Below are 57,671 nucleotides of genomic sequence, written 5' to 3'. Positions count from 1 at the left end.
GTGCGCGAAGACCAGCGCCGCGACGATCAGCACGAGGTGCATCGACGCGTAGGTGCCGAGCGCGCGGGCCAGGTCCAGGGCCGCGCCCGCGAGGAGCAGGAACCAGCCGAGCGCCAGCCGCCCCGTGCGGACCGTACGCGGGTGGACTGCGGCGAACGGCCGCCGCTCGAGGGGCATCGTGACCATGAGACTCCCTTGGCGAGCATGCGGATGTGGCCGGTCCTGGACTCAGGATCGGCCACATCCGCAGGGTCGGCCAGCCGAGCGGGTGCCCGTCGTCAGGCCGAGGTGGTCACCGGGAGGGCGGACTGCTCCGCCTCCTGCTCGGCGTCCGCGCGGGACGCGCGCAGTCGCGACCAGATCACGGCTCCGAAGGCAACGGCGGCCGCTGCGGCGGCGATGCCGATCCGGAGCACGTGGTTGGCGTCGGCCGGCACGCTCAGCATGACCACTGCCGGCGCGATGAGCAGCGCCACCAGGTTCATCACCTTGATGAGCGGGTTGATCGCGGGGCCGGCCGTGTCCTTGAAGGGGTCGCCCACCGTGTCGCCGATGACGGTCGCCGCGTGCGCGTCGGACCCCTTGCCGCCGTACTTGCCGTCCTCGACGATCTTCTTCGCGTTGTCCCAGGCACCGCCGGAGTTGGCGAGGAAGACCGCCATCAGCACGCCGGTCCCGATGGCGCCCGCGAGGAACCCGGCGAGCGGGCCCACCCCGAGGCCGAAGCCGACGGCGATCGGCGCGAAGGCCGCGAGGAGGCCGGGCGTGGCCAGCTCGCGCAGCGAGTCGCGAGTGCAGATGTCGACGACCTTGCCGTACTCGGGGCGCTCGTCGAACGTCATGATGCCCGGGTGCTCGCGGAACTGGCGGCGCACCTCGAAGACGATGGCGCCGGCGGCCCGGGTGACGGCGTCGACGGCGAGGCCGGAGAAGAGGAACACGGTGGCCGCGCCCAGGATGAGGCCCACCAGCGTCACCGGCGAGACGATCTCGTAGGTGAGCATCGAGGTCACCAGGCCGGAGCCGCGCTCGCTCACCTCCGCGAGGGCGTGCGTGACAGCGTCCTGGTACGACCCGAAGAGCGCCGTGGCGGCGAGGACCGCCGTCGCGATCGCGATGCCCTTGGTGATGGCCTTGGTGGTGTTGCCGACCGCGTCGAGGTCCGTGAGGATCTTCGCCCCCTCCTCGTCCACGTCGCCCGACATCTCGGCGATGCCCTGCGCGTTGTCGCTCACCGGACCGAACGTGTCCATCGCGACGATGACGCCCACGGTGGTCAGCAGGCCGCAGCCGGCGAGGGCCACGAGGAACAGGGCGAGCGGGATGGAGCCGCCGGCGAGCAGGAACACGCCGCAGATCGCCGCCGCGATGATGCCCGCGGTATAGACGGCGGACTCGAACCCCACACCGATGCCGGAGAGCACGACGGTGGCCGCACCCGTCCGGGACGTGGCGGCCACGTGCAGGGTGGGCTTGGAGGTGGTGCCCGTGAAGTAACCGGTGACCCAGAGGATGATGCCGGCCAGGACCACGCCGATCAGCACGGCGAGCGACGCGACGACACGCGGGTCGGCCGTGACGTCGGACAGGTCGGCGGTCCCGTCCATGACCGCGAACGATGACGGCAGGTAGACGAACGCGGCGACGCCGGCCACGGCCGCGCCCACGAGCGCCGAGATGTAGAAACCACGGTTGATGGCGGTGAGGCCGCTCTCCGACCCACGGACCCGGGTGATGAAGACGCCCAGGAGAGCCACGAACGCGCCGATCGCGGTGACGATCAGAGGGAACACGAGGCCCTGCTCACCCATCGCGGCGCGGCCCAGGATGAGGGCGGCCACGAGGGTGACGGCGTACGACTCGAAGAGGTCGGCGGCCATGCCGGCGCAGTCGCCCACGTTGTCGCCCACGTTGTCCGCGATGGTGGCCGCGTTGCGGGGGTCGTCCTCGGGGATGCCCTGCTCGACCTTGCCGACCAGGTCGGCCCCGACGTCGGCCGCCTTGGTGAAGATTCCGCCGCCCACGCGCATGAACATGGCGAGCAGGGCGGCGCCGAAGCCGAAGCCCTCGAGCACGGCGGGCGCCTCGGTGCGGTAGATGAGCACCACGAGCGCCGCGCCCAGGAGACCGAGGCCGACCACCGACATGCCGACCGCACCGCCCGTGCGGAACGCGATGCGGGCGCCCTCGGCGCGGCCGTTCGGCCGGGTGGCGGCCGAGGCGACGCGCACGTTGGCGCGCACCGCGAGCCACATGCCCAGGTAGCCGATGGCCGCCGAGAAGCCCGCGCCCACGAGGAAGGCGATGGAGCGTCCGACCCGGACGCCTCCGTCGGCCGCCGGCAGGAGGAACAGGAGGGCGAACACCACCACGGCGAACAGGGCCAGGGTGCGGAACTGCCGGTTCAGGTAGGCGGCGGCTCCTTCCTGGACCGCACGGGCGATCTCCTGCATCTTCGGGGTGCCCTCGGGCGCCGCCAGGACCTGCCTGCGCAGGACGAAGGCGAAACCGAGAGCAGCCAGGGCGATGAGTGCGATCACCGTGACCACGGTGATGCTTGTCGATCCGAGCGTCTGCATCCGTCCTCCTCGACGAACAGCTGGGGTTGTCTCACGGAAAGGATTGACCCGATCTGGGGAATGTGAGAGGTCCCGCCGGCATCGTCGACGGCGGGATCCGCCGAGTCTACTCACATGTGACGCGGGTCACGAGCGCTCGTGGTCAAGACCTGGTCACGATGTCGCCGAGCCTGTGAGCAGGCGGATTGCCCCGAGCAGCCGAGCCGGGTCGGTCAGGTCGGGCAGCACGACGTCGGCCCCCGCCTCCTCGAGCTCCTCCGCCGACGTGGTACCCGCAGCGATCCCCACCACCCTCGCCCCGCCCTCGAGGCCGGTGCGGACGTCCTCGAGCGAGTCGCCGACCACCACCGTCGAGGACCGGTCGAACGCCACGCCGTACCGGGCGGCGGCCCGGCCCTGGGCAACCACGACGAGCGCCGGCCGGTGCTCGTCGTCCGAGGAGTAGCCGCCCACGTCGGGGTCCAGGTACGCGTCGAGCCCGAAGACCCGGAGCTTGACGAGCGCGTTGGGGCGCAGGTTGCCGGTGACGACCGACGCCACGACGTCCGGCTCCGCGGCCACCGCGGCGAGCGACTCGACAGCGCCGGGCATCAGCACGCCGTCCCGCCGCACGTCCGCCTCGTGCGCGGCGAAACGCTGCGGCACGACCTCCAGCATGCGCGGCAGCAGGCGCGGGACGTCCGCCTCGGGGACGCCGTTGTCGAGCAGCATCCCGGCCACGGCCCGCGGCATGGTGACCCCGGTGCCCCGCGCGGGGAGCCGCTCCGCCGGACGGCCCACCACCTCCGCGAAGGCCTCGCGGTACGCCTGCCGGTCAACCTCGCCGACATAGAGCAGCGTGCGGTCGATGTCCCACAGGACAAGCACGCGCAGCGTCTGGACAGATGGGACCACTCGGGGCAATTCGCCATCGGACGGCGCCACAGCCGCCCCCTGGACCTCTGCTGTCCGGGTCGCGTCTGCGGCGCCGTCGGGGCTCACGGGGCGGTGACTGCCGCGATCCGCTCGGTCAGTGCACGCACCTCGCTGTGCGTCCGGGTGCGCGCCGCCCGCGCCGACGGCTCGAGCGCCCGCGCGAGGTCCTTGAGGTGGTCCCGCAGCCGGACCGACTGCACGCTCTCGCCGAGCGCGACAGCCTGGGCTCCGCTCTCGCAGGCAGCCTCCAGGTCACCCGCCCGCACGTGCGCGCGGGCGGCGCGGCTCAGGAGCAGGCCCCTGGTGCGGTGCTCACCCTCGTTGATGGCGCCCACCGCCCGGTCGAAGCTCCGCAGCGCCTGCGCGGTGTCGCCCAGGTCGAGGCTGGCCGACGCGGTCTGGCCGTGGATCTCGCCGTCGTTCATCCAGTACAGCCAGTGCGGCTCGTCGGCACCGCGGCCCGACGCGCACAGCTCCCCGGCCTCGCCGAGAGCCCGCAGCGTGGCCTCCCGCTCCCCCAGCTTGGCGTGGCCCCGGGCCTGCCGGGTCAGGAGCATCGCCTCGAGGGCCGGGGCCTGCAGGCCCTTCACCTTCTGGCGGGCCGCCTGCGCCGCCACGACGGCGTCGCGCGGGTGCCCGTTCGAGTATCCGTGGATCGCGAGGTAGCTGAGCGCCTCGGCGCCGAGCCGGTCGTCGCCGGACGCGCGCGCGGCGCGGAGCCCCGCGAGGAGGTATCGCTGCGCCGACTCGTGCCGCCCCGCGTCGAACGCGAACCAGCCCGTCTGAGCGGCCGTGTCGGCGGCGACGGCCGCGAGCCGCCGGCCGGTCTCCGCGTCGTAGGTGCTGTTCTCCAGCACCCGCGTCACGAACGTGAGGTGGGCGCGAGCCAGGTCTGCCACGGCGCCGCTGCCGTTGCCGGCGTCCATCACCCGCAGCTCGTCGGTGGTGCCCTGGAGGTGGTCGCACAGCTCGGCGGAGACCCGGGCGCCCCCGGCCGCACGGGCCAGCGGCTCCGCCTCCTCCGCACCCCAGTGGTGCACGAACGCCGTCAGGGCCACCCCGCTCACCGTGGGGCCGCTCGCGGCGGGCCGGGAACCGGCCCGCTCGTCCTGTGCGCCCCGGCGCAGAGCGCCCGCGAGGGCTGCCAGCATGCGGTCAGCCGTCCAGGGCTGCTCCCCGTCCAGGATCGAGTCCTGGTCGGCGCCGGCCTCCGGCGCACCGGGCGCCGCCGTCGGAGCAGACACGGAACCCACCGTGACCGCGCCGGCCAAGGCGGCCGACGGCGCCGCGCCCGCGCGTCCTGCAGGCGCCTGCGGCACCGGGAGGGGCAGCCGGACCAGCTCCGCCGGCGTCCCCAGGCCGGTGAGGAACTGGACCACGCGTGCGATGTCGGTGAGGCGGCGCTCGCCGCACTCCAGCATGGACAGGTACGACTGGCTCAGCCCGGTGAGCGCGGCGACGTCCTCCTGCCGCAGCGGCACCAGCTGGCGGATCAGGCGGCTGACCCGCCCGAAGTCCCAGTCGGTCAGTGCGGCTCGCACCCCCGGGTCGTCCCACACGCGCACCGGGACGGTGGGCATCTCCACCACCGGCACACGTTCGGTGCGCCGGCACGCGGCGCACTGATCATCCGAGTTGTATCGACTCAGCACGCACCCACAGCGCGCGCACGTCCGTACGGTCCCACGTGCCACTGCATCCCCCAGTGTCCGGCTTTTCGCCCCTATGCCACTTGGCACGATCGAATCACCTCTGTGATATCACCGGCAGCAGGTGCATGCACTTCGAACGAGCCAAAACCTTGGTGCACGCCGCGGCCAGGGGGCTGCGACGTCCAGGTGTCGGACACCGGATAAATCACACCGGACCTGACACATCGACGAACGCCGTTATACCAGGAGGGGGACCGGGATGAACCAGGATCTTTCGGTCGAGTTGTCGATGGACGCGCTACGCACCACGGCAACCGCCGTGCTGGACCGTCACGCGCACGACGGGCTCGAGTGCACCGTGTGCGGAACGCTGTGGCCGTGCGAGCAGGCTCTGCTCGCCGAACGAAATCTCGCCGTCCTGTGAGGGGCGAGAGTAGGACGTCCCTGACGTCCGACGCAGCGCTCAAACCGCTGATGTACGGGTACCTGCGGATCACCGACGCCTCAGGCCCCGACGCGGTGACGGAGATGGAGGAGCGGCTCCGTCGCCTGGCGGAGGCCGAGGGCTTCTGCTTCGCCACCACGTTCCTCGAGAGCACGCCCGGTCAGCGCGGCGCCCTGAACGAGCTCACCGCCGAGCTCCGGCGCGCCGAGGCCCGGCACGTCGTGGTGCCCTCGCTGGACCACCTGTCGCGGTACCCCCGGGTACGCGACGAGCTGCTGGAGCAGCTCCGCGAGAAGGCAGACGCCCACGTGTGGACCGCGGAGGACGTCCTCTGCCGGTCGTGACAGCCCGCTGACCAGCACACCGTGACGCCCGGGGCCGCCGTACGAGGCCCCGGGCCACGGGTGTCAGCCGGCCAGGACGGCGCCCATCGCACGCGACAGGTACCAGGGGTCCACCACCGCGGTGAGCTCGCGCGCGGAGTGCATCGACAGGATCGCCGCACCCACGTCGACCGTGCGGATCCCGAGGCGGGTCGCCGTGATGGGACCGATCGTCGAGCCGCACGGGATCCCGTTGTTCGACACGAACTCCTGGCTCGGCACGCCCGCCGCGGCGCAGGCCGACGCCCAGCGCGCCGCGCCGTGCGCGTCGGTCGCGTAGCGCTGGTTCGCGTTGATCTTGAGGATCGGGCCGCCGCCGGCCACCGGCCGGTTCGCCGGGTCGTGGCGCTCGGGGTAGTTCGGGTGCACGGCGTGGCCCACGTCGGACGACACGTGGAACGACGCCGCGAACGCCTGCCGGCTCTCGTCCGGCCCGGCGCCCAGCGCGCCGGACACCCGCGCGAGCACGTCCTCCAGGAACGGCCCCGCCGCGCCCGAGCGGCTCTCGCTGCCGATCTCCTCGTGGTCGAAGGCGGCCAGGACGGCGATGCTGCCCGACGGCGCCCCCGCGCCCCCGGCACTCGGCTCGCCCCCTGCGTGGGCCAGCAGGGCGGTCAGGCCCGCGTGCACCGACAGCAGGTTGTCGAGCCGGCCCGACGCGAGGAAGACCTGGCCTGCGCCGAAGGTGCGGGGCTCCTGGGTGTCGGCCACGACGACGTCGTACCCCCCGATCTCGGCCGGGTCGACGCCGGCCTGTGCGGCGAGGGCGCCCAGGACGTCCGCGTCCTGGGTGTCGCCCAGGCCCCAGACGGGCTGGGTGTGCCGCTGCTTGTCGAGGGCGAGGCCCTCGTTGGCGGCGCGGTCGAGGTGGACGGCGAGCTGCGGGATGCGCAGGAGGGGACCCGTACGGACGAGGTGCTCGGCGCCGTCCCGCGTGACGACGCGGCCGGCGAGCTCGAGCTCGCGGTCGAGCCACGAGTTGAGCAGGGGGCCGCCGTACACCTCGACGCCCGCCTGCCAGAACCCGGCCGAGCCGGTGGTGGGGCGCGGCTTGAGCTTGAACCCGGGGGAGTCGGTGTGGGCGCCCAGGATGGTGAACGGCGTGGTGGGCCCGGCGCCGCCGGGGACGGCGACCGCGACGACGGAGCCGTCGCGCACCACGACGTACCGGCCACCAGGGACCACGTCCCAGGCCTCGGCCTCGGCGAGGGACGTGAAGCCGGCCGCCTCGGCGCGGCGGGCCACCTCGGCCGCCGCGTGGAACGACGACGGTGAGGCGGTCACGAAGGAGGCGAGGTCCGCTGCGTGGGACCTCGCCCCCTCCGGGACGGGCGTGGTGCTGGTGGACGGGGCGGGAGCGTTCGCGTCGGTCACCGACCCATTATCTGCCGCTCGTCCGGACGGACCGACTACCTCGGCGAGCGGGCCCCACCGAGGCAGTGGGTCCGTCCGCTCAGGCGCCCCCGACGAAGAACTGCCACGTGCCGTCCGCGGTGATACCGATGCGCCAGCCGACGTATCCCTCGCCGGACCGCGCCGCGTCCGCCTCCTCCGGCGCCAGGAGGCCCGCGTCGACGGCCTCGGCCCAGGCGGCGTCGGCATCGGGCGCCTCCTGGCCCTCGACCGTCTGGTAGCGGCCGGTCTGCAGGCGGGGCCACACCCAGGTGCCGTCGTCGAGGGCTTCGCCGGTGGTGCCGGCGAGGAGCCGCACGAGCACGCCGTACCGCGGGTCGTCCGGCTCGGGGACCGCGAGCACCTCGGCGGGATCGGCCTGCACCCCGCCGGACGAGAGCACCGTGCCGTCGGCCCGCGCGGTCCCGACGAGCGCCTCCTCGTCGCACGCCGCGGCGGCCGCGTACAGGGCCGAGGCCTTGTCCGCGACGGCCGCGGGCAACCCGGAGAGGTCCGGGTCCCCCCGGTCCGGCACCGACCCGGCAGAGCACTCCCCGGCCTCGCCCTCGGAGCCCTCGCCGGAGGGCACCATCCGCGCGTAGGCGACCACCACGCCGTCGGGCACCTCGCGGAAGTGGAGCGCGACGGGGAGGCCGACGGCGTCACCCGGCCCCCACGGGTCGGAGGTCCACAGCGTGCCGTCGCACGGCACCTCGAGCGCCTGCGCCTGGTTGGTCGGCACCATCCCGGCGCCGTCACTGTCGCCCCCGGCGATCGCGTCGCCGGCCAGCGGCCAGAACGTCACCACGTCCGCGGGAATGGTCGAGGTGCAGCGCGCCTCGATGCGGTACGTGCCGCCGTCGGCGGGCGGCGAGTCCACGAACGTCACATCCTGCGGGTACTGCCCGGACGACCGGTCCACCAGCGCGGCGCTGACCAGCTGGCCCACGTCCTCGCTCCGGCCGCGCGCGTCCGGCGGGACGTCGAACGGGACGGGCATCGGGGTGATCGTTCCCGCCTGGTGCGCCTGCCCGTCCTCGACGACGAGGTCCACGGGGGCGCTCACCGCGAGCTCCGGGTCCGCCCCGCTGATCGGGTGCACGACGGTCACGGCGCGCACCTGGTACGTCCCGTCCGGCAGGGTCGCCGGCGAGCCCTCCGCGGCGCAGTCGGAGACCAGGTCGCCGGTCGCGCCACCGTACCTGGGGGACGGCGTCTGCCCGACGGGCTCCACGCCCGCCCGGTCCTCCCCGAGGTCGACCACCCGCCCGCCGACGCTCCAGACCAGGACCGGGGCGACGACGGGGTCGTCCAGGTCGACGGCGGCCGTCAGGTCGACGGGCAACGCGTACCGGTAGGCCCACGGGGTGGAGCCGTCGTAGGTGGCCGTCGCGGTCAGGGTGCCGGTGACGTCCAGCGAGTACCCGCCGTCGTCGGCCGCCGCCGCGAGGTCCGCCTCCGTCATGCCGCAGGTCAGGCCGGTCCCAGCCAGCCAGCCGGGCGCGTAGCCCTCGCGGAGGGGGAACGGCGCGGCGCCGTCGGACGGGCTCGGCGTGGCGCTCGGCGTCGGGGTCGCGGGGACGACCGGCCCCGTCCGGTCCGGCAGGATCGACGACGCACCCACCGCGAGCGCCCCGGCCACCGCGAGGGACACGGCGCCGAGGCCGCCCACCTTCGCGGCCCGACGACGGCGCACGCGCCCCCGCACCCGCTCGAACGCGGTGCTGTACAGGTCGCTCTCGGGCATCTCGTCCGCTGCCTCGTGCATCGCTCGGCTCAGGAGACCCGCCGTCGGGTCGGACCACTCGTCGTGCTGGCGGTTCATCGTGCGGCCCTCCCTTCGGGGCTGGGTGTGTCGTCGATGCGTAGCGACTCCTGGAGCTGTGCCGTCGCCTCGGCGAGGTAGCGCTTGATGGTGCCCTGGGCGATGCCGAGGGTGTCGGAGATCTGGGGGACCGTCAGGTCGTCGAAGTACCGCAGCACGGCGCAGGCTCGCTGTCGCGGGGCCAGGCGGGCCAGAGCCGCCGTCACGTCGGCGCGAGCCGACGCGGCGCCCTCGGCGGACGGCGCGTGGCCGGTGTCGGCGAGGAGGGGGCGCAGGATCCGGAAGCGCTGCCGGCGGCGGTAGCCGTCCAGGTAGAGCGTGAGGATGGTGCGCCGCACGTACGCCTCGGCGCTCGTGACGCCGGCCGCCTCGAGGTCGTGGACGGCGACGCCGGGAATCGCGCCCGGGGTGCGCGGGCCGGGGCCGCGAAGCCGGGAGAAGACCTTCACCAGGGCGTCCTGGACCAGGTCCTCGGCCTGCGCCCGGTCTCCGCACAGCATCTGCGCGTACCGGACCAGGGCAGGCCCGCGGGTGGCCATGAGGTCACCGAGCTCGTCCTGCCAGCCGGCCACCGTCACCTCCCGCGCTCGCGTTCGTCGTCATACCCAGCATGACGCCCCGAGGCGGAGAAACGTTGTGCGACCTCCGGTTGTGGGTATGGCTGTGGCGACAATCCTCGGCGAAATTGTCGCCACAGCCATACCCACAGCGAGCACTGGTGAGCGTCAGCGGCGCGTGATGTTGCCCTGGGCGTCCACCACGACCGGTACGGCATCCGAGAAGATCAGCTTCCGGTCCGTGCTGGCATCCGGAGGGTTGATCTCCGTCATCGCCCGGACGATGTACTCGCCGGCCGGGACGGCGTTGGGCTCGAACTCACCACCGGAGTGCTGGCGGCACGCCGTGGTGACGCCCGACATCGCCGTGGCCTCGGCGGTGTCCGTCCCGGTGGGCACGCGCGGCCAGGAGGCGGTGGGGTCGTACCCGATGCCGGCCAGGCGCCCGTCGGTCCGCAGGAGCAGCAGGACGGGCTGGCCCCACTCCGGGACAGGCTGCCCGGAGGCACTCACAAGCCTGGCGGGCGCACGCCAGTCGTACGACGGTCCGGACACGGTCCCGGTGAGCTGGAGGCTGTACTCGGCGTCGGTCCTGAGGAACGAGGACTCATGGTCCAGGCACTCGATGCCGAGCAGCGGCAGCGCCTGCTTCGGGACCTCCCAGCCCTGCCCGTAGGCCGGCGTCTCCGGGTCGACCCGGTCGGTGACCCGCTCGGGTATCGGCGCTCCGGCACCGTTCTCGAGGGTGACCGTGACCGGGTCGCTCAGGGCGATGCCCATCTCTCCGTCGCCGTCGAAGTCGTACAGGGTGACGGCGCGGACCTCGTACGTGCCTCCGGCACGCTCGTTGTCGTACCAGTCGAACATGCTGTCCACCTGCTCGACGCGCGTGTCCGGCAAGCACTGGGACGCGCTGCTCGCCGTCGCACCGCCCGTCCAGCGCGAGTCCTCCGCGAGGGCTGGGGCCAGATCGGTCAGGTGTGCCGACGGGTCGCCGAGATCGACCACGACGCCACCCTGCGACCACACCAGGGTTGGCCGCTCCACGACGTGAGGCACGTCCACGCCCGGGCCGAGCACAAGCTCCACGGGCAGCAACCACCCTCCGTCGGCGTCGTCCGGCTCGAGGCCTCCCGCCCTGCTCAGCCGCAGGGCCGTTGACCGGGACAAGCCCTCAAGCTCCGCCACGGGCATCCCACAACGGACGTTGCCGATCGCGCCGCCCGCGATCTTCCACCGCTGCGGCTGCCACCCGTCCGTGTACAGCGCGGGAGGCAGTCCTGTCGGGCTCGCTGACGGCGACAGCGACGCGGACGGGGAGGGGGAGGGGGACGCCTTCGGCGCCTGGGAGAGCCTCGGCGCGGGCCGTGTCGTGCTGGTCTCGGCCGGGAGCGGCTCCGACGTGTCGGGCATCGCCAGGGACGACGCCGTCACCGCGAGCGCCGCCGCGAAGGCCAGCGCACCTGCCCCGGCTCCCACGAGCTTGGCGGTCCTCCGGCGGTGGACCCGCCGGGTCAGCGATACCGGGTCGGCGAACAGGGCGGCATCCTCTGCGAGACGCCGCAGTTCCGCCGACAGGGCGGAGCCCTCGTCCGGAGTGGCCCACTCGTCGTGGTTGCTCATCGTGCGTCCCTCCCTTCAGCAGCATCGAACGGGGACGACCCCAGCGCACGGCGCATGGTCCCCATCGAGTCGAACAGATGTCTCTTCACGGTTCCCTGGGCCATTCCCGTCTGCTCCGCGATCTGCGGAACGGTCAGGTCGTCGAAGTACCGCAGCACCACGCACACCCGCTGCTTCGGTGAGAGCAGCGCGAGCGCCGCGGCGACGTCGGCCCGCGCGGAGCCTTCAGCCTCCGGGGAAGGCGCGTGGCGGTCGTCGGCGATCAGGTGGCGCAGCCCGAGCCAGCGACGGCGACGGCGGTAGCCGTCGAGGTACAGCGTGAGGATCGTCTGCCGCACGTATCCCTCCAGGTTGACGGGACCGTCCGGCTCGAGCGAATAGGTACCCGCCTGCGGCGGGCGTCGGAGTCGTGAGAAGACCTTGACCACCGCGTCCTGTACGAGGTCCTGGGCTTCCGAACGATCTCCCGAGAGCACAAAGGCGTAACCCGCGAGGGCACCGCCGCGTCGCGTGACCAGGTCGGTCAGCTCCGCTTCCCACTGCGCCATGGCTCCTCCGTTGATCCGGGGCGCTCCCCTGCACCCTCGCCCGCTATGACGACCGGTGCCCGCAGAACGTTGAGGGGGAGTTCCCGGAGCTCGACCCCCCGATCGTTTCACCCGGTCGCGTGCTCAACGTTCCTCTCCCGACCGGTCGTCATGTAGCGCAAGAGCGGGGAACGGGTCCTCGCCTGGAGAGAGGAAACATCATGACCAACACGACCGCCCGGACCTGGCGCACGAGGCGCGCGACAACGTCCCTCGCTGTTCTGGGGCTCGGCACCGCACTGCTGGCCGCCTGCACCGGGGCACCGACGAACACTGACCCGGCCGCAGCGCCCGGACCGACGACGCCGCGCGAGGTGACCACGTCCGTGGTGACCGCGTCCCTCACCGAGGCCACCGCCGACGGCGCCACGGCGCAGGTGGCGGCCACCGGGACCGCGGCCGCCTCCCCGAAGGACGGGATCACCGCCCCGTACACGGACGGCTGGCAGCCCCGGGACTGGGCCGGCCTCGGCGGCCCGCTCGACGCCCTGCGCTGCGGTATGCCCGTGGCACAGCTGGAGGGCCTCGCCGGCTCGACGGACCTCGAGGCGGAGCTGACGGGCACGCCGGCGCCGTCGGCGCGCTGGGACGGCTGGGACCTGCCGGTCGACATCACGCTCGCCCCGGCGGCCGAGATCCCCGTCCTCGTCGCGGACCCCACGCTCGTCTGGTCCCAGGGCGGCGTCGTCGTGGACCTGAGCTCCTCGCGGAGCCACGGCACGCAGAACCTCGCCGGTGCCCTGGGCGAGGACTCGGTGTGGTCCGGAGCGGCCTGGGCGGGCAGCGCGTCCAGCTGCCGCCCGGAGACGCTCCTGGAGCAGCACGACTACCCCTTCGAGACCTACGTCAACGAGCGCGCGGGCGGCACCTACGACGTTCGCGTAGCCACCGTGAGCGACGTGGAGGGCAACGGCGAGCGGGACCTCGTGCTGAGCGACCCGGTGACCATCACCGTCGAGAGCGGGGTCGGGGCTTCTCTGCCCGGCGCGAACCCCGGCTGGACCGACCCGGAGGTTCCGGCCTACGGGCAGGGCTGGGAGGAGGGACGGCTGGCGCTGCCCCTGCTGGGCATCGAGTGCCTGGACCACGAGTCGTCGTTCGTCACGACCGACCCGCGGTACAGCCTCGAGCTCACGGGCGCTGCCTCGGGCCCGTACTGGGACTGGCGCGCCCCGGCTCGCCTCGTCAGCAACACAGGGGCTCCCGCCCAGGAGTGGGGCGAGCCGGTCCTGGTGCTCCTGCGGACCGACGGGCGCCTTGCGGGCATCGGGTACGACCCCACGATGGCATGGTCCCGGGTCGCCGCCGGCACGGACACCGCCGAGGCCACGGCCATGATGGGCATCACGACGATGTGCCGCGAGCACTCGGGCGGGCCGTTCGAGCCCAACCACGTCCCCGCCGGTGCGTACGTGGTCCGCGCGATGACCGAGGTTCCCCCGCGCGACTTCGCGACGAAGCGAGAGCTGGTCTTCTCCGACCCGGTCCCCGTCGTCGTGGACGCCGAGGGCAACGTCTCGAGCCGCTGACCTCGTAGGAATGCTGTGGGTATGGCTGTGGCGACAATCCTCGACGGAATTGTCGCCACAGCCATACCCACAGCGAGGGAGCCGGGTGGCGCTACGCCTCTTCCGCCAGCGCGATCCGGTACCCGCGCTTCACCACGGTGCGGATCAGGTCCGGGCGCTTCGTGGCCTCGCGCAGGCGCGCGATCGCCACCTCGGCGGCGTGCGGGTCCGTGGAGTAGCCGGGCAGCACGTCCAGGACGCGCTCGCGCGGCACCACGTCGCCGCCCGCGGAGGCGAGCAGCCGAAGCACCTCGACCCCCGTGGGCGACAGCGGCAGCACCTGCCCGTCCAGCACGGCGACCCGTGCCCGGATCATCAGGGACCCGGCCACGGTGGACAGCGCCACGGACTCGATGTGCTCGTAGTGGCCCACGAGCGTGCGCACCAGGGCGCCCAGGCGCCCGCGCTCGGGCTGCAGCGGCGTGATCCCCCGCTGCTCGAGCGGTTTGGCGGTGACGGGTCCGACGGCGGCCGCGACGGTCGCCCCCGAGCGGAGCCGCTCCAGGACCGACGGCGACAGGCCCTCCGCCTCCACGGCCTGCAGCCACGCCTCGGCACCGGGCGCCGAGGTGAACACGACGGCGTCGATCTCGCCGGTGGCCGTGGCCTGCACCGACTGCCGCAGCGCGACGGGGTCGGGCGCGGGTCCCCACCGGTACACGACGAGCCCGACCACCTGGGCGCCCGCCTTCTCGAACACCTCGTCCAGGCCGTCGGCCCCCGCACCGTGGTGCTGGATCGCGATCCGCAGGCCCGAGACGCCCTCGCTGAGCAGCACCTCCGCCACCTCGGCGGAGGTCTCCGACTCGGCCACCCAGTCGGCCTGGAGCCCGGCGGCCTGGATGGCGCCGCGCGCCTTGGGACCCCGGGCGACGATGCGCGTGCCGGCCAGCATCGCGGTGAGCGGCGTGGCCAGGCCGTGCGCGTCGGCGGCCTCGATCCACGCGCGGAAGCCGATACCGGTGGTGACCACGACGACGTCGGGCGGCGAGTCGATGATCGCGCGCGTGGCCTCGACGAGGGTCTCGTCGTCGATGTGGGGGATCATGCTCAGCGCCGGCGCGTGCCGCACCGTCGCGCCGCGGCGCTCCAGCGCGGCGGCGAGCTCGGCCGACCGGCGGTCGGCCGTGACGAGCACCGTGCACCCCGCCATCACCTGCCCCAGGGCAGGCCGGGGCCCGGCGCCGGTCCCCGGGACGGGGGTCGCCGCCGTGGTCTCAGCCACGGGCACCTGCCAGACGTCCGACACGGGCCTCCTCAAGCACGCCGTCCGCCGCGACGCCACCGATGACGATGACGGCGGGCGCTGCCACGCCCTCCTCGGCGGCGACGCGCGCCACCTCGTCGAGGCGGGCGCGCGTGACGCGCTGAGCAGGCGTGGAGCCGTTCTCCACGATCGCGACGGGGGTGGCCGGGTCGGCGCCGGCGTCCAGCAGCTGCCGCACGATGGTGCCGAGCATCGACACCCCCATCAGGATCACCAGCGTAGCCGCGCCGTCGCGCACAGACGCGACAGCAGCGGAGTCCAGCCCCCTCTGCCCGACGGTATGTCCGCTGGTCACGTGGAACGACGCGGTGATCCCCCGGTGGGTCACCGGGATGCCGGCCAGCTCCGGCACGCCGACCGCCGACGACACCCCCGGCACCACCTCGACGGGGACGCCGGCGGCGCGGCAGGCGAGGACCTCCTCGCCGCCGCGCCCGAAGACGAACGGGTCGCCGCCCTTGAGCCGCACCACGCGCTGGCCCCGGAGGGCGCGCTCCACGAGGATCGCGTTGATCTGCTCCTGCGGCACGGGGTGGTGCCCGGCGGACTTGCCGACGTCGACCACCTCGGTGCGCGGGTCCAGCTCCTCGAGCACGCTGCGCGGGCCGAGCCGGTCGGCCACGACCACGTCGGCGGTCATGAGGGCGCGCCAGCCCCGCAGCGTCAGCAGGTCGGCGGCCCCGGGGCCGCCGCCCACCAGCGTCACGCGGCCGGTCACCTCCGTGGTGCCGGCCGTCATGGCACCGCGACGTGCACGACGCCGTCGCGCACCTCCACCGGGAACGTCACCAGCCGCGGCTCGAGGCCCGGACGGGGGCTGTATCCCGCGGTCTCCAGGCACTCGCCCGTCTCCAGGGAGTAGACCTGCTTGTAGACCGGGGCCGCGACGGTGGGGACGCCGCCTCGCGTCCCGACGATCCCGCGCGACATGACGTTCGCACCGGAGAAGGGGTCGAGCTGCTGGGTGGCGACCACCTGTCCGTCGGTCAGCCGGAACAGCGCGACCTGGGTGTCACCGAGGAGGGCGGCCGCGCCGCGCTCCGGGAACAGGTCCGAGTGCAGGCAGACCCGCTCCCAGCGGACCTCGCCGTCACCCGCGGCACCCGCGGTGGGCAGTTCTTCCGTGACGCTCATCGACGAACCTCCAGCTTGGGCCCCGCGATGACCACACCGGACGCCCGCTCGGCCTCGGTGGCCGGGCGGATCTGACCGCGCTCGGGCACGTACGCGAGCGACGGGTCGGGGGTCTTCGGGGCGTTGACGAACGACGAGAAACGGCGCAGCTTCTCGGGGTCCTCGAGGACGGCACGCCACTCGTCCTCGTAGTTCTCGACGTGGGACGCCATGGCGTCGTCGAGGTCGGCGCAGATCCCGAGGGAGTCCTCGATGATCACCGCGCGCAGGCCGTCCAGGCCGCCCTCGATCTCGTCGACCCACGGCGCGGTGCGCTGCAAGCGGTCCGCAGTGCGGACGTAGTACATGAGGAACCGGTCGATGTAGGTGAGGAGCTGCTCGGAGGTCAGGTCCTCGGCGAGCAGCCGGGCGTGCGCCGGGCGCTGGCCGCCGTTGCCGCCCACGTACAGGTTCCAGCCCTTCTCCGTGGCGATGACGCCCACGTCCTTGCCGCGCGCCTCCGCGCACTCGCGCGCGCAGCCGGAGACGCCCAGCTTGAGCTTGTGCGGGGCGCGCAGGCCGCGGTAGCGGAGCTCGAGCTCGACCGCCATGCCGACGGAGTCCTGGACGCCGTACCGGCACCACGTGGAGCCGACGCACGACTTCACCGTACGCAGCGACTTGCCGTAGGCGTGCCCGGACTCGAAGCCCGCGTCGACCAGGCGGCGCCAGATGTCGGGGAGCTGCTCCACGCGCGCGCCGAACATGTCGATGCGCTGGCCGCCCGTGATCTTGGTGTAGAGGCCGAAGTCGCGGGCCACCTCGCCGACCACGATGAGCTGCTCGGGCGTCACCTCGCCGCCGGGCATGCGGGGGACCACCGAGTACGTGCCGTCCTTCTGCAGGTTGGCCAGCATGTGGTCGTTCGTGTCCTGCAGCGTGGCCTGCTCGCCCGCCAGGATGTGGCCGTTACCGAGCGACGCGAGGATCGACGCGACCACGGGCTTGCAGATGTCGCAGCCGCGGCCCGGGTGGGCGCCCTCCGCCGGCACGCGGCCGAACCGCTCGATGATCTCGGTGAACGTGTGCAGGTCGGCGACCCGGACGGCGTCGAACAGCTGGGCGCGGGTGAGCTCGAAGTGCTCGCACAGCGCGTTGGAGACCTCGACGCCGGCCTTGGTGAGCTCGGTGTTGGTGATCTTCTTGACGAGCGGGAGGCAGGCGCCGCAGGTGGTGCCGGCCCGCGTGCAGGCCTTGACGGCGGCCACGTCGGTGCACTCGTGCTCGGTGACGGCGCTCCGGATCTGGCCTGCGCTGACGTTGTTGCAGGAGCACACGTTCGCGTCGTCGGGGAGCTCGAGAGCGGGGGCGCCGTTGCCCCCGCCCTCCGGGAGCAGGAACGCGCCCGGGTCACCGGGCAGCTCGCTCCCGAGCATGGGGCGCAGCGACGCGTACGGTGCCGCGTCGCCGACGAACACGCCGCCCAGGAGGGTGCGGGCGTCGTCGGACAGGACGAGCTTCTTGTAGACGCCGGCGGCGGGGTCGGCCCACACCACCTCCATGGCGTCCTCGGTGCGGCCGTGCGCGTCGCCGAAGGACGCCACGTCCACGCCCGACAGCTTGAGCTTGGTGGCGGTGTCCGCGCCGGGGAACGTGGCCTCGCCGCCGAGCAGACGGTCCGCGACCACCTCCGCCATCGCGTAGCCGGGGGCGACCAGGCCGATGCAGCGGCCCTCGATGCAGGCGACCTCGCCGATGGCCCACACGTTCGGGTCCTCGGTGCGGCAGTCCAGGTCCACGACGACGCCGCCACGCTCGCCGATCGGCAGGCCCGCGGCCCGGCCGAGCTCGTCGCGGGGGCGCACGCCGGTGGCGACCACGACCACGTCGACGTCGAGCCGGCCGCCGTCCGCGAAGTCCAGGTGGCCCACGTGGCCGGTGCGGCGGTGGGGCTTCATCTCCTTGGTGGCCGTCTCGGGACGGACGCCGATGCCCTTGCCGTTGATGAGGCGCTTGAGCGCGTGCCCGCCGCCCAGGTCGATCTGCACGCCCATGAGGTGCGTGCCGAACTCGATCACGGTGGCCTCGGCGCCGAGCGCCTTGAGCGCGCCGGCCGCCTCGAGACCGAGGAGGCCGCCACCGATCACCGCGCCGCGCACGGGCCGCACGAAGCCCTTCTCCGTGGTGCCGGCGGCCCGCTTCTCCTCGACCCAGCCGCGGAGCGCCGCGACGTCGTCGATGGTGCGGTAGACGAAGACACCGGGGAGGTCGTTGCCCGGGATGGGCGGCATCGCGGCGTTGGAGCCGGTCGCGAGCACGAGCTCGTCGTACGGGTGGACCCGGCCGAGGCGGTCGGTGACGGTCTTGGCGGCGCGGTCGATCGCCGTGACCGCGCAGTCACGGTGCAGGGTGACCAGCGGGTCGTCCCAGAGCGCGGGGTCGCCGAGGGTGAGCTCCTCGGGGTCGCGCACCTCGAAGTACTTGGTCAGCGCCACACGGTCGTACGGCTTGCGCGGTTCCTCCGCGAAGACGTCGACCTGCCACGCCCCGGCCGCGTCGCGGGCGCGGAGCGCCTCGACGAACCGCTGGGCGACCATGCCGCCGCCGACGACGACGAGTTTGCGGGGTGCACCGGAGCTGTCCATGCCGACGACGGTACGAGGTGGCAGTTTCACCGGAATGCGGCCGTAGTTGCGGGGTCGCAACATCTTTCTCACCAACGCGCGGGGGCCCGTGTGAGAGGCCCCCGCGCCCCGCCGAGACAGTGACCTCGTCGGACGAGGTCACTGTCTCGCGTGTTAACAACCCGCTGGGTCAGGGGAAGCTGACCAGCTTGGACGGGATGGTCGACGTGCCCGACGTCGGGGCGCCCACCTGGTTCACGACGTGGGCGTACTGACCCATGCCACCGAGCGACACCACCTGCACGCTGTGCAGCCGGATGCCCGGCTTCACCGGGATCTCGAACCCGTGCTGCTGCACGATCGACGGGTCGGACGTGAAGTTGCAGTACGAGCCGAGCCCCCACGCCTCGTGCGTGACCACGTGCTCGGCCACCTTGTAGGCCGCGTAGCCGACGATGCCGTCGTGGGTGATCGACGCCTCGTTCGGCGCGTCGTACGCCTTCTCGTTCTGGAAGAAGATCGTGCGGCCGCGCTCACCGTTCCACACCACGTCGTACTTGTTGAAGTGCTCCACGAACAGGCCGGTCGCGAGCACGTCGTCGCCGTTCACGATGAGCCCGTAGTCGGCGCGGTTGGTCTCCCAGCCCACGCCGGCACCGTGATCGGCCCGCCAGAGCCAGGTGTGGTCGATGATGACGTCGTCGCTGTTGACGACGACGGAGTTGGTCGCCAGGCCGGGTCCCGCGCCGCCGATCCGGACGAAGACGTCCTGCACGGTGGTGGGGTTGGCGCTGTGGTCGGCGGACGAGCCCGCCGGGCCCACCTGCAGCATCGTGTCGGACCGCTGCGTGCCCGCGTCGATGAGGAAGCCGGCCAGCCGGACGCCGTCGACGTCGGCGACGTGCATCGCGTCGATCCCGTTGTCCGGGATGATCGTCGCCAGCCCGAGGCCCAGCACGATCGTGTTGGGGCGGGTGACCTGGATGGTCTGGTCGAGGTGGTAGACGCCCGGCGTGAAGAGCAGGTTCAGGCCCTGGGCCAGCGCCGCGTTGATCGTGGCCGCCGTGGCGCCCGCCTTGACCACGTAGAACTGGTCGAGCGAGACCGACGTGCCGCCGGTGTTCGCGGGCCAGGTGACGCCGGACGAGTTCGTCCGCTTGGCCGGGACCCACACCTTGTAGGCGTTGCCGTCCAGGTAGAGGAACGGCTTCTCGCGCGTGATGGGCGTGGTCGCCAGCGTGGTGTACGGGCCGGTCGCGAAGTTCGTGGCGGGGGCGCCCTGGACACCCGAGAACGTCATGTTCCAGACGCCGTTGGTCCAGCCGCCCACGGACGAGTCCCGCGTGTACCACTGCTGCTGCGAGTACGGGCCCACGGTGCCGTCGATCTTCGAGTCGGCGATGTAGCCGCCCGACGCCCAGCCGTACCCGTTCGGCGCCAGGTTGAGCCCGCCGAGCACGTGGATGCGGCGGAACGGCGCGGCCTGCGCCACGGCCCACCGGTTGGTCCCGTTCACCGGGTTGATGGACAGGTTCTCCGCGGACCGCCAGAAGTTCTGCGTGGCGTTGCCGTTGAGCCAGCCGGCGTCGACGGTGATGTCACCGTTGATCCGCACGTCGTCCGGGTTGAGGCCCAGGCCCGAGATCGAGGTGTAGAACCCGATCTGCGCGTTGATGCCGTTGTAGGTGCCCGGCTTGAGCAGGAACTGGTAGCGCTCGGACCCGAAGTGGTTCGCCTCCATCTGGGCGAACACCTGGTCGAACCGCGCCTGCAGGTTCGGCGTGGACGGGTCCACGACGATCACGTTGGGGCCGAGGTCGCCGCCGCCCTGGATCGGGGGCGTCGTGGAGCCGCCGCCCGTGTGCACGGCGACCTCCCACAGCGAGTAGCCGTAGCGGGTGGCGCGCGCCGAGCCGGCGACGCGCACGTAGCGGCCGGTCCCGGAGACGTCGAACGAGACCTGCCCGCCGGTCCCGCCGGTCACGGACCGCAGGTCCGTCCAGGTGGTCCCGTCGGCGGAGGCCTGGATCTTGTACGCGGTCGCGTACGCCGCCTCCCAGCTCAGGTCCACCTTGCAGATGCTCTGCGACGAGCCGAGGTCGACCTGGACCCACTGCGGGTCGGACGCGGCCGACGACCAGCGGGTACCGGCGTTGCCGTCGAACGCCGCCGACGCCGGCGTGCCCGCGTTCTCGGTCGACGAAGCCGTGGCGGGCCGGTTGAGGGCGGCGTTCGCCGTGGAGCAGGTGCCGGGGTTGGTGGTGCCCGTCTCGCCGTAGACCTGGAGCTCCCAGAGGGAGTAGCCCCAGGCGGTGGCGCGCGTGGTACCGAGCATGCGCACGTACCGGCCGCTGCCCGAGACCGTCAGGTCGTCGACGCCGCCGTCGCCGCCGGTGACGGTCCGCACGTCGGTCCACGAGGCGCCGTCGGCCGAGACCTGGATCCGGTAGGCGCTCGCGTAGGCCGCCTCCCAGCGGAGCACGACCCTGCTGACAGAGGTGGTGGCGCCAAGGTCGACCTGGAGCCACTGCGGGTCGGAGTGGGCCGACGACCAGCGGGTACCCGTGTCGCCGTCGGTGGCGGCGGAGGCGGGGGTGCCCGCGTTCTCGATGGAGGACGCGGTGGCCGGCTTGCCCTGCGACAGCAGGGACTCGGCGGCCGCGGCCGGTTGCTGCTGTGCCGGAAGAGCGATCAGCGATGCCGCGACGAGCGTGAGCGCGACCGCCAAGGTTTTGATTCTCACAAGGACTCCCACGTAGAAGTTGCGACTCTGCAAATTCCAAGCCAGGTTACTTACCTGTCAGTAAGCAGAGTAGCCGACCGGAGGAGCCCGCGATAGAGCGCTCTATCGGTGAGACGACAACGGGTTGTCAGAAGCTCCCCGGCGTATACGCCGGGGAGCTTCTGACAACCCCTGGGACGACGAGGCGCGATCAGGTCAGGAGGCGACCGGCGCCTCCTCGGCGGCCGGCTCGCGCGTGCGAGCCACGAACTCCGCCAGACCGCAGACGGCGTCCTTGCAGCCTCCGCAGCCGGTCGTGGCCCGCGTCTCGCGCGCGATCCCCGCCAGGTCGGTGGCCCCGCAGGCCACGATGTCGCCCTTGGTCACGCCGTTGCACCGGCACACCACCGCGTCGTCGGGCATGTGCTCGGGCGAGGAGGCGGGGGCCGCCGTCGGCGCCACGGGGGTGAGGAGCAGGAATGCGGGGTCCACCGGGACGGGCGTGCGCCGCGTGTACGCGGCCGTCAGGTCGGCGCCCACGCGCGGGTCGCCGACGCACGTGGCGCCCACGAGCAGCCCGTCCGCCACCACGACCTCGACGAACCGGCCCCCGGCCGGGTCGCTGAGCCGGACGGCCCGCTCCCCGGGCCGCGCCACGCGTCCCGTGCCGCACACCCCCATGCTGACCACGCTCAGCGTCCCGGCCTTCACCTTGACCACGTCCGTGCCGCGCGTCTCGACGCCCTGGTCGGTGGCCGCCCGGGTTGCCAGGGCATTGCCGAGGCGGACCGCCATGCTCGGCCGGTCGCCCTGGCCCGGCAGCCGGAGATGCGCCCGCGGCGCGCCCGGGGCGGGACGGCCCGGGTCCGTGGCCATGGCGGGCAGGCCCGCGGCGGCGACCGCCGTGAGGTGCTCGGCCAGGCGCCGGGCCTGGTCCCAGCCCTCGGCCACCAGGCCGCGGGACCCCTCCGGAGGCTCCGCGCAGTCCCCCACGGCGAAGACCCGCGGGTCGTCGGGGCTCGCCAGGTCGTGCCCGACGACGACGCCCCGGCCCACCCGGAGACCGGCGTCGGCGGCAAGGCGCGTCTCGGGGACCGTGCCGCACGCCAGCACCACGAGCCCGGCGGCCACCACCTCGCCCGGCTCGACGTCGTCGCCCTCGAGCCGGACGCCCACGGAGCGCCCGCCGGCGACGAGGACCTCGCTGGGCTGCGCGCCGGTCCGGACCACGACACCGGCGGCCTCGAGCCCGGCCCGCAGCACGTCGCCCGCCTCGGGGTCGAGCTGGCGGTCCATGGGCGACGACGCGGGGTGCACGAGCGTCACGGAGAGGCCGCGGCCCGCGAGCCCGTGCGCCGCCTCGACGCCGAGCACGCCGCCGCCCACCACGACGGCGCGCGGGGTGTTGAACGTCGCCGCGACGATCTCGCGGGCGTCGTCGAGGGTGCGGAGCGCGTGCACGCCCGCCGGCAGCGACGGCGTCCCGGCGGCCGCGCGGCCGTACAGGCCGGGGATGTCCGGCACCCGCGCCTGGGAGCCGGTCGCCAGCACCAGGTGGTCGTAGGGGTGTCGCGACCCGTCGTCGGCGAGCACCACGCGTGCCGACCGGTCGACCCGGGTGACCGCGACGCCGCGGTGCACCTGGGCGCGCTCGGCGTCGAGCACCGGCATGGTGATGGCGGCGACGTCCGTGCGGCCCGCCACCACGTCGCTCAGGAGCACGCGGTTGTAGGGCTCGTACGGCTCGGCGCCGAGCACCGTGATGTCCAGGACCCCGTCGGGGTCGCGGCGCAGCAGCTCGTCGACCAGGCGGGAGCCCACCATGCCGCTGCCCACGACGACGACCTTCACGGGGACTCGCAGGTTGGGACCGTTCATCGCGCTGCCTCCTTCTCCTTCTCCGCCGAGCTGTCAGAAGCTCCCCGGTCTATATGCCGGGGAGCTTCTGACAGCCCGGTCGGCACGGGTGTCACGTCGACGGCGCAGACCTTGAACTCCGGCATGCCGGAGATGGGGTCGGTCGCGTCGGTGGTCACGCGGTTGACGCTGCCCACGCCGCTCCAGTGGAACGGCATGAAGACGGTGTCGGGGCGCAGCGCGTCGGTCCAGCGCGCGTCGGCCTCCACCCAGCCGCGGGCGGAGGTGAGGCGCACGCGGGCGCCGTCGGGCACGCCGAGACGGAAGCCCAGGACCGGGTGGAGCTCCACGTACGGGTCCGGGACCAGCCGCTCCAGGTCGGCGACCCGGTGCGTCTGCGCGCCCGACTGGTAGTGCTGGAGCACCCGGCCCGTGACGAGATACACGGGGGCGTCCGTGCGCACGTCGTCGGACGGACCGACGTGATCCACAGGGACCATGCGGGCACGCCCGTCAGGGGTGGGGAAGCGCTCGAGGAACATCCGCGGCGTGCCGGGGTGCGTGGCGCCGGCGCCGCCGTCGTCGAGGCTGCCGTCGAGAACAACACTGTGCCCGCTACCGGGCGCCGTGACCGGCGCAGTGTTGTTCTCGGCGCCCGCCGCGCCCGCCGCGCCGGCCGCGCCCGCCGCGCCCGCCGGGACGGGCCAGAACAGCCCGGGGCCCGCCGCCGCCTCGTCGGCGTCGAGCCGCGCGTGGGACAGCCCGGAGTAGTCGGCGGGGCCGCCCGCCGAGGCGCGGGCGAGCTCGTCGAACACGACGGCCGGGTCCGTGGGGAAGGCGACCGGCGAGCCCAGGCGCCGCGCGAGCTCGGCGAGGATCCACAGCTCGGAGCGCGCCTCGCCCGGGGCGTCCACGGCCTTGCGGCGGCGGATGACCCGCCCCTCCAGCGAGGTCATGGTGCCCTCCTCCTCGGCCCACTGCGTCACCGGGAGCACCACGTCGGCGAGGCGCGCGGTCTCCGAGGGCACGAAGTCGCACACGACGAGCAGGTCGAGGGACTTCAGCCGCTCGACGACGGCGGAGGCGTTCGGCGCGCTGACGACCAGGTTGGACCCGTGCACCAGCAGGGCCTTGGGACCCTCGGGCGTCCCGAGGGACCGGAGCAGCTGGACGGCGGGCTTGCCCGGGCCGGGCAGCGACGCGGGGTCCACGCCCCAGACGGCGGCGACGTGCGCGCGGGCCGCCGGGTCGTCGATCTTGCGGTAGCCGGGGAGCTGGTCGGCCTTCTGCCCGTGCTCCCGCCCGCCCTGACCGTTGCCCTGGCCGGTGATCGCGCCGTAGCCCGAGCCCACCCGGCCGGGCAGGCCGAGCGCGAGGGCGAGGTTGATCGCCGCGGTCACGGTGGCCGTGCCCTGCGTGGACTGCTCCACCCCGCGGCCCGTCAGCACATAGGCGCCTGCCCCGCCGCGCTCCGGCGAGGCCGCCGCGAGCAGGCGGGCGACCCGGCGGAGGTCGTCGGCGGGCACCCCGGAGACGCCCTCGCAGCGCTCGGGCCACCACGCGGCGACGGAGCGCGCCACGTCGTCGAACCCGGACGTGCGCTCGGCGAGGTAGGCCCGGTCGGCCAGGCCCTCGGCGAGCAGGACGTGGAGCAGTCCCAGCAGCACCACGAGGTCCGTGCCGGGCACCGGCGCCAGGTGGATGCCGGCGCCGTCCTCCGTGAGCCGGGCGGTCACCGACCGGCGCGGGTCCACCACGACCAGGCCGCCCCGCTCCCGCGCGCCCGCGAGGTGCTGCACCGCAGGCGGCATGGTCTCCGCCAGGTTGGACCCGAGCAGCAGCACAGCCTGCGCGCCGCCCAGGTCGGCCAGCGGGAACGGCAGGCCGCGGTCCACGCCGAACGCCCGGTTCATGCCCGCCGCCGCCGACGCCATGCAGAAGCGGCCGTTGTAGTCGATGTCGGGGGTGCGGAGCACGGTCCGGGCGAACTTGCCGAGCGCGTACGCCTTCTCGTTGGTGAGGCCGCCGCCCCCGAAGACGCCCACCGCCTGGGGGCCGTGCTCCGCCGCGAGGGCGGAGAGCCGGCCCGCGACCAGGTCGAGCGCCTCGTCCCAGGTGGCGGGCTCGAGCTCGCCGGAAGCGCCGCGCACCAGCGGCACCGTCAGCCGGTCCGACGTGTTCAGCACCGAGGCGGACGTCCACCCCTTCTGGCACAGACCCCCGCGGTTGGTCGGGAACTCCCGGGGCGCGACGACGGCCGGCACCGGCCCCGCGCCGCCGTCGGGCACCGTGAGGGTCATGGCGCACTGGAGCGCGCAGTAGGGGCAGTGGGAATCGGCGCTCATCAGACGCGAGCCTGACCCATCGCGCCCCGGCCGTACACGGCCCAGCAGACGACGCCCATGACCACGTACGCCCCGACGAAGACCCACAGCGCGGGCACCAGCGACCCGGCGAGCGTGGTGGACAGAGCGAACCCGCGGGGGATGAGGAACCCGCCGAACGCACCCACGGCACCGGCGATGCCGATGCAGCCCGCCGCCGCCTTCGCGGAGGCTCCCGACAGGCGGAAGACCGCGGGGATCATCCGGTAGACCGAGCCGTTGCCGATGCCGGAGGCCACGAACAGGAGCAGGAAGGAACCGAAGAACCAGGGGAAGCTGTGCGCACCCAGCGCCCAGACGGCCCCGACGATGCCCGCGGCCATGACGCCGAACGAGACCAGGGTGATCCGGACGCCGCCGATCCGGTCGGCGAGGATGCCGCCCAGCGGGCGGGACAGCGAGCCCACCAGGGCCCCCAGGAAGGCGATCGACAGGGTCATCTCGGGGAACTGCGCCTTGAGGAGCGTGGGGAAGGCGCCCGAGAAACCGATGAACGAGCCGAACGTGCCGATGTAGATGAACGAGATGACCCAGGTGTGCTTCTCGCGCAGGGCCACGGCGAACTGCCGCGGGTCCGCCTTGGCGGTGGTGAGGTTGTCCATGAGCCGCCAGGCGAGGAACGCCGCCAGCAGCACGAACGGCAGGAACACGAGCGCGGCCCGCTCGAGCGCGATCCCCGCCCCCGCCACGATCACCAGCGGGACGATCAGCTGGACGCCCGCGGTACCGATGTTGCCGCCCGCGGCGTTCCAGCCCAGGGCGGCGCCCTTCTCGCGCTCCGGGAAGAAGAACGAGATGTTCGCCATCGAGGAGGCGAAGTTGCCACCACCGAGGCCCGCGAGCGCCGCCGCGGCCAGCATCACGGGGAACGGGGTGGTGGGGTCCTGGACCACGAGGAACATCGCGGTCAGGGGCAGCACGAGCAGGAGCGCCGAGACGATGGTCCAGTTGCGGCCACCGAAGATGGGGACGGCGAGCGTGTAGGGGATGCGCAGCGTGGCGCCGACGAGCGTCGGGATGGCGATCAGCCAGAACTGCTGGTCCACGGTGAGCGCGAACCCGGCCGCCGGGAGCTGCGGCACCACGATGGACCACAGGGCCCACACGCAGAAGCCGAGGAACTCCGCGAAGATCGAGATGACGAGGTTCCGGCGGGCGACCCGCTTGCCGCCGTCGTGCCAGAGGGTGGCGTCCTCGGGGTCCCAGTGCTCGATCCACCGTCCGCCGAGGCGACGGGGGGCGCTCGCGGCGGGGGCGCCTGTGGCGAGGCTGCCGGCGGGGGCGGCGGCCTCGACGGCGGCCTGCGGAGTGGCGGCGACGGGCCCCGTCGCGGCGTTCGACGGGTCGTCCTGCGTGGTCCGAGCGGACATCTGGCGTCCTCCCTGAGGGCGTGGTGCCCGACGGCGTCGGGCGTCCTGGGGACCCGGCGGCTGCCGGTTCCCTGGGCCGGCTCGACGTCGGACCGGTGAGGAAGACGCTAGGCAGCAGGTGTTTCGGTGCTCGTCATGCCGCAGTTAAACGACAGTAAGGAAGAACGCACAGGCGTTCGCCGGGGGCTGTGAGGACTGTCACGAGGTGCGGTCGCCCGGGTCACGGGTGAGACTCCAAAGCATGACGGGCGAGGACACGCTCCTGAGGCTGGGCAGGCACCTCCGACGAGGAGAGGTGTCCGACGACCTGCGGAGGCTGTTCCTCGAGGGTGGTCGTGACGGTGACGCGTTCTACCGGGACCGGTGGTCGCACGACAAGGTGGTGCGGTCCACGCACGGCGTGAACTGCACCGGGTCGTGCTCCTGGAAGGTGTACGTCAAGGACGGCATCATCACGTGGGAGACCCAGCAGACGGACTACCCGTCGGTGGGGCCCGACTCGCCGGAGTACGAGCCGCGGGGCTGCCCGCGGGGCGCGGCGTTCAGCTGGTACACGTACTCGCCCACCCGGGTGCGCTACCCGTACGTGCGGGGCGCGCTGCTCCGCGCGTACCGGGAGGCGAAGGCCCGCACGGGCGACCCGGTCCTGGCCTGGGCCCAGGTCACGGGCGACCCGGAGACGGCGCGGGCGTACAAGTCGGCGCGGGGCAAGGGTGGTCTGGTGCGCTCGTCGTGGGACGAGGCGGCGGAGATCGTCGCGGCGGCGCACGTGCACACGATCAAGGAGTTCGGCCCCGACCGGGTGGCCGGGTTCTCGCCGATCCCGGCCATGTCGATGGTGTCGCACGGGGCGGGCGCGCGGTTCGTGCAGATGCTCGGCGGGGCGATGCTGTCGTTCTACGACTGGTACGCCGACCTGCCGGTGGCGTCGCCGCAGGTGTTCGGCGACCAGACGGACGTGCCCGAGTCCGCCGACTGGTGGAACGCGTCGTACCTGGTCGTGTGGGGTTCCAACCTGCCGGTGACGCGCACGCCGGACGCGCACTTCATGGCCGAGGCGCGGTACCGCGGCCAGAAGGTGGTGGTGGTCTCCCCCGACTTCGCCGACGCGACCAAGTTCGCCGATGCCTGGCTCGCCCCGCACCCCGGGACGGACGGCGCGCTGGCCTTCGCGATGGGCCACGTGATCCTGCGCGAGTACCTGGTGGAGGGGCGCACCGAGCGGTTCGCGGAGTACCTCAAGCGGTTCGCGGACGCGCCGTTCCTGGTGCGGCTCGAGCCGGTGCCCGACGGCGCCGTGGCCGCCTCGGGCGACGCCGGCGCCCTGCACGGTCCCGGAGGCCGCGACGGCGCCCTGGTGCCGGGCAAGTTCCTCACCGCCGCCGACCTGCCCGACGACGTGCTGCCCGGCGCCTCGGGCGAGGCGAACGCCCACTTCAAGACGGTGCTGCTGGACGCGGACGGTACCCCCGTGGTGCCCAACGGAACGCTGGGCCACCGTTACGGGGAGGCCGACGAGGGCCGCTGGAACCTGGACCTGGGCGACGTGGACCCGCTGCTGTCGGTCGCCGGCGGTCCCGGGGAGACCGAGGCCGTCGCCGTCGCGCTGCCGCGCTTCGACCTGGTTCCGCGACCCGGAGACGCCGCCGAGGAACACCTGGGCGGCGCGGGCGTCGTCGTGCGGGGCGTGCCGGTGCGGCGGGTCGGCGGGCACCTGGTGACGACGGTCTTCGACCTGCTGCTGGCCCAGTACGGCGTGGGCCGTCCTGGTCTGCCGGGCGAGTGGCCCACGGGGTACGACGACGCGTCGTCGCCGGGCACGCCCGCCTGGCAGGAGGAGATCACCGGGGTCCCGGCCGCCGCCGCGACGCGGATCGCGCGGGAGTTCGCGCAGAACGCCGTGGACTCCGGCGGCCGCTCGATGATCATCATGGGCGCGGGCGCCAACCACTGGTTCCACTCGGACACGATCTACCGCGCGTTCCTCACGCTGACCACCATCACGGGCTGCCAGGGCGTGAACGGCGGCGGGTGGGCCCACTACGTGGGCCAGGAGAAGTGCCGTCCGGTGACCGGGTGGGCGCAGTACGCGGGCGGCCTGGACTGGGCCCGCCCGCCCCGGCAGATGATCGGGACGGCGTTCTGGTACCTCGCCACCGACCAGTGGCGCTACGACGGCCTCCCGGCGGACGCCCTCGCGTCGCCGCTGGCCCGCGGCCTGTTCGCGGGCCGCACCACCGCCGACACCCTCGTGGAGTCGGCGCAGCGCGGCTGGATGCCCAGCTACCCGCAGTTCGACCGGAACCCGCTCGACCTCGTGGACGAGGCGCGCGCGGCCGGGAAGGAGCCTGCCGCGCACGTCGTCGACGAGCTCCGGGCCGGGCGGCTGCGCTTCGCCGTCGAGGACCCCGACGACCCCCGCAACTTCCCGCGCGTCGTGACCGTCTGGCGGGCCAACATCCTCGGCTCCTCCGGCAAGGGCAACGAGTACTTCCTCAAGCACCTGCTGGGCACCGACGCCGCCGTCCGGGCGGAGGAGACCCCGCCCGACCGCAGGCCGCGCAGCATGACCTGGCGGGAGGAGGCGCCCGAGGGCAAGCTCGACCTCCTCACCACGCTCGACTTCCGGATGACGAGCACCACGCTGTTCTCCGACGTGGTGCTGCCCGCCGCCACCTGGTACGAGAAGCACGACCTGAACAGCACGGACATGCACCCGTTCGTGCACTCGTTCAACCCGGCGATCGACCCGCCGTGGCAGACCCGCACCGACTTCGCCACGTTCCACACGATCGCCCGCAAGGTGTCCGAGCTGGCGGAGGTCCACCTGGGCGTGCGCGAGGACCTCGTCGCTGCGCCGCTCGCGCACGACACCCCCGACGAGCTGGCCGTGCCGCACGGCACCCTCACCGACTCGGCGCAGCCCATGACGGAACGGGAGCTGATCCCGGGCGTCACGATGCCGAAGCTCGTCGTCGTCCAGCGCGACTACCCGGCACTCGCCGCCCGCATGGCCGCGCTCGGCCCGCTCGCGGCCGGGACCGGCATGGTGACCAAGGGCGTCACCTTCTCGCCCGACGAGGAGGTGCGTCGCCTCGGCGAGCTCAACGGCCTGGTCCCCGACGGGCCGACGGCGGGCCGCCCGCGCCTCGACAAGGACACGCACGTCTGCGACGCCATCCTGGCGCTGTCGGGCACCACGAACGGGCGCCTCGCCGTGCAGGGCTTCGAGCAGCTGGAGCGCCGCACGGGACGGGAGCTCGCCGACCTCGCACGGGACGACCAGGCCCGGCGGATCACCTTCGCCGACGTCCAGGCCCGCCCGGTGGGCGTCATCACGTCTCCCGAGTGGTCCGGGTCGGAGCACGGGGGGCGCCGGTACAGCGCGTTCGTGGTCAACGTGGAACGGCTCAAGCCCTGGCACACCCTGACCGGGCGGCAGCACTTCTACCTCGACCACGACTGGCTCGTCGAGCTCGGGGAGCAGCTGCCGGTGTTCCGCCCGCCGCTCGACCTGCACCGCCTCTTCGGCGACACGCCCCGGCTCGGCACGACCGCCGAGGCCGGGGTGGTGGTCCGCTACCTCACGCCCCACTCGAAGTGGTCCATCCACTCGGAGTACCACGACAACCTGTTCATGCTGTCGCTGTCGCGCGGCGGGCCCAACATCTGGATGTCACCCGCCGACGCCGCGGCGATCGGCGTCGTGGACAACGAGTGGGTCGAGGCCGTGAACCGCAACGGCGTGGTGGTGGCGCGCGCCGTTGTCAGCCACCGCATGCCGCCCGGCACCGTCTACATGCACCACGCCACGGACCGGACCGTCGACGTGCCGATCGCCGAGGCGTCGGGCCTGCGGGGCGGTATCCACAACTCGCTCACGCGCATCCTGCTGAAACCGTCGCACCTGGCAGGCGGGTACGCGCAGCTGTCGTACGCCTTCAACTACCTGGGACCCACGGGAAACCAGCGCGACGAGGTGACGGTGGTCCGTCGTCGGTCCCAGGAGGTGCGCTACGAATGAGAGTCATGGCCCAGATGTCGATGGTGATGAACCTCGACAAGTGCATCGGCTGCCACACGTGCTCCGTCACCTGCAAGCAGGCGTGGACCAACCGCACCGGCATGGAGTACGTCTGGTTCAACAACGTGGAGACCCGGCCCGGCCTGGGCTACCCGCGCACCTACCAGGACCAGGAGCGCTGGCAGGGCGGCTGGGTGCGGAACCGGCGCGGCAAGCTCGCGCTGCGGGCCGGGGGCCGCTGGAAGAAGCTCGCCACCATCTTCGCCAACCCGAAGATGCCGTCGATCCACGACTACTACGAGCCGTGGACCTACGAGTACGACAAGCTCCTGACCGCGCCCCAGGGCAGGCACACGCCCGTCGCCCGGCCCACGTCACTCATCACGGGCCAGGACATGGCGATCGGCTGGTCGGCCAACTGGGACGACAACCTCGGCGGGTCGGTCGCGACGATGCAGGACGACCCCGTCCTGAAGCACATGAGCGAGCACGTGGCGACCGAGCTCGAGAAGACGTTCATGTTCTACCTGCCGCGCATCTGCGAGCACTGCCTCAACCCATCGTGCGTCGCGTCCTGCCCGTCGGGCGCCATGTACAAGCGGGCCGAGGACGGCATCGTCCTCGTGGACCAGGACCAGTGCCGCGGCTGGCGCATGTGCGTCACCGGCTGCCCGTACAAGAAGGTCTACTTCAACCACAAGACCGGCAAGGCCGAGAAGTGCACGCTCTGCTACCCGCGCCTCGAGGTGGGCCTGCCCACCGTGTGCTCCGAGACGTGCGTGGGCCGCCTGCGGTACCTCGGCCTCGTCCTGTACGACGCCGACCGGGTCACCGAGGCGGCTTCCGTCGAGGACGAGCACCAGCTCCTGGCGGCGCAGCGGTCGGTGTTCCTCGACCCGCACGACCCCGCCGTCGTGGCCGCCGCCCGCCGCGAAGGCATCCCCGACGACTGGATCGAGGCCGCGCAGGCCTCCCCCGTCTGGCGCCTCATCTCCGAGTTCGAGGTGGCGTTGCCGCTGCACCCCGAGTACCGCACCATGCCCATGGTCTGGTACATCCCGCCGCTGTCGCCGGTGGTCGACGTCGTCGCGTCGTCGGGCAACGACGGCGAGGACCCCCGCAACCTCTTCTCCGCCATCGCGCAGCTCCGGATCCCGCTGGAGTATCTGGCCGGGCTCTTCACGGCCGGCGACACCGCGCCCGTGGAGAGGGTGCTGCGGCGGCTCGCCGCCATGCGCTCCTACATGCGCGACGTGAACCTCGGCAACGAGCCGCGCGAGGAGACCGCCGGCGCCGTGGGCATGACCGGCGCGTCCGTGCGGGAGATGTACCGGCTGCTCGCCATCGCCAAGTACGAGGACAGGTACGTCATCCCGACGGCGCACGCGGGCGCGGCTCGGGACCTGGAGGAGATCGCCTGCTCCCTCGACTACGAGGGCGGACCCGGCATGGGCGGCGCCGGACCGTTCGGCGAGTCCTCCGGGCCGCCCGTCCCGGCGTCGGTCGAGACGTTCCACGCGCTCGCCGCCCGGCAGACCGGCGACACGGCCGACGCCCCGTCCGGGCCAGGCCGCGTCAACCTCCTCAACTGGGACGGCCGCGGCAAGCCGCCGGGGCTCTTCCCGCCGAGCCCGGGCTCCGGCGAGGGCCCGGCCGAGCGTGGTCCCGGCACCGTGGGGTCGCTCGAGGCGGACGCCACCGGTTCGGGCCTGCCCGGCCCGGGCGAGCAGGGCCACACCGCCCCCGGCCGGCCCGAGGGGCGGGGTCCCGCATGAGCCTGACGTTCCTGCCCCGCCCCACGGTGCGGCCGGGCGCCTCGACCCTCGTCCCGCTCGTCCCGGTCCCCGTGCCCGACGACCAACGCCGGGTCGCCCACATGGCTGCCTCCCTGCTGCTCGGCTACCCCGACGACGAGACCGTGGCCGCCGCGCACGAGGTGCGCGCCGCCGTCGGGCACCTGCCGGAGCCTGTGCGGGACCGGCTCGCCGGGCTCGCCACCGTGCTCGCCGAGGGCGACCCCGAGACGCTGCGCGCCGACTACGTGGCGACCTTCGACCTCAAGCGCAAGTGCTCGATGTACCTGTCGTACTACACCGCCGGGGACACCCGGCGCCGGGGCATGGCCCTCGTCCGGTTCGTCGAGGCCTACCGCGCCGCCGGGTGGGAGACCACCGGCAGCGAGCTACCCGACTACCTGCCCACTGTCCTGGAGCTCTCCGCCCGCTCAAGCCCTGAGGGCGCCCGCATCGCAGGTGTCCTCCTCGCCTCCCACCGCGAGGGCATCGAGGTGCTGCGGGCGGCGCTCGCGGCGTCCGCCTCCCCGTGGACCGCCGGTGTGGAGGCGGTGTGCCTCACGCTGCCACCCGTCGACGCCCGCACCCTGTCCCGGATCACTGAGCTCGTCACGGGCGGCCCGCCGGCCGAGCTCGTGGGGTTGGCGGGGTTCGGCGACGACGACCAGGGAGGACCCGCATGGACGTGATGCTGTGGGTGGTGCTGCCGTACGTGACGTTCGCGATCTTCGTGGTCGGCTCGTTCTGGCGGTACCGCTACGACAAGTTCGGCTGGACCACCCGGTCCAGCGAGCTGTACGAGCGGCGGCTGCTCCGGCTCGGGTCCCCGCTGTTCCACCTCAGCCTGCTCGTCGTGATCGTGGGGCACGTGGCCGGGCTCGTGATCCCGAAGTCGTGGACGGAGGCGGTAGGCATCCCCGAGGTCGCGTACCACTTCGTGGCCACGTGGATGGGTTCGGTCGCGGCCGTGGGCCTGGTCGCGGGGCTGCTGATCCTCATCTACCGGCGCCGCACCACCAGCGCGGTGTTCCTCGCCACCACGGTGATGGACAAGGTCATGTACGCGATGCTCGCGGCGTCGATCCTGCTGGGCTCGTGGGCCACCGTGCAGACGCAGCTGCTGTCGGGCGGCATCGGGTACGACTACCGCGAGACCATCTCGCCCTGGTTCCGCTCCCTCTGGTACCTGCAGCCCGAGCCGCGGCTCATGGAGGGCGTACCCGCCGCGTACCAGCTGCACCTCGTCGTGGCGTTCCTGCTGTTCGCGCTGTGGCCGTTCACGCGGCTGGTCCACGCGTTCTCGGCGCCCGCCGGATACCTGTTCCGCCCCTACGTGGTCTACCGCTCGCGCGAGGGGGGCGTGCGCAGCCCTCGGCGAGGCTGGGAGCCGCCCACCGGACCCCGCCCGAGAGGACACTGACATGACGGCTCCCACCCCGGCGACGCGTCGCGGGCCCGCGGCTGCGGGCACCTCCGCCGGCGTCCAGCTCGCGCTCGCCACCGTCGGCTTCGCCATCAACTTCTGGGCGTGGGCCCTGATCAGCCCGCTCGGCAAGGCCTACGGCGCCGACTACGGGCTCACCGACGTGGAGCAGTCGGTGCTGGTCGCGGTACCGGTGATCGTCGGGTCGGTGGGGCGTATCCCGGTCGGGGCGCTCACCGACCGGCTCGGCGCCCGTGTCATGTTCCCGCTGGTCAGCATGCTGACGATCGTTCCGGTGCTGTTCGTCGGGTTGGTCGCCGACTCGTTCGCCATGCTCCTCGTCGGCGGCTTCCTGCTGGGGTTGGGCGGCACCGCGTTCGCGGTGGGCGTGCCGTTCGTCAACGCGTGGTTCCCGCCCGAGCGGCGAGGCATGGCGCTCGGGATCTTCGGGGTCGGGATGGGGGGCACGGCCGTGTCGTCCTTCACGACGGTCCGGATCGCCGACGCCGCCGGGCGCTGGGTGCCGTTCGTCGTCGTCGCCGTGGTGCTGGCGGTGTTCGCGGTGGTGTCGCGGGCGATGCTGCGGGACGCTCCGGTCGCGGGCGGCGGGGCCGGCGGGCCGGGAGCCGGCGGGCCGGGGGCCGGCGCGGCCCCCGGGATGTGGGCGCGCACCTGGGCCACGCTGAAGATCCCCGCGACCCTGCAGCTCTCGTGGCTGTACGCCGTGGGCTTCGGCGGCTTCGTGGCGTTCTCCGTGTACCTGCCGACGTTCCTCACCAACGCCTACGACCTGGACCCGGCGGACGCCGCCGCGCGCACCGCGGGGTTCGTGGTTCTGGCGGTCGTAATGCGGCCGGTGGGCGGCACGCTGTCCGACCGGTTCGGGCCCGTGCCCGTGTCGCTCGTCTGCTTCGCGGCGGTGACGCTGCTGGCCGCCGTGGTGGCGTTCCAGCCGGGGCTGGTGCCCGTCGGGACCATCGCGTTCCTGGGGCTCGCAGCGGCGCTCGGGGCGTCGTCCGGTGCGACGTTCGCGCTGGTCGCCAAGGTGGCCCCGCCCGACAAGGTCGGGGCGGTGACCGGCGTGGTGGGCGCGGCCGGCGGGCTCGGGGGCTTCGTTCCGCCGCTCATCATGGGCGCGGTCTACCAGCTCGAGGGCGACTACGGGATCGGCTTCGCCCTGCTCGCGGCCACGGGGCTGGCGACCCTGCTCTTCACGCTGGGCCCGGTTCGGAAGGGCGTGCGGGGGTAGGTCCCGCGGGCCTGCCGGGGCGTGCCAGGAGGTCCGCTTCGACCCAGCAGGTTTCGAGTTTTTCGACCTAGACTGGGTGCATGTCGACGCTCGACGATCACACGACCGTCCCCTCACGATCCAGCATCCGTGCTCTGGAGAGCCTCGGCGAGCTCCTTGCCGACCCGCAGAGACTGGCGCTGTACTCCGAGGCAGGTCCGGTCGAGCTGCCGAGCGAGGTCCAGGCAGCCGTCGCTGACCTGCTCGGCTCGTTGGCGGCCGGACGATCCGTCACCGTGCTCCCACGGGACGCTGCCCTGACGACCCAGGAAGCCGCAGACCTTCTCGGCGTCTCACGACCGACGCTGGTGAAGCTTCTGGAAACGGGGAAGATCCCGTTCCACAAGGTGAACGCGTACCGGCGAGTCCTGGCGTCGGATGTGCTGGCCTACAGGGCGGACATGGTCCAGCGGCGCCGCGCCGTCGAGGAGGCGGTGCACCACAACACGATGGAGGGGCTGGAGTCTTCTGACGCGTCCCGTGCCGACGCCGAGGAGTTTGTGTCGTTGGATATCGACGAGGACGAGCTGGTGCGTCGGGCTCGCGCCAGGTACGGCCTTGAGTGACTCTCCCGACCCGTACGTCGATCCGGAGACGGGGATCCTGCGGAACCTCGTCGGTGCCCGGACCGCGGACGAGCTAGCCACGGCAGAGGCCGACCTGGTCTGGCCACGGACGATTCAGCTCCTGCGGAGCCGGCCGGATCCCACCAACGACCTCGCCGAGCTCTGCGCCATCCATCGGCACCTGTTCCAGGACGTCTTCGACTGGGCCGGTCGGATCCGGACCGTCGACCTCCGCAAGCCGGGCGGGGCCGGCGTCCCGTTCCTGCCCGTCTCGATGATCGAACGGTCGGCCGGGTTCGCAGCCGACGCCCTGCGGGGCGACCACTTCCGCGACCTGGGGGTCCCCGGTGATGATCCGGGCCAGCACCTCCACCCGGTTGCCCGCCGCGTCGGCCGTGTGAAACCGCTCGTAGCCCTCAAACGTCAGACGCTCCGACCAGTCCACGGCGAAGCCGAGAGCCGCCAGGCGACTGGCGATGCGCTCGAGGTGGGCGCCGTCGTCGGCCAGGAGGGCGGGGTGCGCCTTGCGGGCCGCGGAGAACGGCTCCTCGACGCCCACGTGGATCTCCGCCGTGACCGCGCCGCCGGGGGCGAGGGCGCGGAACCAGCAGCCGCCACGGCTCGACAGGGCGGTCGGCTTGGGAACCTCGGCGAGGCCCAGGCCGTCGGCGTAGAAGCGACGGGCGGCCTCCTCGCCGCCGGGCGGGCACGAGACCTGGACGTGGTGAAGGCGCATGCCGCCACCCTCCCCGAGCAGATATCTTGACGTCAAGATATCTCGGCTCACAGGTCGCTCCCGTGCGCCGTGAGGCCCCCGCAACGCGGGCCGAACATCCGGACCGTACCGTGTCCTCATGGGCCACCGGACGCCGCTGCGGACCGTCGCCGAGCACGTGGAGAAGGTGCTCGCGCTGGTCGGCGCGCTGCCCGCGCACGAGGTGGCTCTCGCCGAGCTGGTCGACGGCGGCGGCCCCGCCCCCCACGCCGGGCCGTTCCGGTTCGCCCCGGGCTCCGGGCCGCTGATCCTGGCCCAGGAGGTCCGCGCCGCCGAGTCGGTGCCCTCCTTCGACAACGCCGCGATGGACGGGTACGCCGTGCGCCTCGCCGACCTGTCCGCGTCGGGCGAGGCGGTCACGCTCCGGGTGGTGGGCGACCTCCCCGCGGCGGCCCTGCCGGACGACGCCGGGCTGCCGGACATGGGGCTTCCGGTCGCCGCCCGCGGCGGGTTCGCAGGGCTCGGCCCGGGCGAGGCCGTCCGGATCATGACCGGGGCGCCGGTCCCGCCGGGGGCCGACGCGGTGGTGCCCGTCGAGCGTACGTCGACCGAGCGCTTCGTCGCGGGGGCCCCGGCCACCGAGCCCACGGTGACGCTCTCCCGGCCCGACCGCACGCACGTCCGGCGGCGGGGGGAGGATCTGCAGGCCGGGGAGCTGCTGGCCGTTCCGGGGACCGAGGTGACGGGCGCGCTCGTGGCGAGCGTGGCGGCGTCGGGCACCGACCGGGTGCTGGTGCACCGTCGACCCCGGGTCGCGGTGATCGCCACCGGCTCGGAGCTGGTGCCGGCCGGTACGGCCCGGCGGCCCGGCCAGATCGTCGACTCGAACTCCCTCATGCTGGCCGCCGCGGCGCGCGAGGCGGGAGCCGACGTGGTGCGGCTCGGACCCGTGCCCGACACGGCGGACGCGCTCCGGGCCGCGCTCGACGAGGTGACGCCCTTCGTGGACCTGGTGGTGACGGCCGGGGGCGTCTCGGCAGGAGCCGCGGACGTGGTGCGGGAGGTGCTGGCCGACGGCGGCGCGGGGCCTGCCGCGGGAGCGGGGCCTGCCGCGGGAGCGGGGCCTGCCGCGGGAGCGGGGCCTGCCGCGGGAGCGGGGGCTGCCGAGCCCGGGGCACGTGCCGTGAGCGACGTGGACGTCGCGGGAGTCGGCATGCAGCCGGGACGTCCGCAGGCGACGGCGCGCTGGCGCGGCGTGCCGTGGGTCGCGGTCCCCGGCAACCCGGTGAGCGCTTTCGTGTCGTTCACGCTGTTCGTACGGCCGGCCATCCGCCGGATGCGCGGGCTGCGCGTCCCGGACGCGCCGACGCTCGCCGCCGGAGTCGCGTCGATCGGTGGCGTTCCGGTCACGCGGCGGCGGGTCCGGGCCGGGTGGCGGAGCCCCGCCGGGCGGGAGCAGATCCTCCCGGTGCGGGTGCTGCCCACCGGCGAGGTGGAGCCCGCGGTGTCGCCCAGCGGTGGCGGGAGCGGCGGCCACCTCGTCTCCGCGCTCGCCGCTGCTGACGGGCTCGCAGTGGTCCCGCGCGAGGTGGACGCCGTGACCGAGGGCGACGTCGTCGCTGTGGTGGACCTCCGCACCGGCCTGTCCGGCGGGGAGGTCGCGGGCGCCGCGCGCGAGGCCCCCTCGCCCCTGCCCGGCGCCACAGCCGCCGCGCCGGGCGCCACGACCGCCGCGCCGGGAGTCACAACCACCACGCCTGAGGCGCCAGCCGCCGGGCACCAGGCCGACCACAGAACCGGCCGCCCCCGGTTCGACGCCGTGGTGCTCGCCGGCGGGCGCGCGACCCGCCTCGGCGGGGTCGCGAAGTCCGGGCTGCTGCTCGACGGAGTCCCGCTGCTCGCCCGGACGCTCGACGCGCTCGGCCACGCGGACCGCATCGCCGTCGTGGGCCCGGAGGCGCTCGCCCCCGAGATCGGCCGCGCGATCCTGACCCGCGAGGATCCGCCGTTCGGCGGCCCGCTGGCAGGGATCGACGCAGGGCTCCGCGCTCTGGGGCACGACGGCCCTGGCTGGGTGGTGGTGCTGGCCGTGGACGCACCGCGCGCTGCTGCGGCCGTCCCGCTCCTGCTGGACGCCGTCCGCGACCGTCCGGGCGTGGACGGTGCCTTCCTGACCAGCGGCGGCCGGGCGCAGTGGCTCGTCGGCGTCTACCGGCGGGGCCCGCTCCTGGCTCGCCTGGCGGAGCTCCGCTCCACGGCGGGCGGCGTCGACGGCGTCCCGGTCGGCAGGCTCGTGGACGCGCTGCGCTGCGTCGAGGTCACCGATCCCGGCGGCCTCGCCGACGACGTCGACACCTGGGCCGACGCCGAACGGCTCGGCGCCACCGCGCCTGTCGCACCCTGTCAGTGACTCTGGAGGACGCATGAACGACGTGCAGAGCTGGGTCGAGGCCCTCGAGGCGGAGCTGGGGCTCGCCCGGGGCACCGTCGACGTCCAGGAGGTGCTGGACCTCGCCCGGGACGCCGCGCACGCGGTCGCCCGGCCGGCCGCCCCCGTCACGACGTACGCCGTCGGCTACGCGAGAGGGCTCGCCGCCGGGCGGGCCGAGGCGTCGAAGGCTGCCGAGGCGGCGGCCGGGCCTGCGGGCGGTGCGACGCCCGCCGCGGCCGGGGCCACGGGCGGGGGCGCGCCGTCGTCGGACAGCCCGGCCGACCTCGTCCGCGCCCTGGTCGAGCGCTGGGGCTGAGGCGCGCGGCCGACATGGTGCGAGACTGGCCGACGTGCCCGTCCCGACCACCACGCACCCCCTGCTCGACGTCCTGCTCGCCGGCGGCTCCCGCGCCGACCGGCTCACGCACGTGCGAACGTTCCCCGCGCGAGAGGGGCGCCAGGCGGACTGGCCGGAGTGGGCGGACGCGACGATCGTCGCCGGCTACCGGGCCCGCGGCGTCGACCGTCCCTGGCTGCACCAGGTTGAGGCGGCCGACGCAGCGTGGTCGGGCCGGCACGTCGCCCTGGCGACATCGACGGGGTCGGGCAAGAGCCTCGCGTTCTGGCTGCCTGCTCTGACCTCGATCCGGGCCGACGTCGCCGCCTCGACGCTCGACCCCGGCCGGATCGAGTCGGCGGCGCGGCGCGGCTCCGTCCTCTACCTGTCCCCCACGAAGGCCCTCGCTGCCGATCAGCTGCACGCTCTCCAGGGCCTGCTCGACGCCGCCGGGACGCGCGACCTCCGCGTCGCCACCTGCGACGGCGACACCCCCCGGGAGGAGCGGTCCTGGGTGCGGGACCACGCCGACGTGGTGCTGACGAACCCCGACTTCCTCCACTTCGCGCTGCTGCCCAACCACCGCCGCTGGGCCCGGCTGCTCAAGGGCCTGCGCTACGTCGTGGTGGACGAGGGCCACTCGTACCGCGGGGTGTTCGGCGCGCACGTGTCGCTGGTGCTCCGGCGCCTGGCCCGCCTCGCGGCGCACTACGGCGGAACCGCCCCGACGTTCGTCGTGGCCTCCGCCACCACCGCGGACCCGGCGGTGAGCGCGGCCCGCCTGATCGGCGCCACGCCCGACGACGTCGTGGCCGTCACCGAGGACGGGTCGCCGTCGGGCAGCCGCACGGTCGCGCTGTGGCGGCCGCCCGAGGTCGTGGGCTGGAGCGGAGGCCGGGACGACGAGTCCGACGGCGACCCGATGGCCGCCGTCGTGGACCCGACGGCGCACGACGCCACGGCGCCGGTGGGCTCGGGGGAGCCCGACGAGCCGGCCGTGCCGACCGACTCCGGACCTCCGGAGCACCCGCGCCGGTCGGCTACCGCCGAGGTAGCCGACCTGCTCGCCGACCTCGCCGCCCACGGTGCCCGCACGCTGGCCTTCACGCGCAGCCGCCGCGGGGCAGAGTCGGTGGCCACGCAGGCCCGCGACCACCTGCGGCGCGTCTCGCCGCAGCTCGCCCAGCGGATCGCCGCGTACCGGGGCGGCTACCTGCCCGAGGAACGGCGCGAGCTGGAGCGCGCGCTCCGCACCGGAGAGCTGCTCGGCCTCGCGACGACCAACGCGCTCGAGCTCGGCGTGGACATCTCCGGCCTCGACGCCGTGCTGATCGCCGGCTGGCCCGGCACCCGCATGTCCCTGTGGCAGCAGGCCGGGCGCGCGGGCCGGGCCGGAGCCGACGGGCTGGTGGCGTTCGTGGCGCGCGAGGACCCGCTGGACACCTACCTCGTGCTGCATCCCGAGGCGGTGCTCGACGCTCCCCTCGAGGCCACGGTGTTCGACCCCGCCAACCCGTACGTGCTGGCCCCGCACCTGTGCGCGGCGGCGCAGGAGGTGCCGTTGCGCACGGAGGACCTGGCCGCGTTCGGCAACCCGGCCCACGTGCGGGAGGTGCTCGACGTCCTCGTGGCCCGGGGCGCCCTCCGCCGGCGCGCGTCCGGGTGGTACTGGACACACGCCCAGCCCGCAGCCGGGCTGACCGACCTCCGCGGCTCCGGCGGGTCGCCGGTACGTGTGGTCGAGGGCGGGACCGGACGCATGCTCGGCACCGTGGACGCGGCGTCCGCCGACGGCCAGGTGCACGACGGCGCGGTCTACGTCCACCAGGGCGTCACGTACCTCGTGGACCATCTGGACCTCCGGGACCAGGTGGCGCTCGTCGTGCGGCGCGACGTGGACCACGGGACGTGGTCGCGCGAGCTCATGGAGATCACGATCGAGGGGTACGCCGCCGGCCACGAGGCCGGGGCCGAGGGCGACCACGGAGACGGCGCGGCCGGGTCCGGCCTGGGCCCGGCGCGGCCGGTGGTCGAGCGCGAGTGGGGTCCGGTGACGTGGGGTCTGGGCCCGGTGGAGGTGACGAGCCAGGTGGTGAGCTTCCAGCGACGCCGGCTCCCCGACATGCAGGTGCTCGGCACGGAGCCGCTCGACCTGCCGGAGCGCACGCTCGGGACGGTCGCCGTCTGGTGGTCGGTGCCCGACTTCGTGCTGCGGGCCGCGGGAGTCTCCGCGGAGGAGGCGCCCGGTGCGCTGCACGCCGCGGAGCACGCCTCGATCGGACTCCTGCCGCTGCTCGCCACGTGCGACCGCTGGGACCTGGGTGGCGTGTCGACGGAGCTGCACGCCGACACGGGTCAGGCCACGGTCTTCGTCTACGACGCCTACCCCGGCGGGGCAGGGTTCGCCGAGCGCGGGTTCGAGCTCGGGGCGGCCTGGCTCCGCGCCACGCGCGAGGCTATCGCCGCCTGCCCCTGCGCCGACGGGTGCCCCGGGTGCGTGCAGTCGCCCAAGTGCGGCAGCTACAACGCCCCCCTGGACAAGTCCGCAGCGGTACGCCTCCTTGACGCGGTGCTGTCGCACGCGCCCGGTGACCCGGCTCACGTTTCCACCCGGTGAAGTATTAGTCCACTTTGTTCCAAAGCCCGACGATTTCTGCCTAGGCTGCGACCATGAGCGTGGAACTGGCGTCGCCGCAGGTCACTGTTTACTTCGACGAGTCCCGCCGGTCCTTCGCCGACGCCACCGTTCCGCGTCCGGTCCGCGTCTCGGTCTGGGACCAGGATGCGTCCGACCCCCGCATCCCGACGGTCGTGGTGTCCCACGGCGCCGGAGGGTCCGTCGCCGCCATGGACTGGCTGATCGACCCGCTGTTCGAGGAAGGTCTCCGGGTCGTGGCCATCGATCATCATGGGGCGAGCACCACCGTGGGCTACGAGCCGGAGGGGTTCATCTTCCCGTGGGAGCGGGCCCGGGACCTCCGGTTCGCGCTCGACATGGTCGCCAGGGACCGCCAGCTCGGGCCTGTCGGCGCTGCCGGCTTCTCGGCAGGCGCGTACGCCGCCGCCGCGACGGTGGGAGCCCGGCTCGACCGCCGGGTCATCGGCGGAATCTTCACCGGACGCATCCCCTTCGCGAAGATCCCCGAGTATCCGCGAGTGCTCGAGATCGTCCAGGAGAAGTACAGCCGTGCCGAGCTGCTCGGGCTCGCGGCGGACTCCGCCTCGGACCTGGCGGACCCTCGCGTCCGGTCCGTCTTCCAGGTGGCCCCGCTGGGCTCCATCGTCGACGCGGCGAGCCTCGCGACCGTCCGGGCCCCGATGGAGACCTGGTGGGGCGGCGCCGACCGGGTCACGCCCCTCGCCACGGACGTTCGGCCGTACCTGGACCGGGTCCCCGGGATCGTGGGTCACGAGATCGGGCCGCACGTGCGGCACCAGGACTTCTTCCCTGTGCGGAGCGCCGACGCCGAGGCCCGCGCCCGAGTGGGCGACGCGGCAGTCCGGTTCTTCCGGAAGACCCTCACGGAAGGACAGGTCAGCGGCCGGTAGCCCCGGGGTCAACGCTTTCTCGAACCCGCCTGACCTGCGAAAATACTGCTCGTGAGCGATATGACGAGCCGTCGGGTGCCGACGGGCCCCATCCTCGAGGCATTCCGGCAGCACCACTGGCTGCCGGACTGGTGGGCCGACGTGCCGCAGCTCGCACTCGAGGCAGCCCTCGAGCTGGCCGACCTCGACCCCCGCCGCCTCCGGCTCGCCACCGACGGCTCCATCGACGTGCTCAACTCCTGACGGCCGGGGACCGGCGAGCGCCGTCGCCCTCGCGTCCCCCAGCAGTCCGGGCCACGCTCCGGCCGCAGGTCCCGTGACTGTCCGGGTCACCGTCACCCGGACCGCTCCGCCGGCCTCCACGACGCACGACGTGGTCAGGGCCCCGTTGCGGACGACGGCGTCGCGCGCCAGGGAGCAGGCGTCGTTGCCGCCGACCAGGGCGGTGGCGCCGGCGATCGCACCGAGATCGGCCGCCGTCTGAGCAGCACCCCGGGCGCGCTGGGCCGCGCCGAGGGCAGCGACCCCCAGGGCGAGCACGAGCGCCGTGGCGATCACGCCGAGCACCAGGACGGTACCCGCCCCGCGCTCGTCAGAGCTCTGACCAGCCTTCACGGCTCCTCCCAGGCCACCGCGGTGCCGGTTGCCCGCAGAGGCACCGCGGACAACCAGCCGGCCGCGACGGGTGAGGTGACGGTGACGGTCACCCACTCGCCCTCCCGCCGGACCACCAGCCGTGCGCTCTGACCGCCGACCTTCCGGACCGCCGCCGCCACCACACTCTCCGTCTCGCCGATCGCCACGGCTCGCGCTCCCGCCCGGGCCGCGTCCAGGGCGCGCATCTGCGCCGTGGACGCGGCCGCGAGCGTGAGCACCGCGGCGAGGACGAGCACGACGGCAGGCAGCGCCACGGCAACCTCTGCCGTGACGGCACCCCGTTCGCTCCTCCGTCGCCGGGCCACTGTCAGCTCACAGACAGCGCGGAACGGACGACCGACAGCAGGAGCTCGCGCACCTCGCCGCTCGTGAGGATGGCGATGAGGAGCCCCGCGAAGCCGGCGGCGGCGATCGTGGCGATCGCGTACTCGGCCGTGGCCAGGCCGGCCTCAGGGTCCGGCTCGCCGGGACGGGTCTCGTCCTGCTGCGCGCCGTCGATGGTGCTCGTGTTGGTCATGTCTCCTCCTTGGTTCGGCCCGCCGGACGGCGGGCACGTTTTGTGGGGCCCGCGATGGCGGGCGACTCGGGCTCGCGGGTCGCGAGCGTCTTCGGGCAGGCCGGGCATCGGCCCCGGCTACGGCTACGGCTACGGCTACGGAGCACCGCTGACGAGTCCCACCCCGAGCGCCAGCAGCACGGGGACGAGGCCGACCAGAACGAACGACGGCAGGTAGCAGGCCCCCAGCGGAATCACCAGGCGCACGGCGAGCCGTGCCGCAGCCGTACGTGCTGCCGCCTGCCTGGCATGCCGCAGCTCGTCGCCCGCAGCCCGGAGCGAGTCGGCGGGCGCCGCGCCGTCGACCCAGGCGCCACGGAGCGCCCGCCGTAACGGGTCCAGCGCGGCCGGCGTGCCGCTCCAGGCCGTGTCCCAGCCGGCCCCGAGCACGAGCGCGTCGGCCGCCCGGACCAGCCCGGAGCCCTCCTGTCCCTCCACCGCGGCACCGGCCGCCCGCAACGCGCGGGGCACACCCGCACCGGCGCGCATCCCCGCAGCGACGAGCTCGAGCAGCACCGGGACGTCGAGGGCCACCTCGCTCGCGCCGCGCGCGGCCGCGACCAGCCGCCCGGTCCACGCTCGGCCGACAAGGAGGAGCAGCACGCCCGCACCGACCGAGGCGGTACCCGCTCCGCCGTCTGTGGCCGTCGCGAACGGGTCGGCGCCCAGTGCCCAGCCCAGGACCACACCGAGGGCGGGCAGCCAGAGCAGCACCCGCGCCGTCGTCCGCGGTCCCGCCAGGGCGGCGTCCCGCTCCGCCGCTGCCTCCGCCTCGGCGACGAGCGCGCCGGCAACCGACTCGAGCACCTGAGCGAGCGGTGCCCCGACGTCGAGCGCCAGCCGGGTTGCCGCGACCACAGCACGTGCGTGCCGCACGCCGAGCACCCGGGCGAGCGCGACGTCGTCGGGCACGCCCGCCGGCGAGACCGGGACGCCCGCCGCCCGCGACCACGCCGCTCCCGGCGGCGCCCCAGCACGCAGCAGGGCGACCACCTGGTGCACCAGCACCCGGAGGGGCGCCTCACCGGCCGTCGGCAGGGCCCGCGCGGGCGGCCGGCGGGCGTCGCCGGGCCGGGTGGTACCCGTCTGCCTGTCCTCACCGGGGCCTACGGTCCTGACACCACGCCCGGACCGCAGCACCTCACCCACACGCCGGCCGCCGGGGACGGTCCCGAACCACACCGCACCCGCCACGAGCACCCCCACGCCGATGGCGTCAGCCAGCCCCCTCACCACGGTCCGTACCTCTTCTCGAGCTCACCCCAGGCATCGACGTCCACGTCGAACGGGCCTTGGCCGTCCCACCGCGCCGCGGCACGGACGGCGAGGTCGCCCCGGGCATCCCGGCCCACCACGCCGATCTCGGCGAGGAACCGGGCGCCCCGGACCCGTCGCACGTGCAGCACCACGTCCAGCGCGGCGGCGGCCTGGGCGGCGACCGCGTCCCGGGGCATCCCCGCGAGCGCGGCGAGCGCCTCCAGGCGGGCGGGCACCTGGGCCACAGAGTTGGCGTGGACCGTGGCCATGCCCCCGTCGTGCCCGGTGTTCATCGCCAGCAGCACCTCCCGGACCTCCGCCCCGCGACACTCCCCCAGGACGATGCGGTCGGGTCGCATCCGGAGCGCGTTCCGGACCAGCTCGGCGAGGTCCACACCGCCCGCGCCCTCGACGTTGGGCCGGCGCGCCGTCAGCGGCACCACATGGGGGTGCGCGGGGGCGAGCTCGCGGGCCTCCTCCACCGTCACGACCCGCTCGTCGCGCGGCACGAGCGACAGCAGCGCCGCCAGCAGCGTGGTCTTGCCGCTGCCGGTCCCGCCCGAGACGAGCAGGTTCGCCCGGCGGGCCACGAGCGCCCGCAGCAGTCCCGTCCACTCCTCGGGCAGGGTGCCGAGCGCGACGAGCTCGTCGAGCGTGAAGGCCCGGGGGCGCAGCACCCGGAGCGACACGACGGCCCCCGCCCGGGCCACGGGTTCGAGGACGGCGTGCAGGCGGGTCCCGTCGGGCAGCCGCGCGTCCACGGTCGGCGCGGCGTCGTCGAGCCGCCGGCCACCGAGAGCGGCGAGCCGAACGGCCAGCGCGCGCACGTCGGCGTCCGTGCCGAGGTCCACGGGGGCTCGCTCCAGGCCGTTCCCGCGGTCCACCCACACGTCGTGCGGACCGTTGACCAGGACGTCCGTCACGGCCGGCTCGTCGAGCAGCGGCTGGAGCGGCCCGGCTCCCACGAGCTCGGCACGCGCCGCGCGGGCCAGCTCACGCAGCGCCGTGCTGCCGAGGACCCGCCCGCTGGCCTGGACCGCAGCCCGGACCGCGTCGTCGGACCCGTCCTCGGGCGAGCCCTCGTGCCGAACCAGCATGCGCGCCCGGATGTCGTCGAGGAGCGCGTCGTCGACGACCGGGACGGCGGTCACAGGGCACCTGCCAGAAGGGTCGCGAACCGGCCCAGGGGGGCACGGCGTCCCATCGGCGGTCCCTCGCCGCGCTCGACCGCCGCTGCGAGCCAGCGGTCCCGGCCGAGCTCCGCGACCACCGGGAGCCCGAGCGCGTCGGCGAGCTCCGCGCCGTCGACCCGCCCGGGAGCGGGACCGCGCACGACGAGGCGCACATCCGCGGCTCCCGCCTCGCGAAGTGCCGTGACCACCGCCATCGCACCTGCCGCCGCCGGCACGGTGAGGGGAACCACGACCAGGACCACGTCCGCGCCGCCCACGAGCGCCCCGGCAGCACGCCAGGAGGGTCTGCCCGCTCCGGGCCGTGGCAGGTCGAGCACCACCGTCTCGCCTGCCCGGACGAGCCCGGAGCAGACGTCGAGCACCACCGCGTCGTCAGGCGCCGCGCCGCCCGAACGGGCACTGAGCACGGGAACCACTCCCCAGCGCGGCAGCCCGGCGACCAGGGTGATGCCGTCCACGTCGCCTCGCGCCGCGCCCAGGTCGCTCCACCGCACCCCTGGGACGTCGTCGACCCCCAGGAGCATCTCCAGGCCGGGGTCCTGCCCGGCCAGGTCGACGAGAGTCGCCCGCTCTCCGGCCCGGCGCAGCCCGTGCGCCATCGCCGCGCACACCACCGAGGCACCGGCGCCGCCGACCGACCCGACCACGCCCAGGACCCGCCCCTCGGCCATCACGTCGCTCCGCTGCCTCCCGGCACGTCCCTCGCCGACCGCAGCCGCCACCGCCCCCACCATGCCGACCTCCTGGATTCACCACCCCGGGCCGTCCGTCCGGGCTGTGTGCCTCCAGGCTGCTGCGAGCGCCAGGTCCGCCGCTGGGCACAGCGACCGGGCTGTGCACAGCCTCACGGGATCAGGGCGTGTGGTCGCCCTCGCACCCGCCCGGCACCGTCACGAAGGTCGCTCGACCCGGGGACCGACTTCCCGCGGCGACGCGCGCCCGGGGCTCGCACCGTGGTCGTGACCGGCCGTTAGGCTCGGGGCGTGAGCGAAGCAACAGCGCACAAGCAGGTTCCTTCGTCGGGCCGGAAGGTCGCGGCCTTCTTCGACCTCGACAAGACGATCATCGCGACGAGCTCGTCCGCGGCCTTCTCCCGGCCGTTCTACGCGGGCGGCCTCATCTCGCGCGGCGACGTGCTGCGGAGCGCCTACGCGCACTTCGTCTTCATGCTCGGGAGCGCCGACGCGGACCAGACCGAGCGCATGCGCGCGCACCTCAGCACGCTCGTGACCGGCTGGGACGTGGACAAGGTGCGCAGGATCGTCGCCGAGACGGTCCACGAGCTCATCGACCCGGTCGTCTACGCCGAGGCCGTGGAGCTGATCGCCGAGCACCACGAGCTGGGGCACGACGTCGTGGTGGTGTCGGCGTCGGGCGCGGAGCTCGTCGAACCGATCGCCGCGATCCTCGGGGCCGACCACGTCGTGTCGAGCCGGATGGCCGTGGCCGACGGCCGTTTCACCGGCGGCATCGACTACTACGCCTACGGCGAGAACAAGGGCATCGCGGTCCGCGAGCTCGCTGCCCGCGAGGGGTACGACCTGGCCGCGAGCTACGCCTACTCGGACTCCGTCACCGACGCGCCCATGCTGCACACCGTGGGCCACTCCTACGTGGTCAACCCCGACCGCACGCTCCGGCGCATGGCCGCCGACAACGGCTGGGGCATCCTGACCTTCACCCGGCCCATGGCACTGCGGCCGAAGGTCAAGCCCGTGCCCGTCATCGCGGTGGTCGGCGGCGTCGCCGTCGCGGTCGCCGTGGTGCTGCTCTGGCGCGCGGCACGGCGCAGACGGCTCGCCTGACGGCGGTCGGCGCGGCCCCGGCGGCGCCCGTGCGCCCGCCCCGCCCGGCCCCGCCCGGGTGCTCGGCGCACCACGGAATTCCCTCGCGCAACAGCACCTGAGCCGCGAGCATCGCACCATGTCGTCGTACTGAGGCCTCCGCCGTCACGGCCGCGGGCGAGAACCCGCGTCGCTCCAGCCTGCCCTCCGACGATGGGAACCACCTTGACCAGCAGTTTCGCGATCCGCCCGTACAGCGCCGCCGACGAGACGGGGTGGCTGCGCTGCCGTGTCCTGTCCTTCCTCGGCACCCAGTACTTCGACGACGTCACGTCCCGCCCCACGACGTTCGAGCTGCCGGTCGTCCGGCTGGTCGCCGACGCGGCCGGGGACATCGCCGGCATCCTCGACATCGAGCTCGACGGCGCGCTCGCTACGATCGACACCGTGGCGGTGCACCCCGACCACGCGCGGACAGGCATCGCGAGCGCCCTCCTGACGTCCGCGCTGCCACTGGTCCAGGCCGCGGGAGCCACAGAGCTCGACGCCTGGACCCGCGAGGACCCCGGCGCGAACGCCTGGTACCAGGCCATGGGCTTCTCCGAGGCCTACCGGTATCTCCACGTCTACAAGGGCTGGGACGAACCCGCCGACGATTTCGACGTCCCGGGCGGCCTCACCCTGCAGACCGCGTTCCTGCACGCCCCGATCGAGCGGGAGCGCGAGCTCCGCGCTCGCTTCGCCCGGGTGCACGTCTGCCGGCGATACCTCCGTCCGCTCACGCCCGCCTGATCGGCAGTTCGTCGGATGATCGGCCGCCCGAGTTGCCGATCATCCGACGAACTGCCGATCACCGCGCCACCGCGAAGCCCCTTCGCTCTTTTGTTTCCGACATGAATGCAGATTCGGAACACATTGACATCACAACATTAATTGTGAAGATGTCCGGGCAGCCGTTGCGCACACATTGAGAAGTTGGTGTGATAGGCACCACAGCAAGAAACACAGGACGGCGGACACCCACGCGCAGGAAGTCCACATCAGGACTCGTCGACCGGGCTCGTCCCGATGCGGCGGAGCACGCAGCGCCTGATAGTCCCCGTCCAGCTGGCGAGCGCGGCATCCGGCTGAGGAAGCTCCCGGATGCCGTACTCGTGGGATCGAGAACTCGCCACCGTGGTGGCCGGGCCTGCCGCCTGATTGTTCCGGAAGATCACGCGGCCTGGCCCGGCCACACGGCGAATCGATACGGCGGGCATTTCTTCCACACCGCGCACACCGGCAGGAAAGCAATTACCCCCGGCGTGCCGACACCATCTCAGAACGCCAGGCCGACCGCTCGTACTGCGGCTGCCACCGCACCCCGGACTCGACCGTCAGACGGCTCGTCCCCGCCGCAACCCCCAGCTCGTGGGCCGCGCGCAGCGCCCATCGAGGGTCGCGGAGCGCCGCACGTCCGAGCATGACGACGTCGACCCCGCCGTCCGCGACGATCTCCTCCGCGTGCGAGGGCTCACTGATGAGCCCGACCGCGCTCACCGGCACCCCGGAGACCTCCCGGATCCGGCGGGCGAACGCCACCTGGTACCCGGGCTCGTCCGGGTAGCTCGCGGGCGCCACCCCACCCGTCGAGACATCGACGAGGTCCACGCCGTGCCGGGAGAGCTCTTCGGCCACGAGTGCGACGTCCTCGACCGTCAGGCCGTCCTCCCGCCAGTCGGTGGCAGAGACGCGGACGATCAGTGGCTTCTCCGCCGGCCAGGCGGCCCGGACGGCGTCGACCACCTCGACCAGCAGGCGGGAGCGGTTCTGGAGCGTGCCGCCGTACTCGTCGTCGCGCCGGTTCGCGATGGGCGACAGGAACTGGTGCAGCAGGTAGCCGTGCGCGGCATGGACCTCGACCACGTCGAAGCCCGCCCGGTCGGCACGGACCGCGGCGGCGGCGAAGGCCTCGACGACGGCCGCGATCTCGTCCACGCCCAGCGCGTGCGGCTCGGCGAGCCCGTCGTGAGCCAGGGCCGACGGCGCCACGGTCGCCCAGCCGCCGTCGGACACCGGCACGGTGCCGCTCTTCGGGGCCCACGGCCGGTACTCCGACGCCTTGCGCCCGGCGTGGGCGAGCTGGATCCCCATGAGGGTGCCACGGTCGTGCGCGAAGGTGACCACCCGCGACCACGCCGCGACCTGCTCGTCGTTCCACAGGCCGGTATCCTGCGGGCTGATGCGGCCCTCCGGGACCACCGCCGTAGCCTCGGTCAGGACGAGGCCGAAGCCGCCGGTGGCGAGCGACCCGTAGTGGACCAGGTGCCAGTCGTCGGGCAGCCCGTCGGTTGCCGAGTACTGGCACATCGGCGCCACCCAGGCGCGGTTCGGGAAGGTGAGGCCACGCAGGGTGACCGGGGCGAAGAGTCTGCTCACGTGGGGAGCAACGCCGCACGGGCGACCCCATGTTCCCGACAACGTTTGCGACGAATCAGCCCAGCAGGTCAGGCACGCTTCGATCTGAGGCAAAGTAGCGGTACCGTCTCAGACTGTGACCGGGGTCTGTGACCCCGCTCACCGTGACTACACTCCACAAGGCAGGAGTCCTTCCAAATCCTGCCGTCGCACCCGCGAAGACGCGCACCGGAGGTCGCCGTGACAGACACCCAGCCATCGACAGAGCCGTCGGGCTCGACTGCCAGCCTCGAGAACCTCCTCCACGAGACACGCAGCTTCCCGCCGAGCCCGGAGTTCGCCGCCCAGGCGAACGCCCAGCCCGGCCTCTACGAGGAGGCTGCCGCGGACCGCCTGGAGTTCTGGGCGAAGCAGGCTCGCGAGCTCGTGACGTGGAAGACCCCGTTCACCGAGACGCTCGACTGGAGCGGCGCGCCCGTCGCCCGGTGGTTCGCGGACGGCACGCTCAACGCCGCCTACAACGCCGTCGACCGCCACGTGGAGAACGGTCTGGGCGACCGCGTCGCCCTGCACTTCGAGGGCGAGCCGGGCGACACCCGCTCCGTCACGTACGCCGAGCTGCAGCGCGAGGTGGCCCGGGCGGCCAACGCGCTGGCGGCGCTCGGCGTCACGGCCGGCGACCGCGTCGTGATCTACCTGCCGCTCCTGGTCGAGTCGGTCGTCGCCATGCTGGCGTGCACCCGCGTGGGCGCGCCCCACTCGGTCGTCTTCGGTGGCTTCTCCGCCGACGCCCTGCGCAGCCGCATCGCCGACGCGGAGGCCACGCTCGTCATCACGGCCGACGGCGGCTACCGCCGCGGTGCACCGTCCGCCCTGAAGCCTGCCGTCGACGAGGCGCTCGCGCCGCGCGAGGGCGACCCGGAGACGACCGTGCGCAACGTCCTCGTGGTCCGCCGCACGGAGCAGGAGGTCGCGTGGACCGAGGGTCGCGACATCTGGTGGCACGAGGCCCTCGAGGCGGCGGACACGTTCCACGAGCCCGCGTGGGTCGAGGCCGAGCACCCGCTGTTCATCCTGTACACGTCGGGGACCACCGGGAAGCCCAAGGGCATCCTGCACACCACCGGCGGCTATCTCACGCAGGTGGCCTACACGCACAAGAACGTGTTCGACCTGAAGCCGGAGACCGACGTCTACTGGTGCACGGCCGACATCGGCTGGGTCACCGGCCACTCCTACGTGGTCTACGGGCCGCTGCTCAACGGCGCCACCCAGGTGCTCTACGAGGGCACGCCCGACACGCCGCACCGTGGCCGCTGGTGGGAGCTCATCGAGAAGTACAAGGTCTCGATCCTCTACACGGCGCCCACCGCCATCCGCACCTGCATGAAGTGGGGCGAGGACATCCCGGGCCAGTTCGACCTGTCGTCGCTCCGGGTGCTGGGCAGCGTCGGCGAGCCCATCAACCCCGAGGCGTGGATGTGGTACCGGCGTGTGATCGGCGCCGACAAGACCCCGATCGTCGACACGTGGTGGCAGACGGAGACCGGCGGCATCATGATCAGCCCGCTGCCGGGCGTCACCGCGGCCAAGCCCGGCTCGGCCCAGGTGCCGCTCCCGGGCATCGCGGCCGACGTGGTCGACGACGAGGCCCACCCCGTGCCGAACGGCGGCGGTGGCTACCTCGTGCTCACCGAGCCGTGGCCGTCCATGCTCCGCGGCATCTGGGGTGACCTCGAGCGTTACAAGGAGACGTACTGGTCCCGCTTCGAGGGCCTGTACTTCGCCGGCGACGGCGCCAAGAAGGACGACGACGGCGACATCTGGCTCCTCGGCCGCGTCGACGACGTCATGAACGTCTCGGGGCACCGCCTGTCCACCACGGAGATCGAGTCGGCCCTGGTCTCGCACGACATCGTCGCGGAGGCGGCTGTGGTGGGCGCCAACGACGAGACCACCGGCCAGGCAGTGGTGGCGTTCGTGATCCTGCGCGGGGAGCACGCGACCCGGGCCTCCGACGCCGAGGGTGCCGCCCAGGTCCAGGAGGAGCTGCGGGCGCACGTGGCGAAGGAGATCGGCCCGATCGCCAAGCCCCGCAAGATCCTCGTCGTGGCCGAGCTGCCCAAGACGCGGTCCGGCAAGATCATGCGCCGCCTCCTGCGGGACGTGGCCGAGAACCGCGCGGTGGGTGACGCGACAACGCTGGCCGACTCGTCGGTGATGGACCTCATCTCGGCGGGCCTCAACGCCCCGTCGGCTGCCAACGAGGACTGACTCACTCACTCCGCCGAGACAGTGCCTTCGTCGGACGAAGGCACTGTCTCGGCGGGGTCCGGCCGCCCAACGGGGCGAGCCTGGGGGAGGATGGGCCCGTGCTCATCGCTCCTCCCTTCGAGATCGGTCCCCTCGACGCCGCCGCGCAGCGGGCGGTCCGCGAGCTGGCCGCCACCGCCGAGCAGCACGACGGCGTGGCCCCCCTCTCGGAGCAGTTCCTCCTGAACCTCCCGGTCGACGACGAGTGGGTGACCCACGTCGTCGCGCACGACAAGCTCGGCGCGACGATCGGGTACGCGCAGATCGACCGCTCGGGCGACGTGGCGAGCGCCGAGCTCGTGGTGCGGCCCGAGCACCGCAGGAACGGCACGGGACGGCTCCTCCTGCGCATCGCGGAGCGCGACGCGACGCTCCCCGCCCGGTCGGGTGAGCCCGGCCAGCACGGCAAGGCCCTCCACGTGTGGGCCCATGGCGACCTGCCCGAGGCCCGCGGCCTCGCGGAGAAGGCCGGCTACCGCCCCGCACGCGAGCTGCTCTTCCTCGCCCGGGCGCTGGACCACGACGTGCCCGCCCCCCGCCCCGTCCCCGACGGCCTGCGCCTGCGGACCTTCGTCCCGGGGCACGACGACGGCGCGTGGCTCTCCCTCAATGCCCGCGCCTTCGCGTCGCACCCTGAGCAGGGCCGCCTCGCGCCCGCGGACCTCGCGGCCCGGCAGGCGGTGCCCTGGTTCGACCCGGACGGCTTCTTCCTCGTGGAGTCGGCCGACGACGAGCCCGCCCTCCAGGCCTTCCTCTGGACCAAGGTGGAGCAGCCGGGGCCTGACGGCGCCCGCGACGGCGAGATCTACGTGGTCGGCGTCGCCCCCGAGGCGCAGGGCCGTGGCCTGGGAGGTCTCCTGACAGGCGTCGCCCTCGCGCACCTCGTGGAGGCCGGCTGCACGCGGGCGGTCCTGTACGTGGAGGGCGACAACGCGCCTGCGCTGGCGACGTACACGAGGGCCGGCTTCACCCGTGCCGGTTCCCACGTGCAGTACACACGTACCTGACCCAAACTGGGGAATCTCGTCACCCAGGGTTCATCCGACGGTGACACCATGGGGGCATGAAGGACGCCACGAGACGAAGCTCCAGGAGTCGTGATGCGCGGGGCCGGTTCATCGGGACCGTCAGCGCCGCCACGGCGACGTCGTCCGCACCCGCCCCCGAGGTGAAGGCGACCGTGAAGACCGAGGAGGAGACCGGCGTCGTGCACGAACAGCCTGTCCTCGCGCCCCGCGCGATCGACCCGAGCCTGGCCGCCCACATCGCCGAGCACATCGCGGAGGACCCCGCCGACGAGGCGCAGCTCGCCGCGGCCGCGAAGGCGGTGGCCGACCCCCTCCCCGCGGACCGCTTCGCGGACCGGGAGCTGAGCTGGCTCGCGTTCAACCAGCGCGTGCTCGAGCTCGCCGAGGACGACCGGATCCCGCTGCTCGAACGGGTGCGTTTCCTGGCGATCTTCGCATCGAACCTGGACGAGTTCTTCATGGTCCGGGTTGCCGGCCTGAAGCGCCGCATCGCCACGGGCATCGCCGTCACGAGCGCGTCGGGCCTCCCCCCGCGCGAGGTGCTGCGGGGCATCTCGGACCGTGCGCACGAGCTGATGGTGCGGCACGCGCGGCTGTTCCAGGACGAGGTCCAGCCCGCCCTGGCCAACGAGGGCATCACCCTCGTCCACTGGGACGAGCTGGAGCAGCGTGAGCAGGAGCGGCTGCACAAGTTCTTCCGCCGCCAGATCTTCCCGGTGCTGACCCCGCTGGCGGTCGACCCGGCGCACCCCTTCCCGTACATCTCGGGTCTCTCGCTGAACCTGGCGGTCGTGGTCGCCAACCCCGCCACCGGCAAGGAGCACTTCGCCCGCGTCAAGGTCCCGCCGCTGCTGCCGCGGTTCATCGCCGTGGACGCGTCGGGCAAGCCGCGCCGGCCCGGCACCCGCAAGGCGGACCCGCAGCGCGGGCCCATGTCGTTCGTGCCGATCGAGGACGTGATCGCCCAGCACCTCGACTATCTCTTCCCCGGCATGGAGGTGCGGGAGCACCACACGTTCCGGGTGACCCGCAACGAGGACGTGGAGGTCGAGGAGGACGACGCCGAGAACCTCCTCCAGGCGATGGAGAAGGAGCTGCTCCGGCGCCGCTTCGGCCCGCCGGTGCGCCTCGAGATCGCGGAGGGCATCAGCGCGCGCATCCTGGACCTGATCGTCCGCGAGCTCGGTGTGCGCGACGAGGAGGTCTACACGCTGCCGTCGCTGCTCGACCTCACGGGCCTCAACCTCATCGCGGACCTCGACCTGACGTCGCTGCACTACCCGCCGTTCGTGCCGACGACGCACCGCCAGCTCGCCGAGGTGGAGAGCGCCACTGCGTCGGACGTGTTCGCGGCCATCCGCCGGCGTGACGTCCTGCTCCACCACCCCTACGACTCGTTCTCCACCTCGGTGCAGACGTTCCTCGAGCAGGCGGCAGCAGACCCGGCCGTCCTGGCCATCAAGCAGACCCTCTACCGCACCTCCGGCGACTCCCCCATCGTGGACGCGCTCATCGACGCCGCCCAGGCGGGCAAGCAGGTGCTCGCCCTCGTCGAGATCAAGGCGCGGTTCGACGAGGAGGCCAACATCTCGTGGGCCCGCAAGCTCGAGCAGGCGGGCGTCCACGTGGTGTACGGGATCGTCGGGCTCAAGACCCACTGCAAGCTGTCGCTCGTGGTACGGCAGGAGCGCGACGGCTCGCTCCTGCGCTACTGCCACGTCGGGACGGGCAACTACCACCCCAAGACCGCCCGCATGTACACCGACCACGGCCTGCTCACGTGCGACCCGGACGTGGGGCAGGACCTCACCCGCCTGTTCAACCAGCTCTCGGGGTACGCGCCGCAGTCCCGGTTCCACCGTCTTCTCGTGGCCCCGCGCAGCGTCCGGACCGGGCTCGTCGAGCGCATCGAGCGCGAGGCGGAGGCGGCCAGGGCGGGGCACGAGGCCTGGGTCAAGATCAAGGTCAACTCGGCGGTGGACGAGACCGTGATCGACGCGCTCTACCGGGCGTCGCAGGCCGGCGTGAAGGTCGACCTCCTGGTGCGCGGCATCTGCTCCCTGCGTCCGGGGGTACCCGGCCTCAGCGAGAACATCCGCGTCCGTTCGGTGCTCGGGCGGTTCCTGGAGCACTCCCGGCTCTTCGCGTTCGCCAACTCCGTGGGGCCCGCCATCGCGGAGGGCCCCGACAGCGGACCCGAGGTGTTCATCGGGTCGGCGGACCTGATGCACCGCAACCTCGACCGCCGCGTCGAGACGCTCATCCGGCTGACGGACCCCGGTCATGTGGCCGAGATCGTCGAGCTCATCGACACGTCCATGTCCGACGGCACGGCGTCCTGGCACCTCCAGCCCGACGGCTCGTGGGTCCGGCACGCCACCGACGCGGACGGCGAACCGCTCCGTGACATGCAGGCTCTGCTCATCCAGCGCCAGCGGCGGCGCCTCGAGCCCGTACGGTGAGGACCGCGCTGCTGATGGAGACGCCCCTGACGGGCTCCAGCGCGCCCGTGATCGAGACGGCGGGCGGCATCGTCTGGCGTGTGCGCGGCGGGGAGCTGCAGGTCCAGCTGGTCCACCGGCCGCGCTACGACGACTGGTCCTGGCCCAAGGGCAAGCTCGACGAGGGGGAGGCGCACCAGACGGCGGCGGCGCGAGAGATCGCGGAGGAGACCGGAAAGCCCGTGATCCTCGGACGCCCGCTGCCGGGGCTGCAGTACCTCACGCCCGAGGGCCGGGTGAAGCGGGTCCGCTACTGGGCCGCCCGGAAGGCGCGGCGGAGCGTCGACGGCTACGCGCTCGCCGCACGGGCCCCCGTCGCGGACCACGACGACGCAGAGGTCAACGCCGTCGAGTGGCTCGACGCCGAGAAGGCCGCGAAGCGGCTCACCCGGGAGACGGACCGCGCGCCCCTGGAAACGCTGGTGGCCGCCCACGAGGCGGGCGAGCTGGAGACCCGGGTGCTCGTCATCGCCCGTCACGGCCGGGCGCTCCCCCGGACGGTCTGGCACGGCGGGGAGCGCGACCGCCCGCTCACCCCGGTGGGTCACGCCCAGGCGGCCGCCCTCGTGCCGGTCCTGGCCGCCTACGGCGTGGAGACGGTCATCAGCTCCCGCTGGGAGCGGTGCGCCGCCTCGATCGAGCCGTACGTCCGTGCGAGCGGCCAGCGGCCCGCGTTCAGCGAGAGCCTCAGCGAGGCGCAGCACGAGCGCTCGCCGTCGCGGGTCGCGGCGGCGGTGCTCACGCTGCTCGACGACGGCGCCTCCCTCCTCTGCACCCACCGGCCCGTGCTGCCCACCGTGCTCGACGTGCTGAGCCAGCACGCCTCGCGCTCGGTCGCCGACTCCCTGCCGTCGGACGACCCGTTCCTCGAGCCGGGCGAAGCCCTGGTCGCGCACGTCGCGGAGACGCCGAAGGGCCCACGGGTGGTGGCGGCGGAGAAGGTCAGCCCGCCGCTCTACTGAGCCGGCGACTCCTCCTGAGCCGACGGCGGACGGG

Annotated in this window: 44 protein-coding genes and 1 pseudogene (1 of these 45 running past the window's edge); 20 read left to right on the top strand and 25 right to left on the bottom strand. The window is 73.5% G+C overall.

Annotated features, from left to right (window positions below; translation table 11 throughout):
* The 4 genes from AC060K_RS16500 to AC060K_RS16485 all read right to left on the bottom strand — a co-directional run.
* A protein-coding gene (locus tag AC060K_RS16500; RefSeq protein ID WP_483766492.1) for a hypothetical protein crosses the window boundary here: on the bottom strand, positions 1-186 show its 5' portion. The gene continues 183 nt to the left of window position 1, outside the view; 186 of the gene's 369 nt are visible here — the first part of the coding sequence; its start codon is at positions 184-186; the stop codon falls past the left edge of the window.
* Between the two features lie 92 nt (positions 187-278).
* Positions 279-2,579, bottom strand: coding sequence for a sodium-translocating pyrophosphatase (locus tag AC060K_RS16495; protein ID WP_483766491.1), 2,301 nt, complete (start codon positions 2,577-2,579; stop codon positions 279-281).
* A gap of 153 nt (positions 2,580-2,732) precedes the next feature.
* Entirely contained in the window at positions 2,733-3,446 is a 714-nt protein-coding gene (locus AC060K_RS16490) for an HAD family hydrolase (protein WP_483766490.1), read from the bottom strand.
* Positions 3,447-3,556: 110 nt separating this feature from the next.
* Positions 3,557-5,074: a helix-turn-helix domain-containing protein gene (locus AC060K_RS16485; protein ID WP_483766523.1), complete on the bottom strand. Its 1,518-nt coding sequence runs from the start codon at positions 5,072-5,074 to the stop codon at positions 3,557-3,559.
* Positions 5,075-5,405: 331 nt separating this feature from the next.
* Between AC060K_RS16485 and AC060K_RS16480 the strand changes: the two genes are divergently transcribed.
* Both AC060K_RS16480 and AC060K_RS16475 read left to right on the top strand, forming a co-directional pair.
* Positions 5,406-5,570, top strand: a complete 165-nt coding sequence (locus tag AC060K_RS16480) for a hypothetical protein (protein ID WP_483766489.1) — start codon at positions 5,406-5,408, stop codon at positions 5,568-5,570.
* Positions 5,571-5,620: 50 nt separating this feature from the next.
* Positions 5,621-5,935: a recombinase family protein gene (locus AC060K_RS16475; protein ID WP_483766488.1), complete on the top strand. Its 315-nt coding sequence runs from the start codon at positions 5,621-5,623 to the stop codon at positions 5,933-5,935.
* A gap of 63 nt (positions 5,936-5,998) precedes the next feature.
* On the opposite strand, the gene AC060K_RS16470 is transcribed toward AC060K_RS16475, so the two are convergent.
* The 5 genes from AC060K_RS16470 to AC060K_RS16450 form a co-directional block, all read right to left on the bottom strand.
* Positions 5,999-7,348, bottom strand: a complete 1,350-nt coding sequence (locus AC060K_RS16470; RefSeq protein WP_483766487.1) for a M18 family aminopeptidase — start codon at positions 7,346-7,348, stop codon at positions 5,999-6,001.
* 79 nt (positions 7,349-7,427) lie between these two features.
* Positions 7,428-9,191, bottom strand: coding sequence for a hypothetical protein (locus AC060K_RS16465; protein WP_483766486.1), 1,764 nt, complete (start codon positions 9,189-9,191; stop codon positions 7,428-7,430).
* Positions 9,188-9,763, bottom strand: coding sequence for a sigma-70 family RNA polymerase sigma factor (locus tag AC060K_RS16460; RefSeq protein WP_483766485.1), 576 nt, complete (start codon positions 9,761-9,763; stop codon positions 9,188-9,190). Before AC060K_RS16460 ends, AC060K_RS16465 begins: the two co-directional genes overlap by 4 nt.
* Before the next feature lie 153 nt (positions 9,764-9,916).
* Positions 9,917-11,371, bottom strand: a complete 1,455-nt coding sequence (locus tag AC060K_RS16455; protein WP_483766484.1) for a hypothetical protein — start codon at positions 11,369-11,371, stop codon at positions 9,917-9,919.
* Positions 11,368-11,919: a sigma-70 family RNA polymerase sigma factor gene (locus tag AC060K_RS16450; RefSeq protein ID WP_483766483.1), complete on the bottom strand. Its 552-nt coding sequence runs from the start codon at positions 11,917-11,919 to the stop codon at positions 11,368-11,370. Before AC060K_RS16450 ends, AC060K_RS16455 begins: the two co-directional genes overlap by 4 nt.
* 200 nt (positions 11,920-12,119) lie before the next feature.
* On the opposite strand from AC060K_RS16450, the gene AC060K_RS16445 reads away from it, so the two are divergent.
* The gene (locus AC060K_RS16445; RefSeq protein ID WP_483766482.1) at positions 12,120-13,487 is read left to right on the top strand and encodes a hypothetical protein; all 1,368 of its coding nucleotides are present in this window, start codon (positions 12,120-12,122) and stop codon (positions 13,485-13,487) included.
* A 91-nt stretch (positions 13,488-13,578) separates the two neighbouring features.
* On the opposite strand, the gene AC060K_RS16440 is transcribed toward AC060K_RS16445, so the two are convergent.
* The 8 genes from AC060K_RS16440 to AC060K_RS16405 all read right to left on the bottom strand — a co-directional run bounded on the left by AC060K_RS16440 (position 13,579) and on the right by AC060K_RS16405 (position 26,863).
* Positions 13,579-14,679, bottom strand: a complete 1,101-nt coding sequence (locus AC060K_RS16440; RefSeq protein WP_483766522.1) for a uroporphyrinogen-III synthase — start codon at positions 14,677-14,679, stop codon at positions 13,579-13,581.
* 64 nt (positions 14,680-14,743) lie between these two features.
* Positions 14,744-15,532, bottom strand: a complete 789-nt coding sequence (cobA, locus tag AC060K_RS16435; RefSeq protein ID WP_483766481.1) for a uroporphyrinogen-III C-methyltransferase — start codon at positions 15,530-15,532, stop codon at positions 14,744-14,746.
* A complete protein-coding gene (gene nirD, locus AC060K_RS16430; RefSeq protein ID WP_483766480.1) occupies positions 15,529-15,927 on the bottom strand; it encodes a nitrite reductase small subunit NirD in 399 nt (132 codons plus the stop codon). The genes cobA and nirD overlap by 4 nt, the downstream gene beginning before the upstream one ends.
* Positions 15,924-18,551, bottom strand: coding sequence for a nitrite reductase large subunit NirB (gene nirB, locus AC060K_RS16425; protein WP_483766479.1), 2,628 nt, complete (start codon positions 18,549-18,551; stop codon positions 15,924-15,926). Before nirB ends, nirD begins: the two co-directional genes overlap by 4 nt.
* Positions 18,552-18,720: 169 nt before the next feature.
* A complete protein-coding gene (locus AC060K_RS16420; protein WP_483766478.1) occupies positions 18,721-21,258 on the bottom strand; it encodes a discoidin domain-containing protein in 2,538 nt (845 codons plus the stop codon).
* Between the two features lie 210 nt (positions 21,259-21,468).
* On the bottom strand, positions 21,469-23,130 hold the full coding sequence (locus AC060K_RS16415; protein ID WP_483766477.1) for an FAD-dependent oxidoreductase: 1,662 nt from the start codon (positions 23,128-23,130) through the stop codon (positions 21,469-21,471).
* Positions 23,127-25,454, bottom strand: a complete 2,328-nt coding sequence (locus AC060K_RS16410) for a molybdopterin oxidoreductase family protein (protein WP_483766476.1) — start codon at positions 25,452-25,454, stop codon at positions 23,127-23,129. The genes AC060K_RS16415 and AC060K_RS16410 overlap by 4 nt, the downstream gene beginning before the upstream one ends.
* On the bottom strand, positions 25,454-26,863 hold the full coding sequence (locus AC060K_RS16405) for an MFS transporter (RefSeq protein ID WP_483766475.1): 1,410 nt from the start codon (positions 26,861-26,863) through the stop codon (positions 25,454-25,456). Before AC060K_RS16405 ends, AC060K_RS16410 begins: the two co-directional genes overlap by 1 nt.
* Positions 26,864-27,104: 241 nt before the next feature.
* Between AC060K_RS16405 and AC060K_RS16400 the strand changes: the two genes are divergently transcribed.
* The 6 genes from AC060K_RS16400 (at position 27,105) to AC060K_RS16375 (ending at position 35,957) form a co-directional block, all read left to right on the top strand.
* On the top strand, positions 27,105-30,887 hold the full coding sequence (locus AC060K_RS16400; RefSeq protein ID WP_483766474.1) for a nitrate reductase subunit alpha: 3,783 nt from the start codon (positions 27,105-27,107) through the stop codon (positions 30,885-30,887).
* Positions 30,884-32,662 carry a nitrate reductase subunit beta gene (gene narH / locus AC060K_RS16395; protein WP_483766473.1) on the top strand — a complete coding sequence of 593 codons (1,779 nt, stop codon included), beginning with the start codon at positions 30,884-30,886 and terminating at the stop codon, positions 32,660-32,662. The genes AC060K_RS16400 and narH overlap by 4 nt, the downstream gene beginning before the upstream one ends.
* Positions 32,659-33,369: a nitrate reductase molybdenum cofactor assembly chaperone gene (gene narJ, locus AC060K_RS16390; protein ID WP_483766472.1), complete on the top strand. Its 711-nt coding sequence runs from the start codon at positions 32,659-32,661 to the stop codon at positions 33,367-33,369. Before narH ends, narJ begins: the two co-directional genes overlap by 4 nt.
* On the top strand, positions 33,360-34,100 hold the full coding sequence (gene narI, locus AC060K_RS16385) for a respiratory nitrate reductase subunit gamma (RefSeq protein WP_483766471.1): 741 nt from the start codon (positions 33,360-33,362) through the stop codon (positions 34,098-34,100). Before narJ ends, narI begins: the two co-directional genes overlap by 10 nt.
* A 1-nt stretch (position 34,101) precedes the next feature.
* Entirely contained in the window at positions 34,102-35,352 is a 1,251-nt protein-coding gene (locus AC060K_RS16380) for an MFS transporter (RefSeq protein WP_483766470.1), read from the top strand.
* An 80-nt stretch (positions 35,353-35,432) separates the two neighbouring features.
* Positions 35,433-35,957: a helix-turn-helix domain-containing protein gene (locus AC060K_RS16375; protein ID WP_483766469.1), complete on the top strand. Its 525-nt coding sequence runs from the start codon at positions 35,433-35,435 to the stop codon at positions 35,955-35,957.
* Positions 35,958-36,030: 73 nt separating this feature from the next.
* Here AC060K_RS16375 and AC060K_RS16370 read toward each other — a convergent pair whose 3' ends face one another.
* Positions 36,031-36,693, bottom strand: a complete 663-nt coding sequence (locus AC060K_RS16370) for a VOC family protein (RefSeq protein WP_483766468.1) — start codon at positions 36,691-36,693, stop codon at positions 36,031-36,033.
* Positions 36,694-36,811: 118 nt separating this feature from the next.
* Here AC060K_RS16370 and AC060K_RS16365 point away from each other — a divergent pair, with 118 nt between their 5' ends.
* Genes AC060K_RS16365 through AC060K_RS16345 form a run of 5 tightly spaced genes read left to right on the top strand, consistent with a single transcriptional unit; the run spans position 36,812 to position 43,232 of the window.
* Positions 36,812-39,082, top strand: coding sequence for a molybdopterin-binding protein (locus AC060K_RS16365; RefSeq protein WP_483766467.1), 2,271 nt, complete (start codon positions 36,812-36,814; stop codon positions 39,080-39,082).
* 13 nt (positions 39,083-39,095) lie between these two features.
* Complete coding sequence (locus AC060K_RS16360) at positions 39,096-39,419, top strand: DUF6457 domain-containing protein (RefSeq protein ID WP_483766466.1); 324 nt, start codon at positions 39,096-39,098, stop codon at positions 39,417-39,419.
* A 34-nt stretch (positions 39,420-39,453) separates the two neighbouring features.
* Positions 39,454-42,057, top strand: coding sequence for a DEAD/DEAH box helicase (locus tag AC060K_RS16355; protein ID WP_483766465.1), 2,604 nt, complete (start codon positions 39,454-39,456; stop codon positions 42,055-42,057).
* A 53-nt stretch (positions 42,058-42,110) separates the two neighbouring features.
* Complete coding sequence (locus AC060K_RS16350) at positions 42,111-42,989, top strand: alpha/beta hydrolase family protein (RefSeq protein ID WP_483766464.1); 879 nt, start codon at positions 42,111-42,113, stop codon at positions 42,987-42,989.
* Between the two features lie 51 nt (positions 42,990-43,040).
* The gene (locus AC060K_RS16345) at positions 43,041-43,232 is read left to right on the top strand and encodes a hypothetical protein (RefSeq protein ID WP_483766463.1); all 192 of its coding nucleotides are present in this window, start codon (positions 43,041-43,043) and stop codon (positions 43,230-43,232) included.
* 18 nt (positions 43,233-43,250) lie between these two features.
* On the opposite strand, the pseudogene AC060K_RS16340 reads toward AC060K_RS16345, so the two are convergent.
* The 6 genes and pseudogenes from AC060K_RS16340 to AC060K_RS16315 form a co-directional block, all read right to left on the bottom strand.
* A pseudogene (locus AC060K_RS16340) lies at positions 43,251-43,604 on the bottom strand (Rv3654c family TadE-like protein); the annotation flags it as partial.
* Positions 43,601-43,900, bottom strand: a complete 300-nt coding sequence (locus tag AC060K_RS16335; protein ID WP_483766462.1) for a TadE family type IV pilus minor pilin — start codon at positions 43,898-43,900, stop codon at positions 43,601-43,603. The pseudogene AC060K_RS16340 and the gene AC060K_RS16335, both read right to left, overlap by 4 nt.
* Positions 43,901-43,953: 53 nt before the next feature.
* Entirely contained in the window at positions 43,954-44,163 is a 210-nt protein-coding gene (locus tag AC060K_RS16330) for a DUF4244 domain-containing protein (protein WP_483766461.1), read from the bottom strand.
* Between the two features lie 135 nt (positions 44,164-44,298).
* Complete coding sequence (locus AC060K_RS16325) at positions 44,299-45,438, bottom strand: type II secretion system F family protein (RefSeq protein WP_483766460.1); 1,140 nt, start codon at positions 45,436-45,438, stop codon at positions 44,299-44,301.
* A complete protein-coding gene (locus tag AC060K_RS16320) occupies positions 45,432-46,556 on the bottom strand; it encodes a TadA family conjugal transfer-associated ATPase (protein WP_483766521.1) in 1,125 nt (374 codons plus the stop codon). Before AC060K_RS16320 ends, AC060K_RS16325 begins: the two co-directional genes overlap by 7 nt.
* Before the next feature lie 50 nt (positions 46,557-46,606).
* Entirely contained in the window at positions 46,607-47,386 is a 780-nt protein-coding gene (locus AC060K_RS16315) for a CpaE-like family protein (protein WP_483766459.1), read from the bottom strand.
* A 249-nt stretch (positions 47,387-47,635) separates the two neighbouring features.
* On the opposite strand from AC060K_RS16315, the gene AC060K_RS16310 reads away from it, so the two are divergent.
* Complete coding sequence (locus AC060K_RS16310; protein WP_483766458.1) at positions 47,636-48,457, top strand: HAD family hydrolase; 822 nt, start codon at positions 47,636-47,638, stop codon at positions 48,455-48,457.
* A gap of 192 nt (positions 48,458-48,649) precedes the next feature.
* Complete coding sequence (locus tag AC060K_RS16305; RefSeq protein WP_483766457.1) at positions 48,650-49,228, top strand: GNAT family N-acetyltransferase; 579 nt, start codon at positions 48,650-48,652, stop codon at positions 49,226-49,228.
* A gap of 501 nt (positions 49,229-49,729) precedes the next feature.
* Here AC060K_RS16305 and AC060K_RS16300 read toward each other — a convergent pair.
* Positions 49,730-50,854 carry an NADH:flavin oxidoreductase/NADH oxidase gene (locus AC060K_RS16300; protein WP_483766456.1) on the bottom strand — a complete coding sequence of 375 codons (1,125 nt, stop codon included), beginning with the start codon at positions 50,852-50,854 and terminating at the stop codon, positions 49,730-49,732.
* Positions 50,855-51,073: 219 nt separating this feature from the next.
* On the opposite strand from AC060K_RS16300, the gene acs reads away from it, so the two are divergent.
* From acs to AC060K_RS16280, 4 genes are all read left to right on the top strand, one after another.
* The gene (acs, locus tag AC060K_RS16295; RefSeq protein WP_483766455.1) at positions 51,074-53,107 is read left to right on the top strand and encodes an acetate--CoA ligase; all 2,034 of its coding nucleotides are present in this window, start codon (positions 51,074-51,076) and stop codon (positions 53,105-53,107) included.
* 98 nt (positions 53,108-53,205) lie between these two features.
* Positions 53,206-54,153, top strand: coding sequence for a mycothiol synthase (gene mshD / locus AC060K_RS16290; RefSeq protein ID WP_483766454.1), 948 nt, complete (start codon positions 53,206-53,208; stop codon positions 54,151-54,153).
* Positions 54,154-54,209: 56 nt separating this feature from the next.
* Positions 54,210-56,636, top strand: a complete 2,427-nt coding sequence (locus AC060K_RS16285; protein ID WP_483766453.1) for an RNA degradosome polyphosphate kinase — start codon at positions 54,210-54,212, stop codon at positions 56,634-56,636.
* 14 nt (positions 56,637-56,650) lie between these two features.
* Entirely contained in the window at positions 56,651-57,637 is a 987-nt protein-coding gene (locus tag AC060K_RS16280) for an NUDIX domain-containing protein (protein ID WP_483766452.1), read from the top strand.
* The last annotated feature ends 34 nt before the right edge of the window (positions 57,638-57,671 follow it).

It is taken from the genome of Antribacter sp. NEAU-D49, from assembly GCF_057158775.1.
This window is presented reverse-complemented; position numbering and strand designations above follow the sequence as displayed.

Bases quoted from the DNA above. Each gene is read 5' to 3' on its own strand.
- AC060K_RS16495 (WP_483766491.1), bottom strand. From the start codon at position 2,579: ATGCAGACGCTCGGATCGACAAGCATCACCGTGGTCACGGTGATCGCA.
- AC060K_RS16485 (WP_483766523.1), bottom strand. From the start codon at position 5,074: ATGCCCACCGTCCCGGTGCGCGTGTGGGACGACCCGGGGGTGCGAGCC.
- AC060K_RS16480 (WP_483766489.1), top strand. From the start codon at position 5,406: ATGAACCAGGATCTTTCGGTCGAGTTGTCGATGGACGCGCTACGCACC.
- AC060K_RS16475 (WP_483766488.1), top strand. From the start codon at position 5,621: ATGTACGGGTACCTGCGGATCACCGACGCCTCAGGCCCCGACGCGGTG.
- AC060K_RS16465 (WP_483766486.1), bottom strand. From the start codon at position 9,191: ATGAACCGCCAGCACGACGAGTGGTCCGACCCGACGGCGGGTCTCCTG.
- AC060K_RS16455 (WP_483766484.1), bottom strand. From the start codon at position 11,371: ATGAGCAACCACGACGAGTGGGCCACTCCGGACGAGGGCTCCGCCCTG.
- AC060K_RS16450 (WP_483766483.1), bottom strand. From the start codon at position 11,919: ATGGCGCAGTGGGAAGCGGAGCTGACCGACCTGGTCACGCGACGCGGC.
- AC060K_RS16445 (WP_483766482.1), top strand. From the start codon at position 12,120: ATGACCAACACGACCGCCCGGACCTGGCGCACGAGGCGCGCGACAACG.
- AC060K_RS16440 (WP_483766522.1), bottom strand. From the start codon at position 14,679: ATGGCGGGGTGCACGGTGCTCGTCACGGCCGACCGCCGGTCGGCCGAG.
- cobA (WP_483766481.1), bottom strand. From the start codon at position 15,532: ATGACGGCCGGCACCACGGAGGTGACCGGCCGCGTGACGCTGGTGGGC.
- nirD (WP_483766480.1), bottom strand. From the start codon at position 15,927: ATGAGCGTCACGGAAGAACTGCCCACCGCGGGTGCCGCGGGTGACGGC.
- nirB (WP_483766479.1), bottom strand. From the start codon at position 18,551: ATGGACAGCTCCGGTGCACCCCGCAAACTCGTCGTCGTCGGCGGCGGC.
- AC060K_RS16415 (WP_483766477.1), bottom strand. From the start codon at position 23,130: ATGAACGGTCCCAACCTGCGAGTCCCCGTGAAGGTCGTCGTCGTGGGC.
- AC060K_RS16410 (WP_483766476.1), bottom strand. From the start codon at position 25,454: ATGAGCGCCGATTCCCACTGCCCCTACTGCGCGCTCCAGTGCGCCATG.
- AC060K_RS16405 (WP_483766475.1), bottom strand. From the start codon at position 26,863: ATGTCCGCTCGGACCACGCAGGACGACCCGTCGAACGCCGCGACGGGG.
- AC060K_RS16400 (WP_483766474.1), top strand. From the start codon at position 27,105: ATGACGGGCGAGGACACGCTCCTGAGGCTGGGCAGGCACCTCCGACGA.
- narH (WP_483766473.1), top strand. From the start codon at position 30,884: ATGAGAGTCATGGCCCAGATGTCGATGGTGATGAACCTCGACAAGTGC.
- narJ (WP_483766472.1), top strand. From the start codon at position 32,659: ATGAGCCTGACGTTCCTGCCCCGCCCCACGGTGCGGCCGGGCGCCTCG.
- narI (WP_483766471.1), top strand. From the start codon at position 33,360: ATGGACGTGATGCTGTGGGTGGTGCTGCCGTACGTGACGTTCGCGATC.
- AC060K_RS16380 (WP_483766470.1), top strand. From the start codon at position 34,102: ATGACGGCTCCCACCCCGGCGACGCGTCGCGGGCCCGCGGCTGCGGGC.
- AC060K_RS16375 (WP_483766469.1), top strand. From the start codon at position 35,433: ATGTCGACGCTCGACGATCACACGACCGTCCCCTCACGATCCAGCATC.
- AC060K_RS16370 (WP_483766468.1), bottom strand. From the start codon at position 36,693: ATGCGCCTTCACCACGTCCAGGTCTCGTGCCCGCCCGGCGGCGAGGAG.
- AC060K_RS16365 (WP_483766467.1), top strand. From the start codon at position 36,812: ATGGGCCACCGGACGCCGCTGCGGACCGTCGCCGAGCACGTGGAGAAG.
- AC060K_RS16360 (WP_483766466.1), top strand. From the start codon at position 39,096: ATGAACGACGTGCAGAGCTGGGTCGAGGCCCTCGAGGCGGAGCTGGGG.
- AC060K_RS16350 (WP_483766464.1), top strand. From the start codon at position 42,111: ATGAGCGTGGAACTGGCGTCGCCGCAGGTCACTGTTTACTTCGACGAG.
- AC060K_RS16330 (WP_483766461.1), bottom strand. From the start codon at position 44,163: ATGACCAACACGAGCACCATCGACGGCGCGCAGCAGGACGAGACCCGT.
- AC060K_RS16320 (WP_483766521.1), bottom strand. From the start codon at position 46,556: ATGCTGGTTCGGCACGAGGGCTCGCCCGAGGACGGGTCCGACGACGCG.
- AC060K_RS16315 (WP_483766459.1), bottom strand. From the start codon at position 47,386: ATGGTGGGGGCGGTGGCGGCTGCGGTCGGCGAGGGACGTGCCGGGAGG.
- AC060K_RS16305 (WP_483766457.1), top strand. From the start codon at position 48,650: ATGGGAACCACCTTGACCAGCAGTTTCGCGATCCGCCCGTACAGCGCC.
- AC060K_RS16285 (WP_483766453.1), top strand. From the start codon at position 54,210: ATGAAGGACGCCACGAGACGAAGCTCCAGGAGTCGTGATGCGCGGGGC.
- AC060K_RS16280 (WP_483766452.1), top strand. From the start codon at position 56,651: ATGGAGACGCCCCTGACGGGCTCCAGCGCGCCCGTGATCGAGACGGCG.